This is a genomic window from Terrabacter ginsenosidimutans (assembly GCF_039539425.1).
In the GTDB taxonomy this organism is placed as follows: domain Bacteria; phylum Actinomycetota; class Actinomycetes; order Actinomycetales; family Dermatophilaceae; genus Terrabacter; species Terrabacter ginsenosidimutans.
On sequence record NZ_BAABDC010000015.1, the window covers coordinates 1 to 42,298 of the forward strand.

The window sequence follows — 42,298 nt, forward strand, 5'->3', positions numbered from 1 at the left end:
CCCGACAGCCCCTGCTCGAGCAGCCCCAGCGCCTGTTCCCGCTGAGCTACCGAATACCGCCTCAGTCCACCAGCCATCGTCCCGCCTCCACACGACATCCGTGTTGCGCAGACGATCTGAGACCGCCGAGCGCTCGGTCCCACGCAGGTGTGGCGGGGCGCTCACTCGACTGGGACGGGGCGCTCACTCGACTGGGACGGGGTGGTCACTCGACTGGGAGGCGGCGGCGGGGACGGCGGCGCGGCTCCTCTCGGCCCGGAGCGCGTGGCGGTAGAACCAGGCGCCGAGGATGCTGAAGGCCCCCGCCGTCGCCATGGCGAGCTGGGTCGAGGTCCGCTCGGCCAGCAGGCCCAGCAGGGGAGCTGCGACGCCGAACGCGACCGAGGCCACCATCGAGTTCATCGACAGCACGGTCGCCCGGTTGCGGGCATGCGCCTCCCGGTGCAGCAGGGCCGAGTGCATCGGGCCGGCCGACCCGTGGAGCAGGTAGGTGACGCCGTAGGCGGCGATGAGCGCGGCCGGCCCTGCCACGAGGCCCATGACGACGGCACCCAGACCGTTGAGGATCCGCGCGAGGATCGCGGTCCGTGCGACCCCGATGCGCCGGCTCGACCACCCGGCCAGGGCGGCTCCGACGGCGAAGACGGCCCAGCCCGTCGCTGCGACGGGGCCCATGATGGCGCCGGCACGCTCCTCACCGCCGACGAGCTCGGCGAGCCGGATCGGCTGGAAGGTCTCGAAGACGATCATCGCGACCGACCAGAAGAGCTCGACGGCGATGATCCCGCGGAGCACCGCGTTCTCGCGCAGCATGCCGAGACCGTCGCGGACCACCGTCGGCGACTCCTTGGCGGAGGCGATCGCCCGGCGGGCTCCGGAGGTGTCGAGGTGCTCGGCCGAGCGAGGCTCGCGCAGCAGGACGAGCACGGCGACGAGGTGCACGACGTTGAGCGCCACGAAGACGGCGACGGGGAGCACGAGCGCCGAGGCGCCGGTGAAGGGGTGCCACCAGACGAGACCGCCCGAGAGCAGCGCGCCGGAGGCGATGCCGACCCCGAGGACGGTGCCCTGGGCGGCCAGTGCCCCGTCCACGTCGGCGCCGGGGGTGGTGGCGTGCACGGTGTCGACGAACCACGCCTCGAGGGGTCCGGAGTCGAGTGCCCGGAAGATCCCCATGAGCACCGCCGACGCGAGGAAGGCCCAGAACGAGTGGGCGAGGAGGAGCACGGAGCTCCCGAGCACGTTGACGATGGCCGAGACCACGAAGACGGGTCGGCGCCCGAAGGCGTCGGCGAAGCCGCTCGTCGGCAGCTCGAGGACGAAGATCGTCAGCCCGGCGGCCGAGGAGATCGTCATCGCCTGGGCGACGGACAGGCCGCGCTCGAGCTGCCAGAGGGTGAGGAGCCCGACGACGAGGCCGACCGGGAACCAGCGGGTGAAGCTCAGCGTGAGGAAGACGCGACGGGCCGCGGTGGGGGACAGGACGGCATACGGGCTCGGGGTGCTCATCGCGCGGACTCCCTGGAGGTGTCGGTCGGCGGCCGGTCGAGGTCGAGGGGATAGGCGAAGGCATAGACCGCGATCCGGCGGGCCTGCGGGTTGCCCTGCCCGACCCGGCGGTAGCGCTCGATGAGGTCCCACATCTCCTCGCGCATCGCCTCGAGGGACTCGGCGGTGACGAGGACGGACGCGTCGCTCGAGCCGCAGGCATCCTGCCACGAGGTGGGCCAGGTCGTGGAGACGTCGAGCCACTTGTCGTACTGCTCGCTGAAGTGGCGGGCGTAGTCGCGGGTCAGCCAGTTGAGGGCCGTCTCGGAGTCCTCGTCGCCCTCGAAGTCGCTCGGGTGCCAGGAGTGGTACTCCGAGCTCGCCCGCCACAGCCGGCGCTTGCCCTCGCCCTCCTCGGTGTCGTGGACGAGCCCGACGGACTCGAGCTTGCGCAGGTGGTAGCTCGTCGCGCCGGAATTGGTGCCGAGCGCGGCCGCGAGGTCGGTGGCCGTCGCGGGTCCACCGCGCCGGAGGGCGCCGAGCAGCCGCGAGCGCAGCGGGTGGGCGAGCACGCGCAGGCTCTCTGGTGTGAGCCAGACGTTCTCGTCGTCGGTGGGGGTGGAAGCGTCGTGTGCAGCCATAGTGTGCACAATACCTGTGCACAGTTCGTTTGCACAAGATGTGTGGACACTGTCCGTCTGAGGGCATCGGGGCAGGTCAGAGGTGGTTTCGGGGTCTCCCGGCCGTGATTTGGGTGCGGGGGCCCGAACCCGTAACATTGGTGAAGTTGTGCACCGGGCCGTCAGGCGAACCCGCGGACCCTCACCGGTCCGCTCCTTCGGGAGGCGGGCGACGCGGACCGAGCCCAGCGGCATTCACTGCTCCACCATTTTTCAGAAGCGAAGGCAGACTCCATTGCGCACGTACACCCCGAAGCCCGGCGAGGTCACTCGCACGTGGCACGTCATCGACGCGACCGACGTCGTGCTCGGCCGTCTCGCGAGCCAGGCCGCTGTCCTGCTCCGGGGCAAGCACAAGCCGCAGTTCGCGCCGCACGTCGACACCGGTGACTTCGTCATCATCATCAACGCCGAGAAGGTGGCCCTCACCGGCGCCAAGCTCGAGCAGAAGAAGGCCTACCGCCACTCGGGCTTCCCGGGCGGTCTGCGCTCGACCTCCTACACCGAGCTGCTCGCCAAGAGCCCCGAGAAGGCCGTTGAGAAGGCCATCCGCGGCATGCTGCCGAAGAACTCGCTGGCCCGCCAGCAGCTCTCCAAGCTCAAGGTCTACCGCGGTGCCGAGCACCCGCACACGGCCCAGCAGCCCGTCCCCTTCGAGATCACCCAGGTTGCGCAGTAAGCCCCCCGGCTGCTGCGTAGAAAGCGACAAGACACGTGACTGACATCGTGAACGAGGAAGTCCTCGACACCGACGAGCCCGAGCTGACCGAGTACACCAGCGAGTCCTCGTCCGACTCCGCCCTGGGTGAGCCGAAGCGCGCCCGCGAGGTCTCGACCCCCGGCGCCGCGACCGGTCGTCGCAAGCAGGCCATCGCCCGCGTGCGCATCGTCCCGGGCACCGGCGAGTGGAAGATCAACGGCCGCACGCTCGACGCCTACTTCCCCAACAAGGTGCACCAGCAGATCGTCAAGGAGCCCCTGACGCTCCTCGAGCTCGACGGCTCCTACGACGTGCTCGTTCGCGTGCACGGTGGTGGCCCCTCCGGCCAGGCCGGTGCGGTGCGCCTCGGCGTCGCCCGCTCGCTCAACGGCATCGACGAGGAGCTGAACCGTCCCGCTCTCAAGAAGGCCGGCTTCCTCACCCGTGACCCCCGCGTCCCGGAGCGCAAGAAGGCCGGTCTCAAGAAGGCCCGCAAGGCTCCCCAGTACAGCAAGCGCTGACCTGGCTGTCCCAGCTGGTTGCGCGAAGGCCCCCGAGCACTGCTCGGGGGCCTTCGTCGTTCCCGGATGGCGTATGCCGTGTGGCCGGGTCGTGCAGGTCGGTGCGCTGGCGTGCGTGGTCAGCCGACCGTGGCGTGGCTCAGGTCGCAGCGGTTGGTGTCGTTGGACCAGGTGGCCTGCATCGCGAAGCTGCCGGCTGTCGTCGAGACGTTGCCTGCGCCGCCCGCGCTCCCGGGGGAGATCCAGGCGCACTCGTCGGCGTTCTCCTCACCGGAGTAGGTGCGCGAGGTGGTGTTGGTCCAGCCACCGGCCGGGTTCTGGTCGGTGATCGTCTCGGCGTACTCGTGGCCCTCGACCATGGAGTAGCCGTCGTCGGTGCCGGTGGACCCGGCGTTGACGAAGTTCTGCCCGCAGCTGGTGCCCATGTCCATGACGTACGGCATGTTGGTGAAGGCGATGTCGCCGTAGGGGCTGGTCGACCCGACGTAGGGGTCGCCGTTGTAGTCGTGCCACGCGCAGAAGGTGCCGCTCGGGGTGTTGAAGCCGTCCGGGTGCATGCCGGTCGGCGAGAGGATGACGTACTGGGCGTCGCGGTTGCTCGCTGCCGTCGTGTTGCCGAAGTGCGCTGCGGCGCGGACGGACTCGTCGCCGAGCTGCTTGGCCGTGGCGTTGGTCGGTGATGCGACCGAGGGGTCGTACCAGACGCCGGCGAGGGCGCCACCGGTCGGGTAGAGCACGTGCGCGGCGCCGGCGGGGCACGACGTGGCGCCCTTGGCCACGAGCGGTCCGTCGCAGTACTGCGTCATGACGCCCGACCAGGCCTCGCCGCCGGTGCCGAGGCCCTTGAAGAGCTTCTGCACGACGGGCGCGCCGGCCTTGGGGTCACCCGAGAAGGTCAGGTTGCCGCCCGAGTCGGTGCCCTGGGTGCCCCACTGGCTGCCGTAGAAGACGAGGTAGACCTTCGGGGCACCACCGCTCGTGACGCCGGTCCCGTCGACGCCGCCGCCGTAGGAGAGGGTCTTGGACGACGTGGGCCTCGCTCCCTTGGTCTGGGCCTCCCAGCGGTGCATCTGGGTGTTGAGCTCGCGCGTCGGCACCGCGCCGTGGCGGTAGGGGTGGCCGTAGGCCGGTGAGTACGGGTCCGTGACGCCGCCACCGGTCGCCGACGAGGCGGACGGTGCAGACGAAGCAGCCGGGGCCGCAGCCGAGGCGGCGAATGCCGTGCCCACGGTCAGGAGCGTGGCGGCCGTGGCGGTGGCGGTGGCCATGCGCCGTGAACGTCGAGTGCTCATGGAGTTCCTCTCTGGACGGGTCCGGCTGCTCCCTGGTCGGGTGCCGGGATGGGCACATCGTCGTGGCGGGCGTCTGGGAAGTGGATGGGTGCCACCTGCCAGTTGCCTGCCAGTTACGAGTTGCGGTTCCGCCCGTTCTGTGGCCTCTGTCCGCTTCCGGTGCGCTGGATGGCCGATCGACGTGGGGGCGGTATCGTCGTGCGAGCACATCTGTGGCCAAGCACCGCGGTCGCACCCCTCCGGAAGGCAGAAACACGCGTGGCTCGACTCTTCGGCACGGACGGCGTCCGTGGTGTGGCGAACAAGGACATCACCGCCGAGCTCGCGCTCGACCTCTCGGTGGCCGCGGCCCACGTCCTCGCGGAGGTGGGCGCCTTCAACGGCCACCGACCGGTGGCGGTCGTCGGACGCGACCCCCGCGCCTCGGGTGAGTTCCTCGCCGCGGCGACGGTGGCCGGCCTCGCCTCGGCCGGCATCGACGTGCGCGACGCAGGGGTGCTGCCCACCCCGGCCATCGCCTACCTCGTCGCCGAGCAGGACGCCGACCTCGGCGCGATGCTCTCGGCGTCGCACAACCCGATGCCCGACAACGGCATCAAGTTCTTCGCTCGCGGAGGGCACAAGCTCGCCGACGACCTGGAGGACCGCATCGAGGCCCGGCTGCGCGACGACTGGCAGCGACCGACCGGCGGCGACGTCGGCCGCATCACGGCGCTCGCCGACGGTGCCGACCGCTACGTCGCACACCTGCTGGCCACCCTGCCCCACCGGCTCGAGGGCCTGCACGTCGTCGTCGACGCCGCCCACGGGGCCGCCTCCGAGGTCGCCCCGCGTGCCTTCCGCGAGGCGGGTGCGCAGGTCACCCTCATCGGCGGCGACCCCGACGGCCTCAACATCAACGACGGCTACGGCTCGACCCACACCGAGCACCTCAAGGAGACCGTCCTCGCGACGGGAGCCGACTTCGGCATCGCCCTCGACGGGGACGCCGACCGGTGCCTCGCCGTGGACGCCGCCGGCCACGAGGTCGACGGTGACCAGATCATGGCGATCCTGGCGCTCGCCATGAAGGAGCAGGGGGTGCTGCGCGGTGACACCCTCGTGGCCACCGTGATGTCCAACCTCGGCATGATCCAGGCGCTCGGCGGCGCCGGCATCAAGGTGCTGCAGACCGCCGTCGGCGACCGCTACGTCCTCGAGGGGATGAAGGACGGCGGCTTCTCGCTCGGCGGCGAGCAGTCCGGACACGTCGTCATGCTCGACCACGGCACGACCGGCGACGGGACGCTCACCGGGCTCATGCTCGCCTCGCGCGTCGCCGCCACCGGTCGCACGCTCGCCGACCTCGCCGGCATCATGACCCACTTCCCACAGGTGCTCGTCAACGTCAAGGACGTCGACAAGTCGGCCCTCGACGCGAACGCCGCGGTCGCCGACGCCGTCCGCGCCGCTGAGGGCGAGCTGGGAGACACCGGGCGGGTGCTGCTGCGCAAGTCCGGCACCGAGCCCGTCGTCCGCGTCATGGTCGAGGCGGCGGACCGGGACCAGGCCCGCACCGTGGCCGACCGGCTCGTCGGAGTCGTCAAGGCCGAGCTCTCGCTCTGAGCCCGCCGGACGGCATACGCCGTCGGCCCGTCGTGCAGCCCGGAGAACACGGTCGAACGGGTCCTCAGCGCTGCGTAGGGTTCGGTGCATGCGTGATGACACCCCGGCCAACCCGTTGCTCGAGCCGAGCCCGCTGCCCTTCTCCCTGCCGCCCTTCGCGCTGCTCCGCGACGAGCACTACCCGGAGGCCTTCGACCTCGGCATGGCGCAGCACCGCGCCGAGGTGGAGGCCATCGCCACCGACCCCGAGACCCCGACCTTCGAGAACACCCTCGTCGCGCTGGAGCGCTCCGGAGCGCTGCTGAGCCGCACGAGTCTCGCCTTCTTCGGGACGTCGAGCTCGCTTGCGACCGCCGCGGTGCAGGCGATCGAGCAGGACTACGCCCCGAAGCTCGCGGCCCACGGCGACGTGGTGCGCCTCGACCCACGCCTCTACGCGCGGATCAAGGCGGTCCACGACGACGAGGACGCGCTGGCGGCGCTGGACGCCGAGTCGCGTCGCCTCGTCGAGCGTCACCTCACCGAGATGACGGTCGCCGGCGCCGGGCTCGGCGAGGACGACAAGGTGCGGCTGCGTGAGCTCAACGAGCAGCTCGCGACCCTGGGCACGCACTTCGAGAAGCAGCTGCTCGCCGACACCAACGACCTCGCCGTCCTCGTCGACGACGTCTCCGAGCTCGACGGGCTCACCGCCGGTGAGATCTCTGCCGCCGCCCAGGCCGCTCGCGAGCAGGGCCACGACGGCTCGTGGCTGATCACGCTCGTGCTGCCCACCGGCCACCCGCACCTCGCGTCGTTGACGAACCGCGACCTGCGCCGCCGCCTGCACGACGCGCAGAGCGCAAGGGGCAACCGCGGCAACGCCGACGACACCAAGGCGCTCGTCCTGCAGATCGTCCGGCTGCGCGCGGAGCGGGCCCGCCTCCTCGGCTACCCCACGCACGCGGCCGCGGCGCTCGCCGACTCGACGGCGCGGTCGCCGGAGCGCGTCCTGGGGCTGCTCGACCGGCTCGCACCCGCAGCCGCGCGCAACATCGAGGCGGAGCGGGCGCTGCTCGAGGCGGAGGCAGGACACCCTGTCGAGGCCCACGACTGGGCCTTCTGGTCCGAGCGCGTGCGCGCCACGAGGTATGCGGTGGACCTCGCCGAGATGCGGCCCTACTTCGAGGCCGAGCGGGTCCTGCAGGACGGCATCTTCCGTGCGGCCGAGCTGCTCTACGGCCTGACCTTCTCCGAGCGCGACGACCTCGTCGGCTACCACCCCGACGTGCGGGTCTTCGAGGTGCACGACACCGACGGAACGGCGTTCGGGCTCTACCTGCTCGACCTCTACACCCGCGACACGAAGAAGGGCGGGGCGTGGATGAACAGCCTCGTCCACGAGAACAGCCTGCTCGGCCAGCCGCACGCCGTCGTCATGAACAACCTCAACGTGCCCAAGCCTGGACCGGGCGAGCCGACGCTGCTCACCTACGACGAGACCCGGACCTTCTTCCACGAGTTCGGACACGCACTGCACGGGCTGCTCGCCCGCGTCACCTACCCCCACTTCGCCGGGACGCGCGTCTTCCGGGACTTCGTCGAGTACCCGAGCCAGGTCAACGAGATGTGGATGCTCTGGCCCGAGGTGCTCTCGAGCTACGCCGTCCACCACGAGACGGGGGAGCGCCTGCCCCAGGAGCTCGTCGACCGGCTCGTGGCGGCCCAGGCATGGGGCGAGGGGTTCGCCACCGGTGAGTACCTCGCGGCGGCGCTGCTCGACCAGGCGTGGCACGCGGTGTCGGTCGAGGAGGCAGCGGGTGTGACCGACGTCGAGGCCTTCGAGGCGGCTGCGCTCGAGAAGGTCGGGCTCGCGAACCCGCTGGTCCCGCCGCGCTACCGCTCGACGTACTTCGCGCACACGTTCTCCTACGCGTACGACGCGCAGTACTACGCCTACATCTGGAGCGAGGTGCTCGACGCCGACACCGTGGCCTGGTTCCGCGAGAACGGTGGGCTGACCCGGGAGAACGGCGACCGCTACCGCCGTCACGTCGTGGGGGTCGGCGGCGCCGCCGACCCGCTCGAGTCCTACCGCGAGTTCCGTGGCGCCGACGCCGACGTGCGCCACCTGCTCGAGCGGCGGGGGCTGGACTGAGCGGGCTGGACTGAGCGGGCTGGACTGAGCAGGCTGTACTGGGGGAGGGGACGGCGGAGCGGCCGGATGGCAGACTCGGCCGCGTGAGCCACGTCAACGTCGTTCCCCTGTCACGGCGCATGGAGCCTCGCGACCCGCACGAGGCTCACCGCGTCGCAACGCCGCTCGAGCTCTTCTTCGACCTCGTCTTCGTCGTGGCCATCGCGAGTGCCGCTGCGCAGTGGCACCACGGCCTCGCCGAGGGCCACCTGGGTGACCTCGTCAACTTCGTCATGGTGTTCTTCGCGATCTGGTGGGCGTGGATGAACTACACGTGGTTCGCCTCGTCCTACGACTGCGACGACGTGCCGTACCGCCTGCTCACCTTCACGATCATGACCGGATCGCTGATGCTCGCCGCTGGCATCCCCGACCTGTTCGACGACGGCCAGTCGGGGCTCGTCGTCGCCGGCTACGCCCTGATGCGCTTCGCCATGGTCGCCATGTGGCTGCGCGCTGCGGCCGGCCATCCGGAGGGTCGGCGCACCGCCCTGACCTACGCGGCCGGCATCACGGTCGTGCAGCTGCTCTGGATCGCGCGGCTGCTCCTCGAGGGCCGAACCGTCCTGATGGTGTCGTTCTTCGCCCTGGTCGTCCTCGAGCTGCTCGTGCCCATCGTGGCCGAGCGGCGCGGCATCACGCCGTTCCACCCGCACCACATCGCGGAGCGCTACGCCCTGCTGACGCTCATCGTCCTCGGCGAGGTCGTCCTCGCCACCCTGCAGGCGGTCCAGGGGGCCCTGGGCGACGGGGCGGCCCCTGGTCTGCTCGCCCTCGTCGTCGGCGGTCTGCTCATCGTCTTCTCGATGTGGTGGCTGTACTTCAAGCGGGAGCACGCCGGCCTGTTCGAGGGCTCCGTCGGAAGCGTCTTCGTCGCCGGCTACGGCCACTACCTCGTGTTCGTGTCGGTGGCGGCCACCGGAGCCGCGCTCGCGGCCTCCGTCGACCAGGTCCAGGGCGACGCGCACACGACGGCGCGGGTGGTCGGGCTCGCGCTCGCCGGGGCCGTGGCGGTGTACGTGTGGTGCCTGACCGCCATGCACTCGATGGCGGGGGCCCCGGCCGCCGAGACCAGGGTCGGCGCGGCTGTCGGTCTCGTCCTGCTCGTGGTCGCGGCACTGGCCCCGCCCGTGGGAGCGACGGTGCTGACCATCGGGCTTGTTCTGTCGGCTGCCGTCGCCCACCACGTGTGGACCTCCCGCCAGACCGTCTGACCCGGACCACGACGCCCCCGCGACGTGGGCACGTCACGGGGGCGCTGGGGCGCAGGGGTGCGCCGGGAGCACTGCGGCGGAGGTCACTCCACGCGGCGCAGCAAGCCCGTGTCGACGTCGTAGATGAAGCCGGCCGTCTCGACGCCCGCGGCGATGAGCGGGTGGGTCCGGACCCGGGCCAGGTCCTCGCGCAGCGCACGCTCCTGGTCGGCGATGGTGTGGAAGGTCATCCAGGACGCGTCCTTGCCGGCGCTCGCCCCGACCCGCTCGCGCAGCTCGGCCTCGCTGTTGGACGCCATTGCGCAGCGGGTGTGCGGCACGACGAGGATGCGGTCCACGCCCAGCAGGTGCGTGGCGAGGACGAGGGCCTCGAGGGCGTCGCCACCGACGCGGCCCCCGGGGTTGCGGAAGATCTTGGCATCGCCGGGCTTGAGGCCGACCAGCCCCAAGGGGTCGATGCGGGAGTCCATGCACGTGACGATCGCGACGCCGGCCTGGGCGACGCCGTCGAAGCCGGCCATCTCGAAGGCGTCGGCGTAGTCGCGGTTGGCCTCGATCAGGTCGTCGAATCCCTTGCCGGCAGAACTGGTGTCGCTCATTCGGTGTCCTCTCTGGTCGGTCACTGGAGTCCGGGTCGCTTGGAGATGGTGAAGGCCATCGGCTTGCTCACCTCGGCGAAGAAGTCGTTGCCCTTGTCGTCGACGACGATGAAGGCCGGGAAGTCCTCGACGTCGATCTTCCAGACGGCCTCCATGCCGAGCTCTTCGTACTCGAGCACCTCGACGTGCCGGATGCAGTCCTGGGCGAGTCGTGCCGCCGGACCGCCGATCGAGCCGAGGTAGAAGCCGCCGTGGGCGTCGCACGCGTCGGTGACCTGCTTGCTGCGGTTGCCCTTGGCGAGCATGACCTTCGAGCCCCCGGCTGCCTGGAACTGCTCGACGTAGGAGTCCATGCGCCCCGCAGTGGTGGGCCCGAACGAACCGGACGGCATGCCCTCGGGCGTCTTGGCGGGCCCGGCGTAGTAGACGGGGTGGTCCCGGAGGTACTGCGGCATCTCCTCGCCGGCGTCCAGGCGCTCCTTGATCTTGGCGTGCGCGATGTCGCGGGCGACGACGAGGGGCCCGTTCAGCGAGAGCCGCGTCTTGACCGGGTGCTTGCTCAGCTCGGCGAGGATCTCGTCCATCGGCTGCGTGAGGTCGACCTTGACGACGACGTTCCTGCTCGTCGAGCTGACGCCGACGGCGTCGTCCTCGTGCTCGCCGAGGTCGACCGAACCGGCGTCGGGAAGGAAGCGCGCCGGGTCGGTCTCGAGCTGCTCGATGAAGACGCCGTCGGCGGTGATCTTGCCGAGCACCTGGCGGTCGGCCGAGCACGAGACCGCGATGGCGACCGGCAGGCTCGCGCCGTGACGGGGGAGGCGCACGACCCGCACGTCGTGGCAGAAGTACTTGCCGCCGAACTGGGCGCCGATGCCGAACTGGCGGGTCAGCTCGAGCACCTTCTCCTCGAGCTCGGTGTCCCTGAAGCCGTGCGCCGTCATGGAGCCCGACGTCGGCAGGGTGTCGAGGTACTTCGCCGAGGCGTACTTCGCCGTCTTCAGGGCGTACTCGGCGCTCGTGCCGCCGATGACGATGGCGAGGTGGTACGGCGGGCAGGCCGCCGTACCGAGGGAGCGCAGCTTCTCGTCGAGGAAGCGCATCATGGCGTCCTCGTTGAGGATCGCCTTGGTCTCCTGGTAGAGGTAGCTCTTGTTGGCCGAGCCGCCGCCCTTGGCCATGAACAGGAACTTGTACTGCGCCTCGTGGCCCGGCAGCGTGTCGGCGTAGAGCTCGACCTGGGCCGGCAGGTTGGAGCCGGTGTTCTTCTCCTCCCACGTCGTGATCGGCGCCATCTGGGAGTAGCGGAGGTTGAGCCGGGTGTAGGCGTCGTAGACGCCCTCGCTGATGGCCCTCTCGTCGGTCCCCGCGGTCAGCACGTGCTGGCCGCGCTTGCCCATGACGATGGCCGTGCCGGTGTCCTGGCACATGGGCAGCACGCCGCCCGCTGCGATGTTCGCGTTCTTGAGCAGGTCGAGCGCCACGAACTTGTCGTTGTTGCTCGCCTCGTCGTCGTCGAGGATGTTGCGCAGCTGCTGCAGGTGGCCGGGACGCAGGTAGTGCGCGATGTCGTGCATCGCCGTCTCGGTGAGCAGCCGCAGCGCCTCCGGGTCGACCTCGAGGAAGGTGCGCCCTCCCGGTCCGTCCACGGCGCGCACGCCCTCGGTCGTCAGCAGCCGGTAGGGCGTCTCGTCGGCGCCGATCGGCAGCAGGTCCTCGTAGGCGAAGTCGGCCACGACACGCTCCTTGCGATCCGTGGTGGGCGCAGGCACCCACCGCACTGGCGTATGCCGCGGGCCACCCGGCATACGAAAGTCCCCTCCCAGCCTAGTGAAGGGCCGGGAGGGGACTGACGTGGGTGCCCCGAGCGTCGAGGAGGGTTGCTCAGCCCTTGACGGCGCCCGAGGTCATGCCGCGGATCATGAAGCGCTGCAGCGTGACGAAGACGATCATCGGGATGATGATCGTGATGAACGCGCCGGCGGTCAGCAGCTCCTGTCCCTGTCCCTGGCTGCCGAGCAGCTGCTGGAGCTTGACGATGACCGTCGTGTTCTGGCTCGTGAGGAAGAGCTTGGCGATGAGCAGGTCGTTCCAGACCCAGAGGAACTGCAGCGTCGCGAAGGCGGCGATGGCCGGGATCGACATCGGGGCCACGAGCTTCCAGAACGTCTGGAAGTGGCTGCACCCGTCGATCTTGGCCGACTCGACGACGCTGCGCGGCAACGTGCTCATGTAGTTGCGCAACGTGTAGATGCACAGCGGCATGCCGAAGCCCGTGTGCAGCAGCCACACCGCGATGTACTGCCCGCTGATCCCGAGGCCGCGCGGGCCGAGGATGTTGAGCATCGGCTGGAAGGCCACCTGGATGGGGACCACCATGACGGCGATGATCAGCAGGAAGAAGAACTCCTTGAACGGGAAGTCCATGAAGGTGAACGCGTAGGCGGCGAACGCCGCGAACATGATCGGGATCACCGTGGCCGGGACGGCGACGATGATGCTGTTGACGAAGCCCGAGCTGAGGTCGGACCCCGTCCAGGCACCGGAATAGTTGCTCGTCGTCCAGTCGGCGGCGAACGGGTTGAACAGCGCCGTCCACCAGCCCGAGGTCGCGGCGTCGTCGCGGGTGCGGAACGACGTGACGAGCAGGCCCAGCGTCGGGATGGTCCACAGCAGCGCCAGGAGGGTCATCGTGACGATCGAGAAGGTGCTCCTCGGACGCCCGTCCTTCATCAGCTTGCGGCTCATCGCCCTGCCTCCTCGTCGCGGAAGTGCTTGACCTGGTACCAGATCAGCGGGATGACGGCGATGAGGAGCACGACGACGATGGCTGTCGCCTGCCCGGCCTCGCTCGCCGCGAACAGCTTGTTGAAGAAGAGGTTCGCGATGACGTTGGTGCCGTAGGCGCCGTTGGTCGTGACGTAGACGATGTCGAAGACCTTCAGGACGGTGATGAAGACCGTGACGAACACCGTGATGATGGTGCCCTTGATCTGCGGGATGACGACCTGCCAGAAGATCTGGAACTCGCCGGCACCGTCGATGCGCGCGGCCTCGAGGGTGTCCTCCGGAACGCCCTTGATCGCCGAGCTGAGCAGCACCATCGCGAAGCCCGCCTGCAGCCAGATGAGGATCACCATGAGCAGGATGGAGTTGAGCTTGAGCGTGTCGATGGCGAGCCACGTCTGGGGGTCGCCACCGAGGCCGGTCCAGATGGCGTTGAGCAGGCCGGTCTGGGGCTGGCCCGGGTTGTTGTAGGCGTAGACGAGCAGCCAGATCGCCGAGGCACCGACGGCCGAGATCGCCATCGGCAGGAAGATCATGCTCTTGGCCACCTTCTCACCCGTGGCCGACAGCTTGTCGGCGAGGACGGCGACGATGACGCCGAAGGCGACGACGAGGGCCGGCACGATGAGCAGCCAGAGGATGTTGTTGACGATCGACTGCCAGAACTCGTTGCTGCCGAAGATCGTCTTGTAGTTCTGCAGCCCGACGTACGCGGTGCTGTCGGCGTTGGCGAACGAGTAGTTGATCGTCTGGAACGTCGGGTAGACGAGCATCAGTCCGACGAGCAGGAGCCCCGGCAGGAGGAAGGCGTAGGGGATCACGCCCTCCGACAGCCGCCGTGGCAGGCCCTCCACGAACATGTTGAGGAAGAAGAAGAGCACTGCCGCCCCTCCCACTCCCGCGATGATTGCCAGGATGCCGATGACGAACTTGTTGCCGAACCACTGCGGGTAGTAGGCGAACGCGAGGAAGAGGTTGGCCACCCCCCACACGACGGCGATCAGGCCGACGAGACCGACGCCGATCTTCATCGGGTTGGTGCGCAGGTGCGCGTCGGGGTCGTCCCCGGTGCGCAGTCGCTGGCGCGGCGCTGCCGCGCTGGTCTCGGTGGTCATGACTTCGGCCAGGAGGCTTCGATGTTGTCAGCGGTCTGCTGCGAGCTCTGGCCGCTCTCCCACTTGACCATCTCGGTCCAGAACGTTCCCGATCCGACGGCCTTGGGCATGAGGTCGGATCCGTCGAACCGCAGCACGCTCGCCTTGTTGGCGATGTCGGCGATCTTCTTCGTCGTCTCGTTGGGGTAGTTGTTGACGTCGAACGTCTTGTGCGGAGAGAGCCAGCCGCCCGCCTTGGCCCAGGGGGCGCCGAACTTGTCGGACGTGATGAAGTCCATGACCTTCTTGGCGTCGGGGTCGGTGCCGTTGAAGAGGCCGGCGAGGTCGCCACCACCGAGGATCGCCTGGCCGTTGTAGCCGCCCTCGAACCTCGGGAAGACGTAGATGCCGACCTGGTTGTCGAGGTCCGCCTGGACGTTCTTCGGGTAGAACGTGGTGGCGAAGTTGCCCTGGCGGTGGAGCATGCACTTCGGCGGGTTGCTGAACGCCGGGGTCATCGCGTCACCGAACTTCGTGTTGAGCACGCCCTTGGTGCCACCGAGGACCATCTTCGGGTCCTTGTTGAACTTCGCGGCCTCGTCGAGCGCCTTGACGACCCGCGGGTCGTTGAAGGGGATGCGGTGCGAGGTCCACTGGTCGTAGACGTCGGGACCCCACATGCGCAGCATGAGCTCCTCGACCCAGTCGGTGCCGACCCAGCCGGTGGCCTGGTCGGAGCCCCAGCCGATGCACCACGGGGTGATGCCCTTGGCCGCGATCTTGTCCGCGACGTCGGTCTGCAGCTGCTGGATCGTGCTGGGCGCCGTGTTGTAGCCGCCCTTCTCGTAGGCGGCCTTGGGGTACCAGACGATGCTCTTGACCGCGTTGCGCATGGGGGCGCCGTAGACGCGGCCCTTGTAGCGGCCGGCGTCGAGGAAGCCGGGTAGCAGGGTGCTCTGGAGCTTGTCGTAGTCGAGGTAGGTGTCGATCGGCCACACCTTCTTCTGTGCGGCGAACTCGAGCAGTCCTCCCGGCTGGGGGAAGAGGCCGATGTCGGGGGAGTCGCCCGCGGAGACCTTCTGCTTGATCGTGGTGGTGAAGTCCTGGTCCCCCGTGTACTGGATCTTGATGCCGCTGCTCTCCTCGAAGTCCGCGAGCGAGGCGTTGAAGTTCTTCTCCTCGTCACCGCCGAAGGCACCGAGGATGGTCACGACCTTGTCTCCGTCGGCCGTCCCGCTGTCGAGGAACCCACCGGCGCCCCCACCCCCGGCGCCACCTCCGCCCGAGGCGTTGGGGTTCTGCAGACAGCCGGACAGCACCAAGGCTGCCGCGGCGACCACCCCGCCAGCCTGTAGAGCCCGTCTGGGAAATCCGCTCATGGTCGCTCCTCGTCGTTGAGTTGTGCGTCGATCCCCACCGATCAACGTGACCACGGTCACGTCCGTAAGTCATTCCTACCGCGTCGTAGAAGGTGGGTCCAGTGTGGTGACCTGCCTGTGACCTACCCTCACGATCGCACGACGGGACGCACGGGGCACGCCAACGGCCCCCGGCGAACCGGGGGCCGTTGGTTGTTGCCCCTGTGAACCGTGGGGCAAGAGGTGACCGCTCGGGTCTCAGACGCAGCGGCCGTTCTTGCACTCGTGGTCGAAGAGGGCGCGTGCCAGCACGGTGGTCATGTCGGCGGGAGAGGGGGCCGCGTAGAAGTCGGAGTACGTCATCTTCGAGATCTCGGACAGCGCCTTGGGGTCGACATCCGGCCCGATGCCGATGGTCGTGATGGCGATCGGCTTGTTCGGGTCGCTCGCGGCCTTGAGGTTGGCCTTGAGCTGCTCGAGGGAGATGCCCCGGGGGTCCTCGTTGCGTCCGTCGGTGAGGATGACGACGGCGTTGACCCGGTTGGGGTCGTACTCCTTCTTCACCCTCTGGTATGCCGCCCAGATCGTGTCGTAGAGCCCCGTACCGCCGCCGACGTTCTTGGCGAGGTTCGCCGCCGCCGTCGCGACGACGGCGCGGTGCGAGTCGTCGTCGAGACGTCCGATGGGGGCCAGCTCGCGCCAGTCCTGACCGGGGCCGCCCTGGTCGATCGAGAACACCCAGAGGCCGAGCTTCGTCGACTTCGGGAGCGCGGCGAGCGCGATGCCCGCTGCCTCCTGCGTGATCGCGACCCGGGTGGAGCTGCCGACCTTCTCCTTCATCGAGCCGGACACGTCGAAGACGGACAGGATCGAGAAGTCGGTCGTCGCCGACTGCCACACGTTGGTGGCCGCGGTGACGGCCTCGGCGTCGGGCGTCGGGCCGACCTTGACGTCACCCACGCTGCCCTGCGGGGTGGGCATCGTCACGGGGACACCCGTCGAGCGGATGCCGTACTGAGCGAGGATCTTCGCGGCAGCGGGCGTCGAGAGGTAGGCACGCAGCAGCTCGACCGCCTGGTCGCGGACCGGGTCGGTGGCGACGTTGACGAGGGAGAACTCGAAGGCGGGCGTCCCCTCGCTGGGCGTGACCGACACCATCTTGTGGTCGGGGTAGAGCCGGTTGTGGTCGATGAGGTCGGCCTCGGACACGGGGAACGCGGGAGCCTGCGTGGCGTCGGCGTTGTAGGCGGCGAAGAGGTCGTCGACCGACGGGGCGGCGCCCTTGGCCAGCTTGGGGATGACGACGCGTCCCTGTTCCTTGGACAGCTCGGGCAGGGCCGAGGCGAGCGTCAGCATGCCGGCCGTGGTCGAGCGCGGGTCGCTCATCCGGATGGGGCTGTCGGACGCGACGAGCTCGAGCCACTTCGGCTGGCCGTCGAGCTTGGCGGCCTGGGCCGGGTCCATCGCGATGACGAGCGGGCTCTTGGCGAAGGCGCTCGCGGGCTTGGCGTTGAGCTTGGCGGTCGCGTTGACGCGCTCGAGCCACCGCGGGGAGTCGGGGATCCAGCCGTCGGGACGGTCCGGCTGCCCCTGGCCGAGGCCGATCATGGCCTCGATGGGTGCCTTGCCCTTGACGACGTAGTCGACGCACGGCGAGTCGGGGTCGGCCTGGTACTCCTTGGCGAGAGCCAGCACCGCCGGCTGCGCCGCCTCCGAGACCCACAGGGAGACGGGGGTGCGGTCGGGGCACGACTTGCCGGGCGTGGCGGCGAGTGCCGCCACGGGCGCCGCCTCGCGGCCCTTCCACCAGAGGGCGCCGCCGACGCCGGCTCCGGCGAGCAGGACGACGCCCAGCACCGACGCGATGATGCGGTTGCGTCGGGCTGCTGCGATCCGGGCTTCGAGGGCCTTACGGTTGGCGCGGCTCTCGACGAGACTCTGTTCGTACGGGCCCATGGGGCGTTGTGGAGGGGTGGGGTCGGGCACGAGGTTTCCTCACATGAGGACGCCCCGGCACAGGGGCGTCAGGGTGAACCACCGGCAAAAACTACCCGCGGCTCGCGCTGAATGGTGCCTGACCCCGTGCCGACTTGTCTAATGTCCGATTTGTCCTTGCGACAGGGCTATTCGCGCCGGTGCGTAGGCGCCGGCGCGCTCCACGGTGAGGGCCCCGGCCCGGAGCGCGCGCTCCACCGCAGGCAGCACGTCGGCGAGCGCGGCACCGTGGAGGCGCTCCCTCGCCTCGGCGCCGCCCAGCAGTCCGGCGTCGAGCAGCCCAGAGACCAGGCCGGCCATGAACGAGTCACCGGCGCCGACGGTGTCGACCACCTCGACGCGCGGCGCGGGAAGCGCCAGCTGCTCGCCGGTGCGGGTGACGCGCGCGATGGCACCGTCGCCACCCCGGGTCACGACGACGACGGCCGGACCGAGGTCGCCCCAGGCCTTCAGGACGTCATCCAGCGACTCGCCCGGGCAGAGCCACGCGACGTCCTCGTCGCTCAGCTTCACGACGTCGGCGAGGGCGATGGAGGCCTCGATGGTCTCGCGGGCCCGCTCGGGCCGGCCCATGAGCGACGGCCTGGCGTTGGGGTCGTAGGACACCGTCGCGCCGAGCTCGCGGGCCGCGGCCAGGATCGCGCGCACCTGGCTGCCGCCCGGCTCGAGGACGGCCGCGATGCTGCCGGTGTGGACGTGGGCGTATGCCGCGAGGCCGGGCACGGCAGCCACCTGCCACTCGAGGTCGAAGACGTAGGTCGCGGCGCCCGACTCGTCGAGGGTCGCGTGGGCGACGGACGTGAAGGGGGCGCCCTGGGACCCGGCGGTGAGCGCCACGCCCCGCTCACGGCATACGTCCTCGATGCGCCGGCCGCGCTCGTCGGTCGCGATCCACGTCGCGAGGTCCACCGGGTGCTCGAGCACGGCCAGCCCGAAGGCGACGTTCGCGGGACTGCCGCCCACGTGCTCCTCGGTGCGCCCGTCCTGGGTGGTGACGGCGTCGACGAGGGCCTCGCCGATGACGAGGGTGCGGACCGGGGCGGTGGGCGCGCTCATGACCTCCGCCTCAGGCATCGATCATGTCGGTGCTGCCGAACCAGCCCGGACGGTCGAAGCGGTGCTCGCTCTCGATGGTGCGGATGGTGCCGCTGCGCGAACGCATCACGAGGGAGTTGGTGCGCGCCGACTTCGCGCCGTAACGCACGCCGCGGAGTAGCTCGCCGTCGGTGATCCCGGTCGCGACGAAGAAGCACTCGCCCGTGACGAGGTCGTCGGTGGACAGCACGCGGTCGAGGTCGTGACCGGCGTCGAGGGCCTTCTGGCGCTCCTCGTCGTCCTTGGGCCAGAGCCGGCCCTGGATGACGCCGCCGGTGCACTTGATGGCGCACGCCGCGATGATGCCCTCCGGCGTGCCGCCGATGCCGAGCAGCAGGTCGACGCCGGTGTCGGGACGGGCGGCCATGACGGCGCCGGCGACGTCTCCGTCGACGATGTAGCGGATGCGGGCGCCGGTGGCGCGGATCTGCTCGGCCAGGCCCTCGTGGCGCGGGCGGTCGAGCATGACGACCGTCACATCGGCCGCCGTCTCCTTCTTCGCCTTGGCGATGCGCCGGATGTTCTCGGCGACGGGGAGGCGGATGTCGACGACGTCGGCGGCGTCGGGGCCGGTGGCGATCTTGTCCATGTAGAAGACGGCGGAAGGGTCGTACATCGCGCCGCGGTTGGCGACGGCCATGACGGCGACGGCGTTGTTCATGCCCTTGGCCGTCAGCGTCGTGCCGTCGATGGGGTCGACGGCGACGTCGACCTCGGGTCCCGTGCCGTCGCCGACCTGCTCACCGTTGAAGAGCATCGGGGCGTTGTCCTTCTCGCCCTCGCCGATGACGACGACCCCGCGCATGCTGACCGTCGAGATCATCGCGCGCATCGCCTCCACGGCGGCGCCGTCGGCCTTGTTCTTCTCGCCGCGGCCGACCCAACGGCCCCCGGCCATGGCGGCGGCCTCGGTCACCCGGACCAGCTCGAGAGCGAGGTTGCGATCCGGCTGGCTGTGCTTCATCAAGGGTCCTCCGTCGGCGCTGAACGAGTCCGCGCCAGCCTAGCGCTGAGCACGCCCGGGTTTGGAGCGTGTCCGCACGTCGGGGACGATGGGGTCATGAGCACCCCGTCGACCCCGGCGACCCCGCCGAGCCCCACGTCGGACTCGCCGGAGAGCGCCACCGACCCGGCGACCGAACCGTCCGGAGCGAGGGGGACGCCGGCACCCCAGGAGCAGGGGGAGCGGTCCGAGCCTGCCACCGCTGCGGACCCGAGCCTCGCCGCCACCGCCGCGCCCGCCGCGCCGCCGAGTCGCTACTCGCTCGGCACGTTCCCCAACATGTTCCGGTCGATGTTCGTCATCGGCCTGCTCGTCCTCGCGCTCGTGGCCATCGTCCCGCGCATCACCCAGGTGCAGCGACCGGCGGTCGACGCGGCCGGCAAGGCGAGCCAGGTCGCCGCGCAGACGACGTGGCCGATCGAGCTGCCCCGGGGGCTCGGCGACGGCTGGGTGCCGACCGTGGCGACCTATGCACCCGGCACCGAGAAGGTCGCGACGTTCACGACGGTCTGGACCACGCCGAGCGGCGCCGACATCGCCCTCAAGCAGGCCGTCGGGGCGACCCAGGGCTGGGTCGACCGGTCCGTCGCAGACGGCGAGGCCGCCGGTGCCGTGACGGTCTCCGGTCGCACCTACGAGCGGTTCGTCGCGAGCGACAAGGGCCAGCTCGCCTACGTCGTCAAGGGGCTGGGCGCCAAGGGGCTGACCCTCGTCGCCAGCGGCACCGCCCCGGAGGACGAGCTCAAGGCGTTCGTCGCGAAGCTGTCGCCCGTGACGCCGGCGTCGGACGTCACGCCGTCGACCTCGGTGTCGTCAGGCGCCACCGGCTGACCTGAGGCTCGGTCCGGAGCCGACCAGGGGTGTTCGGCGAGTCGATCCCCGCATCGACCTGGAGCTCGACCGGGAGCTCGATCAGGAGTCGTCGTCCTCGTCGAAGATCTCATCGTCGGCGTGCAGCTCGCCGGCCGCGGCCGCGGGACGCGTGGCCCGCTCGATCTCGGCCTGCGCACCGTCCAGCCAGGTCGCACAGTGCGCTGCCAGTGCCTCACCGCGGCGCCACAGGTGCATCGAGTCCTCGAGCGGCGCCTGGCCCGCCTCGAGCTTGGCCACGATGGCGATGAGCTCCTCACGGGCGTCCTCGTAGCGCATCCCGGCGATGTCGGGGAACGAGCCGTCGGTCGTCGTCGCGTCAGCCATGGGCGTCACCCTACGACGTGGGCTCGTCCGCGGTGTTCGCGGCATCGACGACGTCCTCGGGCCTGGATGTGCTCGGCCTGCGCGGCTTCCGGGGCGAGGCCGCCTTGCTGCTGCCAGTGGATCCCGCCTTCGTCGCGGTGGTGGTCCTGCCCGCACCCGTCCCGCGTGCCCCGGCCCTGGCAGCCGGTGCCTTCGGGGCCGGGTCCTCGGCGCCGGCGGTCACCGGCCGCACGGCGAAGTCGCCCCGCGCCACCCGGACCCGGAGCAGCTCACCGGCGCCGACGTCGTCCTGGTCCATGACGATGCGTCCGTCGCGGTGCTGCACGACGGCATACCCGCGCTCGAGCGTCGACTGCGGGGAGAGAGCCACGACCTGGCGGCGGAGGTGCTCGGCCTGATCGGCGGCCCGGTGCAGTCGCGCCTCCATGCGGGTCGTGGCCCGCGCCCGGAGCGCGGCCACCTCCTGTCGCCGCGCGCGCACGAGGGCGACGGGATCGGCCATGACAGGGCGTGAGACGAGCGAGCGCAGGCCGGAGCGTTCCGCCTCGACACGTCGCACCACGGACCTGCGCACCCGGTCGCGGGCGCTGTCGACGAGCGCTCGCTCGTGGGCGGCGTCGGGCACGACCCGCTTGCCGGCATCGGTCGGCGTCGAGGCCCGCCAGTCGGCGACGAGGTCGAGCAGCGGCTGGTCCACGTCGTGCCCGATGGCGCTGATGACGGGCGTGCGCGCCTGGGCCACCGCGCGGATCATCGCCTCGTTGGAGAAGGGGAGCAGCTCCTCGAGTGCCCCGCCGCCCCGGGCGATGACGATGACGTCGACCATGGGCATGGCGTCGAGCTCACGGAGCGCCTCGACGACCTCGGTGACGGCCGACGTGCCCTGGACTGCGACCTCGCGGATCTCGAAGACGACTGCAGGCCAACGGCGGCGGGCGTTCTCGACGACGTCCTTCTCGGCGGCGGAGTTGCGGCCCGTGATGAGTCCGACGCGGTGCGGCAGGAACGGGATCGGCCGCTTGCGGCCGGCGTCGAAGACCCCCTCGGCCGCGAGGGTCCGCTTGAGGATCTCGACGCGCGCGAGCAGGTCGCCGATGCCGACGGGGCGGATCTGACGTGCCTCGAGCTGCAGCGTGCCCCGTTTGGTCCAGAAGGTCGGCTTGGCCTGCAGCACGACCCGCGCGCCCTGCGCCAGCGGGATCGGCATCGCGTTGACGGCGTTCATGGGGACGGAGACCGACAGGGACATGTCGACGTCGGGGTCGCGCAGGGTGAGGAAGGCGGTGCCGCCCCGCGGGTTGAACTGCACGACCTGCCCCTCGACCCAGAGCTGGCTCATCCGGTCGACGTAGTCCGAGATCTTGAGGCTGAGCACCCGAACGGGCCAGGGCTGCTCGGCCGTCGTGTCGGCGGCCTTGTCGGGCACCGGGCTCGTCATGCTCACCCGCGCCACCCTAAGGGTGTTGCCGGGTCCGCGGTGCGCACCGGGCGTCGGCGCGAGTGACGGCGGAGCCCGGGCCGCGAGTCGGGAACGACCGATGTGCCCCCGTACGATGGGGCCATGAGCGAGCCAGCCGACCAGACGTCCGCCAAGAAGGTCCTCCTCGCGGCGCCACGCGGCTACTGCGCGGGTGTCGACCGGGCCGTCGTGACCGTCGAGAAGGCGCTCGAGCTCTACGGTCCCCCGGTCTACGTGCGCAAGCAGATCGTGCACAACAAGCATGTCGTCAACACCCTCGAGAAGCGCGGCGCGATCTTCGTCGACGAGACCGACGAGGTGCCCGAGGGCGCCACGGTCATCTTCTCCGCGCACGGGGTGGCTCCGGTCGTCCACGAGGAGGCCAAGGCGCGCAGCCTCAAGACGATCGACGCGACGTGCCCACTCGTCACCAAGGTGCACCGCGAGGCGGTGCGCTTCGCGGACGACGACTTCGACATCCTGCTCATCGGCCACGAGGGTCACGAGGAGGTCGTCGGCACCGCCGGGGAGGCTCCAGAGCACATCACCCTGGTCGACGGCCCCGACGACGTCGACAACGTCACCGTCCGCGACCCCGACAAGGTGGTCTGGCTCTCTCAGACGACGCTGTCGGTCGACGAGACGATGGAGACGGTCGCCCGGCTCAAGGAGAAGTTCCCGGCGCTGCAGAGCCCTCCCTCCGACGACATCTGCTACGCCACGCAGAACCGGCAGCTCGCCGTGAAGCAGATGGCCAAGGACACCGATCTCATGATCGTCGTCGGGTCGCGCAACTCGTCCAACTCGGTGCGTCTCGTCGAGGTCGCGGTCGAGCACGGGGCCCGCGGTGGCCACCTCGTCGACTTCGCCGACGAGATCCAGGAGGAGTGGCTCGAGGGTGTGAACACGGTCGGCGTCACCTCCGGCGCCAGTGTTCCCGAGGTGCTCGTCCGCGACGTCCTGGCCTGGCTCGCCGAGCGCGGCTACGGCGAGGTCGAGGCGGTCATCGCGGCGGAGGAGTCGCTCCTCTTCTCGCTGCCCAACGAGCTGCGGCGCGACCTCAAGGCCCGCAAGGGGGAGGACGCCGGCACGCTGCGGCACGACGCGGCGTTCGAGGACTCCGGTTCCCTGCACTGACGCCGACGGCGCCGGGCCGGGCGGTCAGCCGCCGAGCGCCTTGGCCAGCGCCGGCTGCAGGTCCTCGACCGTCTCGGTCGAGACGTACTCGCCGCCAGTGACGGTGACGACCTGTCGCATCGCGGCAGCGTCAGCACGCCCTCCGATCCCGAGGACGACGACCCTCACCGGCCGGCCGGGGTCCTTCGCCGCGGCGAGCCGCTTCTTGAGCAGGTCGAGGGTGAGGCCGTAGTCGTCCTCGTTGGGACCGTCGGCGACGACGACGAGGGTGTTGGTGAAGCCCGGCCGCCAGGCGCCCTTGGCGCGGTCGTATGCCGCGGCGATGGTGTCGTAGAGCCCGCTCCCACCGCCGACGTAGGTGTCGAGGCCGGTGACCGCGGCGTCGAGGGCGGTCAGGCTCTTGGCGACGCCCAGGCCGGCGTAGTCGGTGAGCTGGCGGAAGTCGTCGGCGCGGCTGCCCACGTGGAGCGAGTAGACCCACAACGAGGCGATGGCGGTGGGGGAGACGGCGGCCAGCGCACGCACAGTCGACTTCTGCACGATGGCGAGCCGGGTGCCCTTGTCGGTGCGCTCGAGCATGGACCCGGAGACGTCGACGGCCAGCAGGGCCTGGGTCTTGCGGGAGGACGCGTTCCACAGCGACGCGACCCCGGGCGGGAGGGCCCCGTCGGCGTGACCCCCCACGCGGATCTGCCCGTACAGCGGCGAGGGATCCTTGGGGTTGCCCGACGCGGTCCGGAAACCGCTGTCCTGCAAGAGCTTCTGCGTCTCGGCCGTCGCGAGGTAGCTCCCGAGGGCGGTGACGAGCCGAGCCTTCGCGGCATCGGTCGTGAGCGGCAGCAGCGAGTACTCGAGCGCCGGCGCGCCCTCGGCCGGAGCCACCGCTGCGAGCGGCTCCTCGGGGTGAGCGGCGTTCCAGCCGACGAGCTGCGCCTGCGACACGACGGCGCCACCTCGGGCCCGGGCGAGGCCCTCCAGCGTCACGCCCCCGCCGGCCGTGGGTGCCGAGGTCGTCACGAGCGACCGCATGCGGGCCGCGGGCAGGGAGGAGGCGGCCACCCCGAGGACGTTGCGGGCGATGGCCGAGCGGTTGGGGTCGGGGACCCGCACGGCCACGGAGCCCCCGAGCAGGTCGGCCCAGCCCAGCCGTGAGCCCAGGGCGGCTGCGGCCTCGTCGTTCATCGCGACGAGCACGGGGCTGGTTGCGAAGGGCGCCGCCGGGACGAGGTTGGAGCGCGAGACGGCGTTGGCGCGCCCGACCCACACGGCGGAGTCGGTGATCCACGCGTCCGGACGTCCTGCGCCCAGCAGTGAGCCCGCGACGGAGAAGGGCTCCTCGGAGTCGATGGTGTAGGCCGCGCACGGTGCGTCGGGACGCTTCGCGAGGGACGTCGCGGCAGCGCCGACGACCGGGGCGATGGCGGGCGCTACGGCGACACGCACCTTGACCGGGTGAGCGCACGAGGTCGGCTGGGCCGCGACCGTGGGCACCGTGGTCGGGACCTCGCGCTGGCCGACGTAACGGTAGGCGCCGTAGCCGAGACCACCGACGAGGACGAGCGTCACCCCGGCGGCGACGGCACGGGTGCGGCGGCGGCGGCGGGCATGCTCGCGCTCGGCCGCGACGGCACGCTCGCGCGACTCGCGCAGGCTCTGCTCGTACGGTCCGATGCGACGCCTCGGCGCGCCGGAGTCCTCCGGATCCGAGCCCCCCGACTCGGTCACGATCTACCCGATCCCACGCGCGTATTGTGCGCGGCGGCCCCTCAGGTGTCCACTACCGGGACAAAACGGACACCGACGAGACGTCACGGAAGTGCTTGCGGCGCAGGGCAGCCCACCAGGGCACGACGGCGAGCCCGCGGACTGCCAGGGGTCGAACGGGGGTCGCACAGGGGTCTAGCAGAGGTGGGGCCGTGGTCGGTCAGTCAGGCAGACTGCTCGCCGGCGTCGCGCGAGCCGCGCACCGCCCCCTCACGCTCGCCGGCGACCTGCTCGAGGAAGGCGTCGTCGCGGGCCGTGCGACCCAGGTCGTCGGTCAGCTCGGCCGCGCTCAGCGAGCGTGGCGCGACCTCGATGGGTGTCAGGGACGGCGGGACGTCGCTCGCCAGGTGCAGCTCGTGCATGCGCCGCGCCGTGACGAGCACCCGCGACTCCAGCGTGCCGACGAACTTGTTGTACTGCTCGACCGACCGCGAGAGCGACTGGCCCATCGTCGTGACGTGGCCGCCCAGGGTGGTGAGCCGGGAGTAGAGGTCCTGCCCGATGGCCAGCAGCTCGCGGGCGTTCTGCTCGAGCGCGTCCTGCTGCCAGATGGCCCCGATGGTGCGCAGGACCGCGAAGAGCGTGCCCGGCGAGGCCAGCACGACCTTGCGCGAGAGGGCGTGCTCGTAGAGGCCGGGGTCGTCGGCCAGCGCCGTGGCGAGGATGGCCTCGCCGGGGACGAAGCAGATGACGACCTCGGGGGAGCGGGTGAAGGCGGTCCAGTAGGCCTTGGCTGCCAGGCCCTCGACGTGGCGCCGGAGTGCGGTGGCGTGGGCGGCGAGCAGCTCGGCACGCTCGACCCCGTCCACCGTCTCACCGTGCGCCTGGAGGAAGTGCGCCATCGGAGCCTTGGAGTCGACGACGACGTGGCGCGCGCCCGGCAGGTTGACGACGGCATCGGGTCGCACGGTCACCCCGTGCCGGCTCACGCTCGTGACCTGCTCGTCGAAGTCGCATCGTGCGAGCAGGCCGGAGAGCTCCAGCACGCGACGCAGCTGCACCTCACCCCACGCACCGCGGACCGTCGAGGCGTTGAGGGCGGTCGCCAGAGTCGCGGTCTCGGAGCGCAGCGACTCGGTGGACCGGCTCACCTCGGTGAGCCGCTCGCCGAGCTGCCCGAACTGGAGCGACCGGTCGCGCTCGAGCGCCCCGACCTGCCGCTCCACCCGGCCGATGGTGTCGCGCAGGGGAGCCAGCAGGGCGGCGGTCGTGTCGTCGAGGTCGCGGGCGGCCTCGAGGTCGGCCAGCCGTTCGCGCAGGACGTCACGCTCGGCCTCGGCGCCTGCCGAGCGGGCGAGCAGCGTGGAGCGGGCCGACAGCCACGCGAGCAGCCCGCCGACCAGTGCCCCGATGACGAGCCCGACGAGCAGAGCAGTGAGGTCCATGCGAGCACCGTCCCAGACACCGCCGACACCAGGCGTTCGCGACACGGCGGGCACGGCACCCCGCGCGTCCCGGCGACGTGTCAGACGGCATACGCCCGTCGCGGACCGGTCGTCGGGGAGGTCTGTTACACCTGTCCCGTGAGCGAGTACGACGACGCGGCCCGGCTCGAGCCCGGCGACGACCCCACCCGGCGGCACGGCATCTTCCGCGAGGAGTGGATGATCGGCAACGCGGTCAACGGAGGGCTCGTCATGGCCACGGCATTGCGGGCGCTCGGCGAGCACCTCGCGGACGACCCCACCGAAACCACCGAGCACGTCGACCCCGTCGTGCTGTCCGCCTACTTCATGACCGCGTCGCGACCGGGCCCGTTCTCGGTCACGACCGAGGTCATGCGCTGCGGCCGCACCCTCTCGACGGGGCAGATGACGATCCACCAGAGGGGCGACGACGGGCGGCCCGTCGAGCGCATGCGCGCCATCGGGTCCTTCGGCAACCTCACCGACCTCGAGGTGCAGCGCCAGGCCTCCCCGCCCGAGATGCCACCGCCCGACCAGTGCGTCTCGGCCGAGCAGGCGCCGCCGGACTTCCTCGCCAACGCGAAGTTCCTCGAGCGGCTCGACCTGCGCCTCGACCCGAGCACGGCCGGCTGGGCCATGGGCAAGCCGTCCATGCGTGGGGTCATGCGCGGCTGGCTGCGGCTGCGCGACGGCCGGGAGCCCGACACGACGATGCTCATGATGGCGCTCGACGCGCTGCCGCCCGTCGCCTTCGACCTCGGCCTCCTCGGCTGGACGCCGACGCTCGAGTTCACCGGGCACGTGCGGCGTCGTCCCGAGCCGGGCTGGCTGCAGGTGACGCTCGGCAGCGACACCCTGGGCGGCGGCATGATGGAGGAGGACGCCATGATCTGGGACTCCGCAGGCAACCTCGTGGCCCAGTCGCGTCAGCTCTGCGGCGTGCGGATGCCCCGCTGAAGGAGGATCCGTGACCGTCCACCTCGTCTACGAGACCCACTCGGTCACCGAGGACAACGAGGCCGGCATCGCGACCGGCTGGCTGCCGGGCCGCCTCTCGGAAGCGGGGCGCCGGCTCGCCGTCGAGCTGGGGCAGCGCCGCCCCGCGAGCGGCTTCGCCGCCGTGTGGTCCTCCGACCTCGCCCGCGCCGTCGAGACCGTCGAGCTGGCGTATGCGAATGGCGGCGTCCCGCTGCACGCCGACGCCCGGCTGCGCGAGTGCGACTACGGCGCGCTCAACGGGTGCCCTGTGTCCGAGCTCGAACGCGTGCGCCTCGAGCACGTCGACACGCCCTTCCCCGGTGGCGGTCAGAGCTACCGCGACGTCGTCGACGCGACGGCCCGCTTCCTGGCCGACCTGCGCCGCGAGCACCAGGGCGAGCGGGTGCTCGTCATCGCCCACTCGGCCAACCGGTGGGCACTGCAGCACCTGCTCGACGGGACTGCGCTCGAGCAGCTCGTCACAGCGCCGTTCGCGTGGCGGCCCGGCTGGGAGTGGACGTTGACGTGACCCGGGCGCCACGGCATACGCCCTCGTGGTCCGAAGCCCGCCCGATCGCCACTAAACTCTTGTCCTCGTGGCACTCACCATCGGAATCGTCGGTCTCCCCAACGTCGGCAAGTCGACGCTCTTCAACGCGCTGACCAAGAACAACGTGCTCGCCGCGAACTACCCGTTCGCGACGATCGAGCCCAACGTCGGCGTCGTCCCGCTGCCCGACTCCCGCCTCGGCGCGCTCGCCGAGATCTTCGGGTCGGAGAAGATCCTCCCGGCCACGGTGAGCTTCGTCGACATCGCGGGCATCGTCCGCGGCGCCTCCGAGGGGGAGGGCCTGGGCAACAAGTTCCTCGCGAACATCCGCGAGGCCGACGCGATCTGCCAGGTCGTGCGCGCCTTCGAGGACGGCGACGTCGTGCACGTCGACGGCAAGGTGAGCCCGGCCGGCGACATCGAGACGATCCACACCGAGCTCATCCTCGCCGACCTCCAGACCCTCGAGAAGGCCGTGCCCCGCCTCGAGAAGGAGGCGAGGGTCAACAAGGACAAGAAGGCCGCCGTCGACCTCGCGCTCGCCGCGCAGAAGGTCCTCGAGGAGGGCCACACGCTGTACGGCGCAGGGCCGGCAGCCGGGATCGACCTGGCCGAGGCGAAGTCGCTGGGACTCCTGACGACGAAGCCCTTCATCTACGTCTTCAACCTCGACGAGGACCAGCTCGCCGACACCGAGCTGCAGGCGTCGCTGCGCGAGCTCGCGGCCCCGGCCGACGCGGTCTTCCTCAACGCCAAGCTCGAGATGGACCTGATGGAGATGGAGCCCGACGAGGCGCTCGAGCTGCTCCAGAGCTTCGGCGCCGAGGAGTCCGGCATGGACCAGCTCGCCCGCACCGGCTTCCACACCCTCGGCCTGCAGACCTACCTCACGGCGGGCCCCAAGGAGTCGCGCGCCTGGACCATCGGCAAGGGCTGGACCGCCCCGATGGCCGCCGGTGTCATCCACACCGACTTCCAGCGCGGCTTCATCAAGGCCGAGGTCGTGTCGTTCGACGACCTCGTCGCGGCGGGGAACATGAACGCCGCCAAGGCCGCCGGCAAGGTGCGCATCGAGGGCAAGGACTACGTCATGGCCGACGGCGACGTCGTGGAGTTCCGCTTCAACGTCTAGTGGAGTGCGGCGGCGCACGTCGCACCGCGTGCACGCCGGCCATGCTCACCTTCGGGAGTCCCCTCGGCTCAGAGCCCGTCCGGGCTCTCGGGCGAGTCCTCTCCGGTGAACACGACCTGCTCGGCCACGTCCTTGAGGCGCACGTTCAGGTTCTGCGAAGCCGTCGACAGCCGGTCGAACGCGTCTCTGTCGGTGATGCCGTGGCGTTCCATCAGGATGCCCATCGCCTGGCCGATGATGTCGCGACTCCTCAGGGCGAGCTGGAGGGTCTCCTCCGTCTGGGCGGCGTTGAGCGCGACGGCGGCCATCGCGGCATACAACGCCGCTGTCGACAACGACTCGTCGTCGAAGGCCCTTGGCTTGGTGGACATCAGGTTCAGTGCTCCCATGGTCCGACCCCGGGCGAACAGTCGCAGTCCCAGCATGCTTCTGACACCCGTCTCTGCATGCGCTCGCGCGGCGAAGAGAGGCCAGCGGGTCTCGGTGGAGAGGTCGTCGGTCTTGAAGATCTGATCCTCGAGCATCGCGTCCAGGCATGGTCCCTGGCCGACCTCGGACTGCACGGCGTCGACACGCAGAGCGGCGGCGTCGCTGGCCGCCGGGGTGCTGATCTTGCGTCGGTGCACGAAGGAGATCCCGGCGTGCTCACAGCCGGGGACGGTTGCCACGGCGAGATCGACGATCAGCTGCAGCGTCTCGGGACCTGACCCGGTGTCGAGCAGGCGCGCGATGGTTACCAGCCGGTCGTTGAGATCGCCCGTGCCCTCGACCTCCATGGCCTCAGCGTAGGCCTCGATGCCTCTCCCGGCGGGGCAGTGAGGGGAGTTGACACGGTGGCCTCGGGAGCGTCTCGCGACGGTGACACGTTGCACCGCGTCCTTGGTCGTCGGCGGGATCTCTTCTTTGTCGAGCCGCTGGGGGTTACGGTGGTGACAGACGGTCTGGACCGAGGCTGTGGCAACCATCAGCTGTTGCCAGATCACTCCGAAGTATCTGGGTGAACATGCCGGACCAGTCCGTCGTCCTGAGTTGTGCGCGAACCCCTCGTACCGCCACCAGTCCCGGTGGTCGGGTGGGGTGCGCATGACCTCTCGCTCGTCGTTGCCAGTGCGAGCAAGCGCGCCGTTCGGCGGCTTCGCTGCTGCAGCGCACGCGGCCGTGACCCAGCTCAACCGCCAGCTGCCGGGAATGAGTCTGTGGCTCGTGACGTGCGTCCGGGAGGACCGCCAGATCGTCGTGGCCTCCGCGGGCGAGTGGGCGGAGCGTGCTCCGGCCGGGAGGGACTTCTCCTGGCAGGCCTCGTTGTGTGTCCGGATGGTGCGCGGTGCGCCTCCCGTGGCACCGGACCTCACCTGCGAGCCGGCCTACCTGCCGGCCGTCGTGGGCCCTCTGGCGCACGTGCGCGCCTACGTCGGGGTGCCGTTGCTGGCCGGGGACGAAGAGCTGTTCGGGACGCTGTGCGCCCTCGCCGGATCACCTCAGCCGGCATCGTGGCACGAAGCGATGCCCGTCGTGTCGGTCATGGGTCGGATGCTGAGCACGGTACTTGCCGGTGAACAGGCGGCCCATGACCGGTCGGTCGAGGCCGCCCACGCCTACTCGCTGGCGGACCGGGACGCCTTGAGCGGGATGAAGAACCGGCGGGGTTTCGAGCAGGCGGTGTGGACCGAGGAGGGCCGCAACCGGCGTTTCGGGACCCGCTCGAGCATCGTCGTCGTCACGCTCCACCCTGCGGCTCGCGCCGCTGGAGCGGTCCAGGACGATGACGTGCGCCGGTGCGCCGCGGTGCTGACCTCGGTGTGCGAACCGGGAGACGTCGCCGGCCGCGTCGAAGGGACCGAGTTCGTCCTGCTCGTGGCTCAGACCGGTCTCACCGGCGTTCGTGCGCTGCAGACCCGGTTGCGGGCGGCGTTGCGCACCGCGGGCCTCAGCGGCTCTGTCGGAGTCGCCACGCGCCAGCCGTACGAGGACCTCGCCGGCACGTGGGAGCGGGCCGAGCGGGCGGTGCACATCGACGAGCGTCGCCGCAACCTCCGTACCTCGACCTCGCGTTCTCAGGACCGGAGGAGCTCGTAGGTGGCTCGACCGATCTCGGCCCGACCGATGCCGGGCCCGACGGTGCTCGTCAGTCGAGCCCGAGCCCGCGACGGCCGGTGGTGTTGAGCCGCTCGGCAGTGAAGCGGTCGGGCCAGCTGCGCTCGTAGTGCTCCTCCGGGAAGTCGCTCGGGCTGGAACCGCTGAGGAAGGCCTCACGGACGTCGGCGGCATACCGCTCGTTGCGCTCGCACCATGGCGCCGCAGGGATGTACATGACGTTGCCCCAGCCCTGCTGGTCCTGGACGGGAGCGACGCTGTGGATCATGTCGCAGTGCCACCAGACGGAGTCCCCGGCCCCGACGTCCGGGATCCCGCTCAGGGCCTCGAGCAGGAGCGGGTGCCACTTCTCGGACGCGGGGAAGACCTGGTTGGTCGTTACACCGCACATGTCGTCGTCCGCCACGTCGTCGAGCAGGGGTCGGAGCATGAGGTAGGCCATCGCCTCGGGGATCGGCACGGTGTGCAGCACCCCCTGGTCGTGGGCCATGTCGGACAGCGCCGTCCAGCCCTGGAAGGTGCGGAAGGCGGAGCACATGGTCGTGCCGGGGTACTGCGGGCCGGAGGTGCGGTGCGCGGCGTCCCAGGGGTCGTACTCCTCGACGCTGCCGTCGAACAGGTGCCGGAACGCCTGCTGGTAGGCCTCGGTCATCCACAGGTCGAGCGTTCCCGGGTCGCAGTGGGCCCCGAGGCCGCTCGAGTCCGCGCCCGGAGGACGGCGACGGATGCGGTCGGGGTAGAGCGAGTCGCGTCGGGGGTCGAACCAGGTGACGCCCTCCGACTCGTGCTTCCACTGGGCGTTGAGCAGCGCCTGCACCGTGGCCATCCGCTCGCTCTGGCGCGCCTCCATCTGTGCGGCCGACCAGTAGATCGGGTAGATCTCGGGCTTCGAGCCGACGCTGCCGAAGAAGTCGTCGCCGGGACCGCGGTAGCTCTCGAAGAACCCGTTGCCCTCGACGTAGTCGACGATGCCGGCATCCCAGGCGAGGGCCCGCTCTCGGGGGAAGTGCCCGCGAACGACGAGGCACCCGCGGCGGCGCAGCTTCGCCAGCTGCTCGGCGCTGACCGTGCCGTTCTCGATGTCCGCGTAGTCGATGACGGGCCAGACGCTCTCGCCCCTCTCGCGGTCCGCGCGGATCTCCGCCACGCGCTCGGCGACCCGCTGCTCGACGACCGCGAACACCTCCTCGACGGTCCGGCCCGAGGCCGCGATGCGGGCGCGGATCGCGGCTTTCACCTGCCGGATCGCCCCCGGGAGGTCGTCGGGGGTGGTCTCCCAGTGGGGGAGGGCGAGGGTCGGGCTGACGGGCGGGGTGGTCATGAGGTGTCCTTTGGTGAGGAGTCCTTACGAAGAAGAAGGTAGCGCGCCTGCGTGGTTTGGGCAAGAGTCCTAACTAAGATGGCGCCATGTCGTCTGCCAAGCCGAGCCTGGAGCTGCTGCGGTCCCTCACCGAGGAGCACGTGCTGCGAGCGCTGATGGATCACCGACGGCTGACCCGGGCCGAGATCGCCGCCCTCACGGGGATCTCCAAGCCGACCATCTCCGAGGGGGTGCGGCGGCTCGTCGACATGGGGCTCGTCGTCGACACGGGCGAACGGAGCACGGGTCGCGGGCGCGCCGGCTCGTACCACGCGCTGTCGCCCGAGTGCGGCACCGCGCTCGTCGTCAGCATCACGCCACGCGGTGTCACTGCCGAGTCGGTCGACCCCTTCGGCGCCGTCGTGGCCTCGAGCGACGTCCCGCTCGACCGGGGTGCGGGTGCGTATGCCGTGACGCGGGCTCTGATGACCGCGCTCGAGCACGTCGAGGCCGCCGAGAAGGCGTCGCGAACGCGCAGCGGCGGGGTGAGACGCCGCGTGGCCGTCGTCAGCGCCGCCGACCCCGTCGACCGTGGCACCGGCCGCCTGGTCCACCTGCCCGACGCGCCGTTCCTGGTCGGTGACCTCGACCCCCGGTCCCTGCTGGCCGCGACGGTCGACGGACCGGTGTTCGTCGACAACGACGTGAACTGGGCGGCGCGAGCCGAGCAGGCGGCCGGCGCCGGCGGGGCGGTCGAGGGCTCTTCGGACTTCGTCTACCTCTACCTCGACGAGGGACTCGGGTGCGCCGTCGTCTCCGACGGGGAGGTGCGTCGTGGGCACTCCGGCCTCGCCGGCGAGATCGCCCACCTCGTCACGGAGGGCCAGCACGGTCGGGCCTCGCGCCTGACCGAGGTCTTCGCGCAGCTGGACCTGCGGCGGTCCGGATCGACGGCGATCGACGTGGACCGGCTCCGGCGGCGGGTTGCCGACGCGCCACGCGGTGACGCGACGCTCGCCGCGCTGGGAGTCGCCGTCTCGGGCGTCCTCGAGGCGGTCATCGCGCTCGCCGACCCCGAGGTCGTCGTCGTCGGTGGCGGATGGGGGCGCGAGGAGGCTTTCGTCGACGAGCTGCGCCGCCGCTCAGCCGGCCTCCCACGACAGGTCCCGGTCGTACCCGCGGTCATCGACGACGAGCCCCAGCTGGCAGGCGCCCGAGCGGCCGCGCTCGCCCAGCTCCGGGAGATCGTCGTCGGGACGGCCCGCCGTCCGCCGTCCGCCTGAGGGCCGCTCACGGTCACCGGCCCGAGCGTGCGCGGAGGAGGCCGAAAGAATTTCTCGACCCGGTGTAACGCCCTGCCGTCCCTGAGCGATGGAGGGGACAGAAGAGGCGCCACTCGGACCCCCGAGCGAGTGGCGCCTCTCCTTCTGTCCACGGGCTTGCGCAGGCGCCCGGCGGGGCACCCGGCCGGCCGGCGGCCCTCAGGCCTCCGGTGGCAGCACGACCCCGAAGCCGGCCACCGCGAGTCGCAGCAGCACCTGCCCCGGGGCGAGCAGGTCGGCGATCCGAGCGGCACTGAGCACCTCCAGCTCGCCGAGGCGGACGGCATACGCCTCCGGTCCGGCGACGCGAGCCCGCTGGAGCTCCATCGTGTTATGCCACACCTTGGTGCGGGCCTCGCGCAGGAACCGCGTCGACGCGGCGCGGTTGAGCGGTGTCAGGACCCGGTCGAGAGGGCTCTTGGCGCTCTGGGCGCTGAGCTCGTCGTCCTCCGCCGCGACGCGGCCGGACAGGACGGCGTCGATGCGCTGGTGGTCGCGGCGCCGGCGGTCGAGCAGGACGGGGTCGCCGAAGTCCGCGTCGCTGATGACGCCGAGCAGCGCCTGCGGCAGGTCGTAGTTGATGTGGGCGTTGATGCCGAGCAGGACCTGGCGCAGCGGCGGCAGGTCCGGGGGAGCGTCGAACGCGAGCCGCCACGGACGCGGCGGACGGCGCCCGGGATCGTCGGCCAGGTCCGCCTCCAGGGCGTCGAGGTAGAGGTCGGCGAAGACGACGTCCCACACCTCCACCCAGGACGGGTCCTCGAACGACGCTGCCTCGATCGCCTCTCCGACAGCCCGGGTCGTGCGCTGGTAGGTGGCGAGGAAGGCGCGCCGGTGCGCGAGCTCCGGAGGCATCCCGTCGAGGATCGTCGTCATCCGGGCGAGGACGTCGGCGATGCTCCGCCCACCTGCGCTCCCGGTCATCGCGTTCTCCTCACGCACCCCGTGCCTCGCACTATTCTGAAGCGAGAGTCGCACGGCGTCAGGGGAATCCGGACGCCGTCGTGCAGGGGCGCTCCTGGTCGAGGAGGCCGGATGAGAGCACGGACGCGTGGCCCGAGGTCCTTCGACGCGGTCGCCGTCGGCCAGCGCGAGGCCGACGCGTGGTCGGCCTACTACCGGCACGACTGGGTGGCCTTCATGCGGGCGTCCGTCGGGATGGTCGCCGCCGGCTTCGGCATGAACCGTCTCGACACCGTGCGCGGCGCGTGGCTCGTGCTGCGTGCCAACCAGGCGTGGGCTCCCTACCCGCACAACGACCCCGGGCGCGCTCGCGAGCTGATGCGCAGGTTCTACGCCCTCGTCGCCAGCACCGCTGACCTGCCGCTCGAGCCCACGCGCGCGGCGGCCCTGGAGGTCGAGTGGTGGCGCGTGCACCGCGAGCACCAGTACGACGCCGGCGCGGTCACGACCGAGGCACTGGTCGAGGCGCTCGTCGCGCTCTACGCCTACGTCTATTCCGCGGAACCCGACCTCGTGCGGCCCGCTGCCCGTTGGCGCGTCGAGGCCATGGACCATTCGGACGAATGGGTGCGGGGCGGGTGCTCCCTCGGCGATCCGCGGCTGTCCGAGGTGCGACGAGCACTCGTCGCCTCGTATGCCGCCCTGCTCGACGCCGCCGTCCGGGCGGGGGTGTGACCGGCCGTGTCACCGGCCGGGCCGCAGCCACAGCCGTCGGCCCAGCCGGCGGCGCAGTCGTCGGCGCCGGTGCGGCGCGACGACCGGGTCCTGCCGGCCACCCGCATCCTGGCCGTCGTGCTCGTGCCGATCCTGCTCACGGCCTTCGTCATCCTCTACGGCTTTCCCGCAGACACCGGCCGACTCTTCGCCTGGACGATCCGGCCCCGGCTGACGCCGATGGTGCTCGCATCGGCCTACCTCGGGGGTGCGTGGTTCTTCGTGCGGGTCGTCCGCGAGCGGCGGTGGGCCAGGGTCAGCGCCGGACTGCTCTCCGTCACCCTCTTCGCCGCGCTGCTCGGGCTGGCCACCGTCATCCACTGGGACCGGTTCAACCACGGCCGCCCGGCCTTCTGGCTGTGGGCCGCGCTCTACTTCACGGCGCCGTTCCTCGTCCTGGCCGCATGGTGGGCCAACCAGCGCGTCACAGCGCCGCCCCGGCCCGACGAGGTGTGCGTGGGGCCGGTCGCGCGCGTCGTCGTCGCGGCAGGTGCGGGGCTGGCGCTCGTGCAGGGGCTCGTCATGGTCGCGCTCCCGTCGGCCGTGATCCCGGTGTGGGCGTGGCAGCTGACCCCGCTCACGTGCCGCGTCGTCGGCGCGGTCTTCTGCCTGGGCAGCGCAGGGCTGGTCGTGCTCCGCGACCGCCGCTGGGTGCGCCTGCGGCTCATGGTCGAGGTCGAGGTGGTCATGCTGACGCTCATGCTGCTGGGCCTGGGACGGGCGCACGACGACCTCTACACGGACCGGCCGCTGACCTGGCTCCTGGTGACCGGCTTCGCCGCAACGCTGGTGGCCTCGCTGTGGTTCTGGCGTGCCATGGCCGGGATCGAGCACAGATCCGGGTGACGGGGCGCCGGCTGCGCGTCGTGGAAGCACTCGCGTGATGAGCCTCAGCAGGGCGTGAGGACGACGAACGGCAGGCCGTCGCACCTCGTGGCAGTCCACTCCGGGTGGTCGACCACGTCGCCGCGCAACCAGGCATCGACCGGAAGGCCCCTGAGCAGGTCGCCCGTCACCCACGTCGGGTCCGACGACGTGACGACCCGGCCGGCGGCGTTGACGAGGATGCACGTGCGGTCGACGGCCTCCATGACGTCGAGAAGGTGCTCCTCGAACCATGCGACGAGGACGTCGACACCGACGACGCCGGCGAACGTGCCAGCGACGACAAGCGGCTGGGTGAAGGTCAGGGTGTATTGGTCGGTGCAGAGGTAGTCGACGTAGGGTCCCGTGACGTGACGCTGGCCGGACTCGAACGGCTTTGTGTACCAAGGCAGCTCGGTGTAGTCACGGAACCCGATCGCGCGTGGGTCGGTCTCTGCGGCCAGCTTGGTCACGACGTTCACCCCACCTCTGGACTCCACGGTCCACCATTCGAGCCAGTAGGGCGCGTCGGAGAGGACGTCCGGGGCGAACACGGCGCCGGCGCCGGCGACCGGTGTCTGCGAGTCTGCGAGCAGGTCGCGGCAGCCCTGCTCGATGCCCAGGTCCGCCCTTCTCGGAGTGGCCGTCGCCAGTGGGCCCTCGAGCAGCCCCGCGATGCCGTCGAGCTGGTCGAAGGCCCAGCGCCCGAAGTCGGAGACCCATCCGGCGACGTCCGTGGCGGTCGTCGTGGTCGTCATGTCGGTCACCTCGTCCTTCCCGAGCGGGTGTCGCGGTGCAGGGCCTTCACCGCGTCGAACAGCGTCGTCACATGATCCTCCGCCCGGGCGCGGGCGGTCGGAGGTTCGCCGAGGGCGATCGCCTCCACGATGGCCTCGTGACCTCGGCGGCCCTGGGTGCCGGCCCCGGCATCCGCCAGCCACAGCACGGGCCCGATCTCGCGCTGCAGCACCATCTCCTCACGCGTCAGGCGGGCGGACTGTGCCGTCGCGGCGAGCTCGAGATGGAACGTGCCCTCCTGCCGGGGTATGCCGCCTGGCCCTTCCACGTCGGTCGGCGCCGCCAGCCGGCGAAGGCGCGCCACGTCGTCGGCGTCGGCCCGGTCGGCCGCGAGTGCCGCGCAGTGGCCGCTGACGGCGCAGTAGTGGTCCGCCAGGTCGCGCAGCTCGCCGAGCCCGACGTGCGCGAGCCTGGCCAGGAGTGCCGCACGTCCGCCGTCGTGCGGGGCCTTGACGAAGGAGCCTCCACCCCTGCCGCGTCTCGTGACGATGAGGTCGTCGTCCCGCAGGGTGCCGAGCGCCTCCCGCACGGTCACGGTTGCGACGCCGAAGCGGTCGGCGAGGTCGCTCTCGGGCGGCAGCATGCTCCCGTCGGGCAGCAGGCCCAGCGCGATCGCCTCGCCCAGACGGCGGCGGACAGCGTCGGCCCGGCCCTCGGCGGGCAGCGGTGCGAAGACGGCGGCATATGGCCCGAGGGGCATCGAGCGATCCGCCATCGAACCTCCTGCAACAGTTTGGCCATTCCTCTTGCGCTTAAACATATGGACCCATACGTTTTTCGTCCAGAAGCAACACCGACGATTTCGAGGAGTCCCCATGGCGGCCGAGACGGCGCCCGGCGCGCCCGCCATCCGGCTGGGCCGGCTGCGCAAGGAGTTCGCAGGCGCCCCGCCCGTGGTGGCCGTCGACGACGTCGACCTCGACGTTCGCGCGGGGGAGTTCTTCTCCATGCTCGGCCCCTCCGGCTCGGGCAAGACCACCGTGCTGCGGATGATCGCCGGCTTCGAGGAACCCACGAGCGGCCGCATCGAGCTCGCCGGGCAGGACGTGACGAAGCACCAGCCCTACGACCGTGACGTCAACACGGTCTTCCAGGACTACGCGCTCTTCCCGCACATGAGCGTCGCCGAGAACGTCGAGTACGGCCTCCTCGTCAAGAGAGTCTCCCGCGCGGAGCGACGCGCACGGGTCGCCGAGGCCCTCGAACAGGTCCGACTGGGTGACCACGGTGCGCGCCGGCCCTCGCAGCTGTCCGGCGGCCAGCGCCAGCGAGTCGCCCTCGCCCGAGCCCTCGTCAACCGCCCGACCGTGCTGCTTCTCGATGAACCGCTCGGTGCACTCGACCTCAAGCTGCGCGAGCAGATGCAGGTCGAGCTGAAGGGGATCCAGCGCGACGTCGGCATCACCTTCCTCTTCGTCACCCACGACCAGGAGGAGGCCCTCACACTCTCGGACCGGATTGCCGTCTTCAACGCAGGACGCATCGAGCAGGTCGGCACGGCCCACGAGGTCTACGAGAGCCCCGCCTCGGCGTTCGTCGCCGGTTTCGTCGGCACCTCGAACCTGCTGACCGGTGAGGCCGCCCGCGCCGTGAACCGGCGCGACGGCTCCTTCGCCATCCGCCCCGAGAAGCTCGCGGTCGCGGCGTGGGGTTCACCTGCCGCCGACGGACTCGCCAGCGCCGAGGGAACCCTCGAGGAGGTGGTCTACGGCGGTCCCGTCACGCGTTTCGTCGTCACTCTCGACGCGGGGGGACGGCTCACGGCCCTCGAGCAGAACGCCGGCACCCGGCCGGACACCGCCGCCCTGCGCCGAGGGGACCGTGTCTCACTCCGCTGGCGCCCCGAGCACGTCATCGACGTGCCGGGGGCGCCCACCCCCGAGCCCTCGTCGCTCGGGACGTCACCACAGCAGTTCCCAACCAGATGAAGGAGATCGGCGTGCGCACGTCAAAGAAGTCCCTGCGCGGGACCGTCGGGACCGTCGCGGCCGTGGCCGTCCTCGCCCTGGCCGGATGCGGCAGCTCGACGCCCAGCACGCCGGGAGGCAGCGCAGCCCCCGGCGGGATGCAGGTGCCCGACCTCAAGGCGCTCGACAAGCTCGGCACCCCCGAAGGGCAGGTCAACGTCCTCGCGTGGCCCGGCTACGTCGAGGACGGGAGCAACGACCCCAAGGTCGACTGGGTCAGCGACTTCGAGAAGGCGTCCGGGTGCACCGTCAACGTCAAGACCTTCGGCACGTCCGACGAGGCCGTGCAGCTCATGCGCACCGGCCAGTACGACACGGTGTCGGCCTCGGGCGACGCAACCCTGCGCCTCATCGCGGCAGGCGACGTCGAGCCCGTGAACACCTCGCTCATCCCGAACTACGCCGACATCTTCGACTCCCTCAAGATGAAGCCCTGGAACTCGGTGAACGGGGTCGCCTACGGCATCCCGCACGGTCGCGGGGCCAACCTGCTGATGTACCGCACCGACCTCGTCAAGCCCGCCCCGGACTCGTGGGCCGCGGTCTTCGACCAGGCCGGTGCACAGAAGGGCAGGGTGACGGCATACGACACCCCGATCTACATCGCCGACGCCGCGCTCTACCTGATGTCGACCAAGCCAGAGCTCGGCATCAAGGACCCCTACGCCCTCGACGAGAAGCAGCTCGCCGCGGCGGTCGACCTGCTCAAGGCGCAGAAGGCCAACATCAACGAGTACTGGTCGGACTACCTCAAGGAGGTCCAGGCCTTCAAGAACGGCTCGACGACGATCGGCACGACCTGGCAGGTCATCGCCAACGTCGCCCAAGGTGAGAAGGCTCCCGTCGAGGCGGTCCTGCCCAAGGAGGGTGCGACCGGCTGGTCCGACACCTGGATGGTCGGCGCGAAGTCGAAGAACAAGACCTGCGCCTACAAGTTCATCGACCACATCGTCTCGCCCAAGGTCAACGCCCAGATCGCCGAGTACTTCGGTGAGGCGCCGGCCAACAAGAAGGCGTGCGCCGAGACGGCGGACCCCAACCACTGCAAGGTGTTCCACGCCGAGGACGAGGCGTACTTCGCCAAGGTCCACTACTGGAACACGCCGATCAGTGCCTGTCTCGACGGCCGGACCGACGTCAAGTGCACCGACTACGCGACGTGGACCAAGGCCTGGACCGAGATCCGCAACAGCTGAGCCCGCCTGGCGGCATCCCCGATCGACCTGACCTGATCATGACCGCACCGAGGAGGCGACGATGAGACACCGCAGGGGGCTCGCAGCCCTATTGGGGCCACCGCTGCTGTGGCTCGTCGTCGCCTACCTCGGCGCGCTGGCCGTCATCTTCGCGACAGCCTTCTGGACGACCGACCCCTTCACCAACCTCGTAGTCCGCACCTTCACCCTCGAGAACTTCCGCGAGCTCTTCACTCCGACCTATCTCGGCATCATCGGACGCACCCTGCTCATCGCCGTCCTCGTCACGGTGCTGTGCGTCGTCATCGCGGTGCCGTTCGCCTTCTTCATGGCCCGCGTGGCGCCGCGGCGGCTCAGGGGTCTCCTGCTCGCCGGGGTGCTCGTGCCGCTGTGGGCGAGCTACCTCGTCAAGGCCTACGCGTGGCGCACCATGCTGGCGCCCGAGGGGGTCCTGGACAGCACGTTCGGGGCCACCCCCGGCTTCGGGCTGGGCGCGGTCGTGCTGACCCTGACCTACCTGTGGCTGCCGTACATGGTGCTCCCGGTGTACGCCGCCTTCGAGCGCCTTCCCGAGAGCCACCTCGAAGCCAGCGCCGACCTCGGGGGGAGGCCCGCCACGACCTTCCGCCGCGTGGTCGTGCCGGCCCTGCTCCCTGCGGTGGCGGCGGGGTCGGTCTTCACCTTCTCGCTGTCACTGGGGGACTACATCGCCGTCCAGATCGTCGGCGGCAAGCTCCAGGTGCTCGGCACGGCGGTGCTGCAGAACATCACCCTCGACCTGCCCTTCGCCGCGGCGCTCGGCACGGCCTCGGTCGTGATCATGGTCCTCTACCTGCTCGCCGTGCGCCGCACGGGCGCGCTCGACAACCTGTGACGCCCCGGGAGGCGTGGCCGACGATGAGGAGGCGGCGATGAGGCTCGGACGCGGCTCGAAGGTGGCCCTGACGGCGTTCGCGACGGTCGTGCTCGCCTTCGTCTACGTGCCGCTCGTCGTGGTGGCGCTCAACTCGTTCAACAGCGATCGGACCTTCGGGTGGCCACCGCCGGGCTTCACGACGCAATGGTGGCGAGCAGCCCTGCAGGCGCAAGGCCCCCGAGACGCACTGCTCATCTCGATCCAGGCGGGCCTGGGTGCCACGGCCATCGCCCTCGCGCTCGGAACGCTCCTGGCGCTGGCCCTGAGCCGTTACGACTTCTTCGGCAAGCACGCCGTCTCGATCCTCGTCGTCCTCCCGATCGCCCTGCCCGGCATCGTCACCGGCATCGCCCTGCAGTCGGTCATCCAGAACGTGCTGACCCCGGTCTTCGGCATCGGCGCCGGCCTGTTCACGATCATCGTCGGCCACGCGACCTTCTGCATCGTCATCGTCTTCAACAACGTCACGGCGCGGCTGCGCAGGCTCGGCGGCTCGCTCGAGCAGGCCTCCGCCGACCTCGGCGCCCGCCCCTTCACGACGTTCCGCCGCGTCACCTTCCCGCTGCTGCGCTCGAGCCTGCTGGCGGGTGCCCTGCTCGCCTTCGCGCTCAGCTTCGACGAGATCGTCGTGACCACCTTCACGGCGGGTCCGGAGAGCCAGACGTTGCCCATCTGGATCTTCAACAACCTGTTCCGTCCCAACCAGGCGCCAGTCGTCAACGTCGTGGCCGTCGTGCTCATCGCCCTGTCGATCATCCCGGTGTGGCTGGCCCAGCGCCTCGGCGGTGCGGACGCGGCCGAGAGCCGCCTCTAGCTGTACTGACCCGACAGGTTGGTTAAGCGGGTGATGGGTGGCTTGTTCCCGCACGCGGTGTGGGGTCGGTGGTGGTTGTACTCGTGGAGCCATGCTCGCAGAGCAGCTCGTCGTTCCTCTTCG

Annotated in this window: 39 protein-coding genes; 18 read left to right on the plus strand and 21 right to left on the minus strand. The window is 70.7% G+C overall.

What is annotated here, in order from left to right; all coding sequences use genetic code 11:
- Positions 1-183 precede the first annotated feature (183 nt).
- Both ABD831_RS21665 and ABD831_RS21670 read right to left on the minus strand, forming a co-directional pair.
- Positions 184-1,509, minus strand: coding sequence for an MFS transporter (locus ABD831_RS21665; RefSeq protein ID WP_344952015.1), 1,326 nt, complete (start codon positions 1,507-1,509; stop codon positions 184-186).
- A complete protein-coding gene (locus tag ABD831_RS21670; RefSeq protein ID WP_344952018.1) occupies positions 1,506-2,129 on the minus strand; it encodes a winged helix-turn-helix domain-containing protein in 624 nt (207 codons plus the stop codon). The genes ABD831_RS21665 and ABD831_RS21670 overlap by 4 nt, the downstream gene beginning before the upstream one ends.
- Positions 2,130-2,403: 274 nt before the next feature.
- Here ABD831_RS21670 and rplM point away from each other — a divergent pair, with 274 nt between their 5' ends.
- Both rplM and rpsI read left to right on the plus strand, forming a co-directional pair.
- A complete protein-coding gene (gene rplM, locus ABD831_RS21675) occupies positions 2,404-2,847 on the plus strand; it encodes a 50S ribosomal protein L13 (RefSeq protein WP_142177000.1) in 444 nt (147 codons plus the stop codon).
- A gap of 35 nt (positions 2,848-2,882) precedes the next feature.
- On the plus strand, positions 2,883-3,389 hold the full coding sequence (gene rpsI / locus ABD831_RS21680; protein ID WP_142177001.1) for a 30S ribosomal protein S9: 507 nt from the start codon (positions 2,883-2,885) through the stop codon (positions 3,387-3,389).
- 119 nt (positions 3,390-3,508) lie between these two features.
- Here the strand turns inward: rpsI and ABD831_RS21685 are convergent, their stop codons facing one another.
- On the minus strand, positions 3,509-4,657 hold the full coding sequence (locus ABD831_RS21685; protein WP_344952021.1) for a hypothetical protein: 1,149 nt from the start codon (positions 4,655-4,657) through the stop codon (positions 3,509-3,511).
- A gap of 282 nt (positions 4,658-4,939) precedes the next feature.
- Between ABD831_RS21685 and glmM the strand changes: the two genes are divergently transcribed.
- The 3 genes from glmM (at position 4,940) to ABD831_RS21700 (ending at position 9,676) form a co-directional block, all read left to right on the plus strand.
- Positions 4,940-6,286 (plus strand): phosphoglucosamine mutase, encoded by a 1,347-nt coding sequence (glmM, locus tag ABD831_RS21690; protein WP_344952024.1) that lies wholly within the window; start codon positions 4,940-4,942, stop codon positions 6,284-6,286.
- Between the two features lie 88 nt (positions 6,287-6,374).
- Positions 6,375-8,423, plus strand: a complete 2,049-nt coding sequence (locus tag ABD831_RS21695) for a M3 family metallopeptidase (protein WP_344952027.1) — start codon at positions 6,375-6,377, stop codon at positions 8,421-8,423.
- Between the two features lie 83 nt (positions 8,424-8,506).
- Entirely contained in the window at positions 8,507-9,676 is a 1,170-nt protein-coding gene (locus ABD831_RS21700) for a low temperature requirement protein A (protein ID WP_344952030.1), read from the plus strand.
- An 83-nt stretch (positions 9,677-9,759) separates the two neighbouring features.
- Here the strand turns inward: ABD831_RS21700 and ABD831_RS21705 are convergent, their stop codons facing one another.
- The 8 genes from ABD831_RS21705 to glpX form a co-directional block, all read right to left on the minus strand.
- A complete protein-coding gene (locus ABD831_RS21705; protein ID WP_344952033.1) occupies positions 9,760-10,275 on the minus strand; it encodes a beta-class carbonic anhydrase in 516 nt (171 codons plus the stop codon).
- Between the two features lie 20 nt (positions 10,276-10,295).
- Positions 10,296-12,008, minus strand: a complete 1,713-nt coding sequence (locus ABD831_RS21710; protein ID WP_344952036.1) for a fumarate hydratase — start codon at positions 12,006-12,008, stop codon at positions 10,296-10,298.
- Positions 12,009-12,156: 148 nt separating this feature from the next.
- Positions 12,157-13,020, minus strand: coding sequence for a carbohydrate ABC transporter permease (locus tag ABD831_RS21715; protein WP_344952038.1), 864 nt, complete (start codon positions 13,018-13,020; stop codon positions 12,157-12,159).
- Positions 13,017-14,174 carry a carbohydrate ABC transporter permease gene (locus tag ABD831_RS21720; protein WP_344952041.1) on the minus strand — a complete coding sequence of 386 codons (1,158 nt, stop codon included), beginning with the start codon at positions 14,172-14,174 and terminating at the stop codon, positions 13,017-13,019. The genes ABD831_RS21715 and ABD831_RS21720 overlap by 4 nt, the downstream gene beginning before the upstream one ends.
- Positions 14,171-15,532: an ABC transporter substrate-binding protein gene (locus tag ABD831_RS21725; protein WP_344952044.1), complete on the minus strand. Its 1,362-nt coding sequence runs from the start codon at positions 15,530-15,532 to the stop codon at positions 14,171-14,173. Before ABD831_RS21725 ends, ABD831_RS21720 begins: the two co-directional genes overlap by 4 nt.
- 237 nt (positions 15,533-15,769) lie before the next feature.
- On the minus strand, positions 15,770-17,467 hold the full coding sequence (locus tag ABD831_RS21730; protein ID WP_344952047.1) for a substrate-binding and VWA domain-containing protein: 1,698 nt from the start codon (positions 17,465-17,467) through the stop codon (positions 15,770-15,772).
- A gap of 138 nt (positions 17,468-17,605) precedes the next feature.
- Positions 17,606-18,562 carry a carbohydrate kinase family protein gene (locus ABD831_RS21735; protein ID WP_344952050.1) on the minus strand — a complete coding sequence of 319 codons (957 nt, stop codon included), beginning with the start codon at positions 18,560-18,562 and terminating at the stop codon, positions 17,606-17,608.
- A 10-nt stretch (positions 18,563-18,572) separates the two neighbouring features.
- Positions 18,573-19,565 carry a class II fructose-bisphosphatase gene (glpX, locus tag ABD831_RS21740; RefSeq protein ID WP_142177009.1) on the minus strand — a complete coding sequence of 331 codons (993 nt, stop codon included), beginning with the start codon at positions 19,563-19,565 and terminating at the stop codon, positions 18,573-18,575.
- Positions 19,566-19,661: 96 nt separating this feature from the next.
- Here glpX and ABD831_RS21745 point away from each other — a divergent pair, with 96 nt between their 5' ends.
- On the plus strand, positions 19,662-20,435 hold the full coding sequence (locus ABD831_RS21745; protein WP_344952054.1) for a DUF4245 domain-containing protein: 774 nt from the start codon (positions 19,662-19,664) through the stop codon (positions 20,433-20,435).
- An 81-nt stretch (positions 20,436-20,516) separates the two neighbouring features.
- On the opposite strand, the gene ABD831_RS21750 is transcribed toward ABD831_RS21745, so the two are convergent.
- Positions 20,517-20,801, minus strand: a complete 285-nt coding sequence (locus ABD831_RS21750) for an exodeoxyribonuclease VII small subunit (protein ID WP_142177010.1) — start codon at positions 20,799-20,801, stop codon at positions 20,517-20,519.
- 10 nt (positions 20,802-20,811) lie between these two features.
- Complete coding sequence (gene xseA / locus ABD831_RS21755) at positions 20,812-22,239, minus strand: exodeoxyribonuclease VII large subunit (protein WP_344952117.1); 1,428 nt, start codon at positions 22,237-22,239, stop codon at positions 20,812-20,814.
- A 123-nt stretch (positions 22,240-22,362) separates the two neighbouring features.
- On the opposite strand from xseA, the gene ABD831_RS21760 reads away from it, so the two are divergent.
- Positions 22,363-23,397: a 4-hydroxy-3-methylbut-2-enyl diphosphate reductase gene (locus tag ABD831_RS21760; protein WP_344952059.1), complete on the plus strand. Its 1,035-nt coding sequence runs from the start codon at positions 22,363-22,365 to the stop codon at positions 23,395-23,397.
- Between the two features lie 24 nt (positions 23,398-23,421).
- On the opposite strand, the gene ABD831_RS21765 is transcribed toward ABD831_RS21760, so the two are convergent.
- Both ABD831_RS21765 and ABD831_RS21770 read right to left on the minus strand, forming a co-directional pair.
- Positions 23,422-25,122: a substrate-binding and VWA domain-containing protein gene (locus tag ABD831_RS21765; RefSeq protein WP_344952062.1), complete on the minus strand. Its 1,701-nt coding sequence runs from the start codon at positions 25,120-25,122 to the stop codon at positions 23,422-23,424.
- Positions 25,123-25,325: 203 nt separating this feature from the next.
- Entirely contained in the window at positions 25,326-26,546 is a 1,221-nt protein-coding gene (locus ABD831_RS21770; protein ID WP_344952065.1) for a DNA recombination protein RmuC, read from the minus strand.
- A gap of 138 nt (positions 26,547-26,684) precedes the next feature.
- Here ABD831_RS21770 and ABD831_RS21775 point away from each other — a divergent pair, with 138 nt between their 5' ends.
- From ABD831_RS21775 to ychF, 3 genes are all read left to right on the plus strand, one after another.
- Positions 26,685-27,524: a thioesterase family protein gene (locus ABD831_RS21775; protein WP_344952068.1), complete on the plus strand. Its 840-nt coding sequence runs from the start codon at positions 26,685-26,687 to the stop codon at positions 27,522-27,524.
- 10 nt (positions 27,525-27,534) lie between these two features.
- Positions 27,535-28,074, plus strand: a complete 540-nt coding sequence (locus ABD831_RS21780; protein WP_344952071.1) for a histidine phosphatase family protein — start codon at positions 27,535-27,537, stop codon at positions 28,072-28,074.
- A gap of 67 nt (positions 28,075-28,141) precedes the next feature.
- Entirely contained in the window at positions 28,142-29,227 is a 1,086-nt protein-coding gene (gene ychF / locus ABD831_RS21785) for a redox-regulated ATPase YchF (RefSeq protein ID WP_142177015.1), read from the plus strand.
- 68 nt (positions 29,228-29,295) lie between these two features.
- On the opposite strand, the gene ABD831_RS21790 is transcribed toward ychF, so the two are convergent.
- Positions 29,296-30,312, minus strand: a complete 1,017-nt coding sequence (locus tag ABD831_RS21790) for a GAF and ANTAR domain-containing protein (protein ID WP_344952076.1) — start codon at positions 30,310-30,312, stop codon at positions 29,296-29,298.
- On the opposite strand from ABD831_RS21790, the gene ABD831_RS21795 reads away from it, so the two are divergent.
- On the plus strand, positions 30,311-31,303 hold the full coding sequence (locus ABD831_RS21795; protein WP_344952080.1) for a sensor domain-containing diguanylate cyclase: 993 nt from the start codon (positions 30,311-30,313) through the stop codon (positions 31,301-31,303). The genes ABD831_RS21790 and ABD831_RS21795 overlap by 2 nt on opposite strands.
- 49 nt (positions 31,304-31,352) lie before the next feature.
- Here the strand turns inward: ABD831_RS21795 and ABD831_RS21800 are convergent, their stop codons facing one another.
- Positions 31,353-32,642: a DUF1479 domain-containing protein gene (locus tag ABD831_RS21800; RefSeq protein ID WP_344952085.1), complete on the minus strand. Its 1,290-nt coding sequence runs from the start codon at positions 32,640-32,642 to the stop codon at positions 31,353-31,355.
- Between the two features lie 86 nt (positions 32,643-32,728).
- Between ABD831_RS21800 and ABD831_RS21805 the strand changes: the two genes are divergently transcribed.
- Entirely contained in the window at positions 32,729-33,904 is a 1,176-nt protein-coding gene (locus ABD831_RS21805; protein WP_344952088.1) for an ROK family transcriptional regulator, read from the plus strand.
- 198 nt (positions 33,905-34,102) lie between these two features.
- Here the strand turns inward: ABD831_RS21805 and ABD831_RS21810 are convergent, their stop codons facing one another.
- A complete protein-coding gene (locus tag ABD831_RS21810; protein WP_344952090.1) occupies positions 34,103-34,867 on the minus strand; it encodes a DUF5995 family protein in 765 nt (254 codons plus the stop codon).
- 111 nt (positions 34,868-34,978) lie between these two features.
- Here ABD831_RS21810 and ABD831_RS21815 point away from each other — a divergent pair, with 111 nt between their 5' ends.
- A complete protein-coding gene (locus ABD831_RS21815) occupies positions 34,979-35,581 on the plus strand; it encodes a hypothetical protein (protein ID WP_344952093.1) in 603 nt (200 codons plus the stop codon).
- 6 nt (positions 35,582-35,587) lie between these two features.
- Positions 35,588-36,466, plus strand: coding sequence for a hypothetical protein (locus tag ABD831_RS21820; RefSeq protein WP_344952096.1), 879 nt, complete (start codon positions 35,588-35,590; stop codon positions 36,464-36,466).
- A gap of 44 nt (positions 36,467-36,510) precedes the next feature.
- On the opposite strand, the gene ABD831_RS21825 is transcribed toward ABD831_RS21820, so the two are convergent.
- Together ABD831_RS21825 and ABD831_RS21830 are read right to left on the minus strand one after the other, a co-directional pair.
- On the minus strand, positions 36,511-37,242 hold the full coding sequence (locus ABD831_RS21825; RefSeq protein ID WP_344952099.1) for a cache domain-containing protein: 732 nt from the start codon (positions 37,240-37,242) through the stop codon (positions 36,511-36,513).
- Between the two features lie 5 nt (positions 37,243-37,247).
- Positions 37,248-37,982 (minus strand): FadR/GntR family transcriptional regulator, encoded by a 735-nt coding sequence (locus tag ABD831_RS21830; RefSeq protein ID WP_344952102.1) that lies wholly within the window; start codon positions 37,980-37,982, stop codon positions 37,248-37,250.
- A 115-nt stretch (positions 37,983-38,097) separates the two neighbouring features.
- Here ABD831_RS21830 and ABD831_RS21835 point away from each other — a divergent pair, with 115 nt between their 5' ends.
- The 4 genes from ABD831_RS21835 (at position 38,098) to ABD831_RS21850 (ending at position 42,175) form a co-directional block, all read left to right on the plus strand.
- The gene (locus ABD831_RS21835; RefSeq protein ID WP_344952105.1) at positions 38,098-39,210 is read left to right on the plus strand and encodes an ABC transporter ATP-binding protein; all 1,113 of its coding nucleotides are present in this window, start codon (positions 38,098-38,100) and stop codon (positions 39,208-39,210) included.
- Positions 39,211-39,221: 11 nt separating this feature from the next.
- Positions 39,222-40,445, plus strand: a complete 1,224-nt coding sequence (locus tag ABD831_RS21840) for an ABC transporter substrate-binding protein (RefSeq protein ID WP_344952108.1) — start codon at positions 39,222-39,224, stop codon at positions 40,443-40,445.
- 61 nt (positions 40,446-40,506) lie between these two features.
- Entirely contained in the window at positions 40,507-41,319 is an 813-nt protein-coding gene (locus ABD831_RS21845; protein WP_344952111.1) for an ABC transporter permease, read from the plus strand.
- Between the two features lie 37 nt (positions 41,320-41,356).
- Positions 41,357-42,175 carry an ABC transporter permease gene (locus tag ABD831_RS21850; protein ID WP_344952114.1) on the plus strand — a complete coding sequence of 273 codons (819 nt, stop codon included), beginning with the start codon at positions 41,357-41,359 and terminating at the stop codon, positions 42,173-42,175.
- Here ABD831_RS21850 and ABD831_RS21855 read toward each other — a convergent pair.
- The coding region (locus ABD831_RS21855) for an integrase core domain-containing protein (RefSeq protein ID WP_344952120.1) at positions 42,172-42,298 on the minus strand (127 nt) is incomplete at its 5' end. The genes ABD831_RS21850 and ABD831_RS21855 overlap by 4 nt on opposite strands.

What these genes read in the sequence shown, in the direction of transcription:
- ABD831_RS21665 (WP_344952015.1), bottom strand. Translation starts at nt 1,509, where the DNA reads ATGAGCACCCCGAGCCCGTATGCCGTCCTGTCCCCCACCGCGGCCCGT.
- ABD831_RS21670 (WP_344952018.1), bottom strand. Translation starts at nt 2,129, where the DNA reads ATGGCTGCACACGACGCTTCCACCCCCACCGACGACGAGAACGTCTGG.
- ABD831_RS21685 (WP_344952021.1), bottom strand. Translation starts at nt 4,657, where the DNA reads ATGGCCACCGCCACCGCCACGGCCGCCACGCTCCTGACCGTGGGCACG.
- ABD831_RS21695 (WP_344952027.1), top strand. Translation starts at nt 6,375, where the DNA reads ATGCGTGATGACACCCCGGCCAACCCGTTGCTCGAGCCGAGCCCGCTG.
- ABD831_RS21705 (WP_344952033.1), bottom strand. Translation starts at nt 10,275, where the DNA reads ATGAGCGACACCAGTTCTGCCGGCAAGGGATTCGACGACCTGATCGAG.
- ABD831_RS21715 (WP_344952038.1), bottom strand. Translation starts at nt 13,020, where the DNA reads ATGAGCCGCAAGCTGATGAAGGACGGGCGTCCGAGGAGCACCTTCTCG.
- ABD831_RS21720 (WP_344952041.1), bottom strand. Translation starts at nt 14,174, where the DNA reads ATGACCACCGAGACCAGCGCGGCAGCGCCGCGCCAGCGACTGCGCACC.
- ABD831_RS21725 (WP_344952044.1), bottom strand. Translation starts at nt 15,532, where the DNA reads ATGAGCGGATTTCCCAGACGGGCTCTACAGGCTGGCGGGGTGGTCGCC.
- ABD831_RS21730 (WP_344952047.1), bottom strand. Translation starts at nt 17,467, where the DNA reads ATGGGCCCGTACGAACAGAGTCTCGTCGAGAGCCGCGCCAACCGTAAG.
- ABD831_RS21735 (WP_344952050.1), bottom strand. Translation starts at nt 18,562, where the DNA reads ATGAGCGCGCCCACCGCCCCGGTCCGCACCCTCGTCATCGGCGAGGCC.
- glpX (WP_142177009.1), bottom strand. Translation starts at nt 19,565, where the DNA reads ATGAAGCACAGCCAGCCGGATCGCAACCTCGCTCTCGAGCTGGTCCGG.
- ABD831_RS21745 (WP_344952054.1), top strand. Translation starts at nt 19,662, where the DNA reads ATGAGCACCCCGTCGACCCCGGCGACCCCGCCGAGCCCCACGTCGGAC.
- ABD831_RS21750 (WP_142177010.1), bottom strand. Translation starts at nt 20,801, where the DNA reads ATGGCTGACGCGACGACGACCGACGGCTCGTTCCCCGACATCGCCGGG.
- xseA (WP_344952117.1), bottom strand. Translation starts at nt 22,239, where the DNA reads ATGACGAGCCCGGTGCCCGACAAGGCCGCCGACACGACGGCCGAGCAG.
- ABD831_RS21760 (WP_344952059.1), top strand. Translation starts at nt 22,363, where the DNA reads ATGAGCGAGCCAGCCGACCAGACGTCCGCCAAGAAGGTCCTCCTCGCG.
- ABD831_RS21770 (WP_344952065.1), bottom strand. Translation starts at nt 26,546, where the DNA reads ATGGACCTCACTGCTCTGCTCGTCGGGCTCGTCATCGGGGCACTGGTC.
- ABD831_RS21795 (WP_344952080.1), top strand. Translation starts at nt 30,311, where the DNA reads ATGACCTCTCGCTCGTCGTTGCCAGTGCGAGCAAGCGCGCCGTTCGGC.
- ABD831_RS21790 (WP_344952076.1), bottom strand. Translation starts at nt 30,312, where the DNA reads ATGCGCACCCCACCCGACCACCGGGACTGGTGGCGGTACGAGGGGTTC.
- ABD831_RS21800 (WP_344952085.1), bottom strand. Translation starts at nt 32,642, where the DNA reads ATGACCACCCCGCCCGTCAGCCCGACCCTCGCCCTCCCCCACTGGGAG.
- ABD831_RS21805 (WP_344952088.1), top strand. Translation starts at nt 32,729, where the DNA reads ATGTCGTCTGCCAAGCCGAGCCTGGAGCTGCTGCGGTCCCTCACCGAG.
- ABD831_RS21810 (WP_344952090.1), bottom strand. Translation starts at nt 34,867, where the DNA reads ATGACCGGGAGCGCAGGTGGGCGGAGCATCGCCGACGTCCTCGCCCGG.
- ABD831_RS21815 (WP_344952093.1), top strand. Translation starts at nt 34,979, where the DNA reads ATGAGAGCACGGACGCGTGGCCCGAGGTCCTTCGACGCGGTCGCCGTC.
- ABD831_RS21825 (WP_344952099.1), bottom strand. Translation starts at nt 37,242, where the DNA reads ATGACGACCACGACGACCGCCACGGACGTCGCCGGATGGGTCTCCGAC.
- ABD831_RS21830 (WP_344952102.1), bottom strand. Translation starts at nt 37,982, where the DNA reads ATGCCCCTCGGGCCATATGCCGCCGTCTTCGCACCGCTGCCCGCCGAG.
- ABD831_RS21835 (WP_344952105.1), top strand. Translation starts at nt 38,098, where the DNA reads ATGGCGGCCGAGACGGCGCCCGGCGCGCCCGCCATCCGGCTGGGCCGG.
- ABD831_RS21845 (WP_344952111.1), top strand. Translation starts at nt 40,507, where the DNA reads ATGAGACACCGCAGGGGGCTCGCAGCCCTATTGGGGCCACCGCTGCTG.
- ABD831_RS21850 (WP_344952114.1), top strand. Translation starts at nt 41,357, where the DNA reads ATGAGGCTCGGACGCGGCTCGAAGGTGGCCCTGACGGCGTTCGCGACG.